The organism is Mesorhizobium sp. RCAM 06353, assembly GCF_059683585.1.
In genome coordinates, this window is record NZ_JCASIY010000001.1 from 230,686 (window position 1) to 287,629 (window position 56,944).

At 61.3% G+C, this 56,944-nt stretch carries 52 protein-coding genes and 7 pseudogenes (2 of these 59 running past the window's edge); 30 read left to right on the plus strand and 29 right to left on the minus strand.

Translation table 11 applies throughout. From position 1 onward, the window contains the following. The 6 genes and pseudogenes from AC56QX_RS35865 to AC56QX_RS35890 form a co-directional block, all read left to right on the plus strand. Positions 1–983, plus strand: partial view of an efflux RND transporter permease subunit gene (locus AC56QX_RS35865; RefSeq protein ID WP_497118208.1) — the end only. Its footprint begins 2,182 nt before the window's first position; the window shows 983 of its 3,165 coding nt (coding positions 2,183–3,165); its start codon lies beyond the left edge, outside the window; its stop codon occupies positions 981–983. Next, positions 980–1,657 carry a response regulator transcription factor gene (locus AC56QX_RS35870; protein WP_497118209.1) on the plus strand — a complete coding sequence of 226 codons (678 nt, stop codon included), beginning with the start codon at positions 980–982 and terminating at the stop codon, positions 1,655–1,657. The genes AC56QX_RS35865 and AC56QX_RS35870 overlap by 4 nt, the downstream gene beginning before the upstream one ends. Then, positions 1,644–3,032, plus strand: coding sequence for a sensor histidine kinase (locus AC56QX_RS35875; RefSeq protein WP_497118436.1), 1,389 nt, complete (start codon positions 1,644–1,646; stop codon positions 3,030–3,032). The genes AC56QX_RS35870 and AC56QX_RS35875 overlap by 14 nt, the downstream gene beginning before the upstream one ends. A 278-nt stretch (positions 3,033–3,310) precedes the next feature. Then, positions 3,311–3,511, plus strand: a pseudogene (locus tag AC56QX_RS35880) (glutathione S-transferase C-terminal domain-containing protein); the annotation flags it as partial. Positions 3,512–4,341: 830 nt separating this feature from the next. Continuing rightward, a pseudogene (locus tag AC56QX_RS35885) lies at positions 4,342–5,057 on the plus strand (IS6 family transposase). Positions 5,058–5,488: 431 nt separating this feature from the next. After that, positions 5,489–6,439 carry an omptin family outer membrane protease gene (locus AC56QX_RS35890; protein WP_497118211.1) on the plus strand — a complete coding sequence of 317 codons (951 nt, stop codon included), beginning with the start codon at positions 5,489–5,491 and terminating at the stop codon, positions 6,437–6,439. Positions 6,440–6,825: 386 nt separating this feature from the next. On the opposite strand, the pseudogene AC56QX_RS35895 reads toward AC56QX_RS35890, so the two are convergent. After that, a pseudogene (locus AC56QX_RS35895) lies at positions 6,826–7,128 on the minus strand (IS5/IS1182 family transposase); the annotation flags it as partial. 118 nt (positions 7,129–7,246) lie between these two features. Here AC56QX_RS35895 and AC56QX_RS35900 point away from each other — a divergent pair. Then, a pseudogene (locus tag AC56QX_RS35900) lies at positions 7,247–7,768 on the plus strand (IS21 family transposase); the annotation flags it as partial. A 55-nt stretch (positions 7,769–7,823) separates the two neighbouring features. On the opposite strand, the pseudogene AC56QX_RS35905 reads toward AC56QX_RS35900, so the two are convergent. Both AC56QX_RS35905 and AC56QX_RS35910 read right to left on the minus strand, forming a co-directional pair. Beyond that, positions 7,824–8,796: pseudogene (locus AC56QX_RS35905) on the minus strand (IS5 family transposase). 664 nt (positions 8,797–9,460) lie between these two features. After that, positions 9,461–9,613 carry a hypothetical protein gene (locus AC56QX_RS35910; protein ID WP_497118213.1) on the minus strand — a complete coding sequence of 51 codons (153 nt, stop codon included), beginning with the start codon at positions 9,611–9,613 and terminating at the stop codon, positions 9,461–9,463. A 528-nt stretch (positions 9,614–10,141) separates the two neighbouring features. Between AC56QX_RS35910 and AC56QX_RS35915 the strand changes: the two genes are divergently transcribed. Together AC56QX_RS35915 and AC56QX_RS35920 are read left to right on the plus strand one after the other, a co-directional pair. Next, positions 10,142–10,801 carry a response regulator transcription factor gene (locus AC56QX_RS35915; RefSeq protein ID WP_497118438.1) on the plus strand — a complete coding sequence of 220 codons (660 nt, stop codon included), beginning with the start codon at positions 10,142–10,144 and terminating at the stop codon, positions 10,799–10,801. Positions 10,802–11,045: 244 nt separating this feature from the next. Continuing rightward, entirely contained in the window at positions 11,046–12,008 is a 963-nt protein-coding gene (locus tag AC56QX_RS35920) for an IS5 family transposase (protein WP_497118440.1), read from the plus strand. A gap of 195 nt (positions 12,009–12,203) precedes the next feature. On the opposite strand, the gene AC56QX_RS35925 is transcribed toward AC56QX_RS35920, so the two are convergent. The 5 genes from AC56QX_RS35925 to traC all read right to left on the minus strand — a co-directional run bounded on the left by AC56QX_RS35925 (position 12,204) and on the right by traC (position 15,851). Beyond that, positions 12,204–12,464, minus strand: coding sequence for a WGR domain-containing protein (locus AC56QX_RS35925; protein ID WP_497118214.1), 261 nt, complete (start codon positions 12,462–12,464; stop codon positions 12,204–12,206). 84 nt (positions 12,465–12,548) lie between these two features. Further along, a complete protein-coding gene (locus AC56QX_RS35930; RefSeq protein ID WP_497118441.1) occupies positions 12,549–12,935 on the minus strand; it encodes a thermonuclease family protein in 387 nt (128 codons plus the stop codon). Positions 12,936–13,422: 487 nt separating this feature from the next. Continuing rightward, positions 13,423–15,348, minus strand: coding sequence for a Ti-type conjugative transfer system protein TraG (gene traG, locus AC56QX_RS35935; RefSeq protein ID WP_497118216.1), 1,926 nt, complete (start codon positions 15,346–15,348; stop codon positions 13,423–13,425). Next, positions 15,335–15,550, minus strand: a complete 216-nt coding sequence (traD, locus tag AC56QX_RS35940) for a type IV conjugative transfer system coupling protein TraD (RefSeq protein WP_497118217.1) — start codon at positions 15,548–15,550, stop codon at positions 15,335–15,337. Before traD ends, traG begins: the two co-directional genes overlap by 14 nt. Positions 15,551–15,554: 4 nt before the next feature. Next, positions 15,555–15,851, minus strand: coding sequence for a conjugal transfer protein TraC (gene traC / locus AC56QX_RS35945; protein WP_497118219.1), 297 nt, complete (start codon positions 15,849–15,851; stop codon positions 15,555–15,557). A gap of 246 nt (positions 15,852–16,097) precedes the next feature. Here traC and traA point away from each other — a divergent pair, with 246 nt between their 5' ends. The 5 genes from traA (at position 16,098) to AC56QX_RS35970 (ending at position 22,214) form a co-directional block, all read left to right on the plus strand. Next, positions 16,098–19,400: a Ti-type conjugative transfer relaxase TraA gene (traA, locus tag AC56QX_RS35950; RefSeq protein ID WP_497118442.1), complete on the plus strand. Its 3,303-nt coding sequence runs from the start codon at positions 16,098–16,100 to the stop codon at positions 19,398–19,400. Next, the gene (traF, locus tag AC56QX_RS35955) at positions 19,397–19,927 is read left to right on the plus strand and encodes a conjugative transfer signal peptidase TraF (RefSeq protein WP_497118220.1); all 531 of its coding nucleotides are present in this window, start codon (positions 19,397–19,399) and stop codon (positions 19,925–19,927) included. Before traA ends, traF begins: the two co-directional genes overlap by 4 nt. Positions 19,928–19,943: 16 nt before the next feature. Then, positions 19,944–21,083, plus strand: coding sequence for a conjugal transfer protein TraB (locus tag AC56QX_RS35960; RefSeq protein WP_497118221.1), 1,140 nt, complete (start codon positions 19,944–19,946; stop codon positions 21,081–21,083). Positions 21,084–21,096: 13 nt separating this feature from the next. After that, positions 21,097–21,729, plus strand: coding sequence for a TraH family protein (locus AC56QX_RS35965; protein ID WP_497118223.1), 633 nt, complete (start codon positions 21,097–21,099; stop codon positions 21,727–21,729). Between the two features lie 161 nt (positions 21,730–21,890). Beyond that, positions 21,891–22,214 (plus strand): transcriptional repressor TraM, encoded by a 324-nt coding sequence (locus tag AC56QX_RS35970; RefSeq protein WP_497118224.1) that lies wholly within the window; start codon positions 21,891–21,893, stop codon positions 22,212–22,214. Between the two features lie 14 nt (positions 22,215–22,228). Here AC56QX_RS35970 and AC56QX_RS35975 read toward each other — a convergent pair whose 3' ends face one another. Together AC56QX_RS35975 and AC56QX_RS35980 are read right to left on the minus strand one after the other, a co-directional pair. Continuing rightward, positions 22,229–22,933 (minus strand): autoinducer binding domain-containing protein, encoded by a 705-nt coding sequence (locus AC56QX_RS35975; protein ID WP_497118226.1) that lies wholly within the window; start codon positions 22,931–22,933, stop codon positions 22,229–22,231. A gap of 493 nt (positions 22,934–23,426) precedes the next feature. Continuing rightward, positions 23,427–23,732 (minus strand): annotated as a pseudogene (locus tag AC56QX_RS35980) (transposase); the annotation flags it as partial. Positions 23,733–23,846: 114 nt separating this feature from the next. On the opposite strand from AC56QX_RS35980, the gene AC56QX_RS35985 reads away from it, so the two are divergent. The 5 genes and pseudogenes from AC56QX_RS35985 to AC56QX_RS36005 all read left to right on the plus strand — a co-directional run bounded on the left by AC56QX_RS35985 (position 23,847) and on the right by AC56QX_RS36005 (position 28,335). Then, positions 23,847–25,457: an RcgA family putative transporter gene (locus AC56QX_RS35985; RefSeq protein ID WP_497118228.1), complete on the plus strand. Its 1,611-nt coding sequence runs from the start codon at positions 23,847–23,849 to the stop codon at positions 25,455–25,457. Then, positions 25,447–26,472 carry an alpha/beta fold hydrolase gene (locus tag AC56QX_RS35990; RefSeq protein ID WP_497118230.1) on the plus strand — a complete coding sequence of 342 codons (1,026 nt, stop codon included), beginning with the start codon at positions 25,447–25,449 and terminating at the stop codon, positions 26,470–26,472. The genes AC56QX_RS35985 and AC56QX_RS35990 overlap by 11 nt, the downstream gene beginning before the upstream one ends. A 79-nt stretch (positions 26,473–26,551) precedes the next feature. Further along, positions 26,552–27,047: pseudogene (locus AC56QX_RS35995) on the plus strand (biotin synthase BioB); the annotation flags it as partial. 213 nt (positions 27,048–27,260) lie between these two features. After that, entirely contained in the window at positions 27,261–27,914 is a 654-nt protein-coding gene (locus AC56QX_RS36000; RefSeq protein WP_497118232.1) for a TauD/TfdA family dioxygenase, read from the plus strand. Further along, positions 27,907–28,335, plus strand: a complete 429-nt coding sequence (locus AC56QX_RS36005; RefSeq protein ID WP_497118234.1) for a hypothetical protein — start codon at positions 27,907–27,909, stop codon at positions 28,333–28,335. Before AC56QX_RS36000 ends, AC56QX_RS36005 begins: the two co-directional genes overlap by 8 nt. Positions 28,336–28,424: 89 nt before the next feature. Here AC56QX_RS36005 and AC56QX_RS36010 read toward each other — a convergent pair whose 3' ends face one another. Beyond that, positions 28,425–29,942 (minus strand): transposase, encoded by a 1,518-nt coding sequence (locus AC56QX_RS36010; RefSeq protein WP_497118236.1) that lies wholly within the window; start codon positions 29,940–29,942, stop codon positions 28,425–28,427. 83 nt (positions 29,943–30,025) lie between these two features. Between AC56QX_RS36010 and AC56QX_RS36015 the strand changes: the two genes are divergently transcribed. Next, on the plus strand, positions 30,026–30,589 hold the full coding sequence (locus AC56QX_RS36015; protein ID WP_497118237.1) for a hypothetical protein: 564 nt from the start codon (positions 30,026–30,028) through the stop codon (positions 30,587–30,589). A gap of 100 nt (positions 30,590–30,689) precedes the next feature. On the opposite strand, the gene AC56QX_RS36020 is transcribed toward AC56QX_RS36015, so the two are convergent. The 3 genes from AC56QX_RS36020 to AC56QX_RS36030 form a co-directional block, all read right to left on the minus strand. Beyond that, positions 30,690–31,450 (minus strand): IS5 family transposase gene (locus AC56QX_RS36020; RefSeq protein WP_497109867.1). Its coding sequence is split into 2 segments (ribosomal slippage): positions 30,690–31,123 and positions 31,123–31,450, totalling 762 coding nucleotides; the frame shifts between segments, so codons are not numbered across the junction. A 152-nt stretch (positions 31,451–31,602) separates the two neighbouring features. After that, positions 31,603–32,205 carry a poly-gamma-glutamate hydrolase family protein gene (locus tag AC56QX_RS36025; RefSeq protein ID WP_497118239.1) on the minus strand — a complete coding sequence of 201 codons (603 nt, stop codon included), beginning with the start codon at positions 32,203–32,205 and terminating at the stop codon, positions 31,603–31,605. Positions 32,206–32,339: 134 nt separating this feature from the next. Further along, positions 32,340–32,843 (minus strand): Lrp/AsnC family transcriptional regulator, encoded by a 504-nt coding sequence (locus AC56QX_RS36030; RefSeq protein WP_497118241.1) that lies wholly within the window; start codon positions 32,841–32,843, stop codon positions 32,340–32,342. 103 nt (positions 32,844–32,946) lie between these two features. Here AC56QX_RS36030 and AC56QX_RS36035 point away from each other — a divergent pair, with 103 nt between their 5' ends. After that, complete coding sequence (locus AC56QX_RS36035) at positions 32,947–33,951, plus strand: DMT family transporter (RefSeq protein ID WP_497118242.1); 1,005 nt, start codon at positions 32,947–32,949, stop codon at positions 33,949–33,951. Between the two features lie 304 nt (positions 33,952–34,255). Here AC56QX_RS36035 and trbI read toward each other — a convergent pair whose 3' ends face one another. The 11 genes from trbI to trbB are packed head-to-tail and all read right to left on the minus strand — an operon-like array spanning position 34,256 to position 43,829. Further along, complete coding sequence (trbI, locus tag AC56QX_RS36040) at positions 34,256–35,563, minus strand: IncP-type conjugal transfer protein TrbI (RefSeq protein WP_497118244.1); 1,308 nt, start codon at positions 35,561–35,563, stop codon at positions 34,256–34,258. A gap of 12 nt (positions 35,564–35,575) precedes the next feature. Next, positions 35,576–36,028 (minus strand): conjugal transfer protein TrbH, encoded by a 453-nt coding sequence (trbH, locus tag AC56QX_RS36045; protein WP_497118246.1) that lies wholly within the window; start codon positions 36,026–36,028, stop codon positions 35,576–35,578. 3 nt (positions 36,029–36,031) lie between these two features. Next, on the minus strand, positions 36,032–36,871 hold the full coding sequence (gene trbG, locus AC56QX_RS36050) for a P-type conjugative transfer protein TrbG (protein ID WP_497118248.1): 840 nt from the start codon (positions 36,869–36,871) through the stop codon (positions 36,032–36,034). Between the two features lie 17 nt (positions 36,872–36,888). Further along, entirely contained in the window at positions 36,889–37,551 is a 663-nt protein-coding gene (locus AC56QX_RS36055) for a conjugal transfer protein TrbF (protein WP_108610727.1), read from the minus strand. Between the two features lie 18 nt (positions 37,552–37,569). Continuing rightward, positions 37,570–38,757 (minus strand): P-type conjugative transfer protein TrbL, encoded by a 1,188-nt coding sequence (gene trbL / locus AC56QX_RS36060; RefSeq protein ID WP_497118250.1) that lies wholly within the window; start codon positions 38,755–38,757, stop codon positions 37,570–37,572. Next, on the minus strand, positions 38,751–38,960 hold the full coding sequence (gene trbK, locus AC56QX_RS36065; RefSeq protein WP_497118252.1) for an entry exclusion protein TrbK: 210 nt from the start codon (positions 38,958–38,960) through the stop codon (positions 38,751–38,753). The genes trbL and trbK overlap by 7 nt, the downstream gene beginning before the upstream one ends. Continuing rightward, positions 38,957–39,697, minus strand: a complete 741-nt coding sequence (gene trbJ, locus AC56QX_RS36070; RefSeq protein WP_464615538.1) for a P-type conjugative transfer protein TrbJ — start codon at positions 39,695–39,697, stop codon at positions 38,957–38,959. The genes trbK and trbJ overlap by 4 nt, the downstream gene beginning before the upstream one ends. 31 nt (positions 39,698–39,728) lie before the next feature. Continuing rightward, positions 39,729–42,185 carry a conjugal transfer protein TrbE gene (locus tag AC56QX_RS36075; RefSeq protein WP_497118253.1) on the minus strand — a complete coding sequence of 819 codons (2,457 nt, stop codon included), beginning with the start codon at positions 42,183–42,185 and terminating at the stop codon, positions 39,729–39,731. 10 nt (positions 42,186–42,195) lie between these two features. Then, on the minus strand, positions 42,196–42,507 hold the full coding sequence (locus AC56QX_RS36080; protein WP_497118255.1) for a conjugal transfer protein TrbD: 312 nt from the start codon (positions 42,505–42,507) through the stop codon (positions 42,196–42,198). Then, positions 42,500–42,871: a TrbC/VirB2 family protein gene (locus AC56QX_RS36085; protein ID WP_497118256.1), complete on the minus strand. Its 372-nt coding sequence runs from the start codon at positions 42,869–42,871 to the stop codon at positions 42,500–42,502. Before AC56QX_RS36085 ends, AC56QX_RS36080 begins: the two co-directional genes overlap by 8 nt. Beyond that, positions 42,861–43,829, minus strand: coding sequence for a P-type conjugative transfer ATPase TrbB (trbB, locus tag AC56QX_RS36090; protein ID WP_497118257.1), 969 nt, complete (start codon positions 43,827–43,829; stop codon positions 42,861–42,863). The genes AC56QX_RS36085 and trbB overlap by 11 nt, the downstream gene beginning before the upstream one ends. Before the next feature lie 556 nt (positions 43,830–44,385). Here trbB and repA point away from each other — a divergent pair. The 3 genes from repA to repC all read left to right on the plus strand — a co-directional run bounded on the left by repA (position 44,386) and on the right by repC (position 48,374). Continuing rightward, on the plus strand, positions 44,386–45,603 hold the full coding sequence (gene repA, locus AC56QX_RS36095; protein WP_497118258.1) for a plasmid partitioning protein RepA: 1,218 nt from the start codon (positions 44,386–44,388) through the stop codon (positions 45,601–45,603). 205 nt (positions 45,604–45,808) lie between these two features. Continuing rightward, complete coding sequence (repB, locus tag AC56QX_RS36100) at positions 45,809–46,822, plus strand: plasmid partitioning protein RepB (RefSeq protein WP_497118259.1); 1,014 nt, start codon at positions 45,809–45,811, stop codon at positions 46,820–46,822. A 208-nt stretch (positions 46,823–47,030) separates the two neighbouring features. Then, positions 47,031–48,374, plus strand: coding sequence for a plasmid replication protein RepC (gene repC / locus AC56QX_RS36105; RefSeq protein WP_497118261.1), 1,344 nt, complete (start codon positions 47,031–47,033; stop codon positions 48,372–48,374). 139 nt (positions 48,375–48,513) lie between these two features. Here repC and AC56QX_RS36110 read toward each other — a convergent pair whose 3' ends face one another. The 4 genes from AC56QX_RS36110 to fic all read right to left on the minus strand — a co-directional run bounded on the left by AC56QX_RS36110 (position 48,514) and on the right by fic (position 51,870). Further along, positions 48,514–49,713 (minus strand): IS256 family transposase, encoded by a 1,200-nt coding sequence (locus AC56QX_RS36110; RefSeq protein ID WP_497112602.1) that lies wholly within the window; start codon positions 49,711–49,713, stop codon positions 48,514–48,516. Positions 49,714–49,913: 200 nt separating this feature from the next. Continuing rightward, the gene (locus AC56QX_RS36115) at positions 49,914–50,057 is read right to left on the minus strand and encodes a hypothetical protein (protein WP_497118263.1); all 144 of its coding nucleotides are present in this window, start codon (positions 50,055–50,057) and stop codon (positions 49,914–49,916) included. 131 nt (positions 50,058–50,188) lie between these two features. Then, the gene (locus tag AC56QX_RS36120) at positions 50,189–50,770 is read right to left on the minus strand and encodes a recombinase family protein (RefSeq protein WP_497118264.1); all 582 of its coding nucleotides are present in this window, start codon (positions 50,768–50,770) and stop codon (positions 50,189–50,191) included. Then, positions 50,767–51,870, minus strand: a complete 1,104-nt coding sequence (gene fic / locus AC56QX_RS36125) for a protein adenylyltransferase Fic (protein WP_497118444.1) — start codon at positions 51,868–51,870, stop codon at positions 50,767–50,769. The genes AC56QX_RS36120 and fic overlap by 4 nt, the downstream gene beginning before the upstream one ends. A gap of 319 nt (positions 51,871–52,189) precedes the next feature. Between fic and AC56QX_RS36130 the strand changes: the two genes are divergently transcribed. From AC56QX_RS36130 to AC56QX_RS36155, 6 genes are all read left to right on the plus strand, one after another. Then, complete coding sequence (locus AC56QX_RS36130) at positions 52,190–52,303, plus strand: helix-turn-helix domain-containing protein (protein ID WP_497118266.1); 114 nt, start codon at positions 52,190–52,192, stop codon at positions 52,301–52,303. Positions 52,304–52,578: 275 nt separating this feature from the next. Beyond that, positions 52,579–52,956 (plus strand): DUF982 domain-containing protein, encoded by a 378-nt coding sequence (locus tag AC56QX_RS36135; protein ID WP_497118267.1) that lies wholly within the window; start codon positions 52,579–52,581, stop codon positions 52,954–52,956. 82 nt (positions 52,957–53,038) lie between these two features. Further along, positions 53,039–54,070, plus strand: a complete 1,032-nt coding sequence (locus AC56QX_RS36140) for an IS110 family RNA-guided transposase (protein ID WP_497118269.1) — start codon at positions 53,039–53,041, stop codon at positions 54,068–54,070. 247 nt (positions 54,071–54,317) lie between these two features. After that, entirely contained in the window at positions 54,318–55,475 is a 1,158-nt protein-coding gene (locus AC56QX_RS36145) for an IS110 family RNA-guided transposase (RefSeq protein WP_497112881.1), read from the plus strand. A 1,047-nt stretch (positions 55,476–56,522) separates the two neighbouring features. After that, positions 56,523–56,882 carry a type II toxin-antitoxin system RelE/ParE family toxin gene (locus AC56QX_RS36150; protein WP_497118270.1) on the plus strand — a complete coding sequence of 120 codons (360 nt, stop codon included), beginning with the start codon at positions 56,523–56,525 and terminating at the stop codon, positions 56,880–56,882. Continuing rightward, positions 56,872–56,944: the start of a helix-turn-helix domain-containing protein gene (locus tag AC56QX_RS36155; protein WP_464615463.1), read on the plus strand. Its footprint extends 251 nt past the window's final position; only the first 73 of its 324 coding nucleotides appear in the window; the start codon lies at positions 56,872–56,874; the stop codon falls past the right edge of the window. Before AC56QX_RS36150 ends, AC56QX_RS36155 begins: the two co-directional genes overlap by 11 nt.

Sequence of the window (56,944 nt, forward strand, 5' to 3'; positions counted from 1 at the left end):
ACACACTCTACGACGCATTCGGTCAGCGGCAGGTCACGACGATCTTCACGCAAGCCGACCAGCATAAGATCGTCATGGAGATCGACCCGAAATACCGGGTCGATGCAGGCGCACTTGATGCGATCTATGTCGGGAGCAATTCGGGTAAGCAGGTTCCACTCAGCACTTTCGCCAAGGTCAGCAGCTCCGTGGCGCCGCTGGCGATCAACCATCAGGGCTTGTTCCCGTCCGTCACGCTGAGCTTCAATCTCGCGCCCAACGTCGCCCTCGGGGACGCGGTTACGGCGGTCAACGCCATGCAGGCACGAATTGGCCTGCCCGCGACTGTGCAGACCGGATTCCAGGGCACAGCACAGGCCTTCCAGGCTTCGCTCAGCACGCAGCCGATGCTAATCGCGGCAGCCCTGATCGCCGTCTACATCGTTCTCGGCATGCTTTACGAGAGCGTGATCCACCCGATAACCATTCTGTCGACCTTGCCTTCAGCGGGAGTGGGCGCCCTCGCGGCGCTCATGCTTGTGGGTGGTCAGCTTGATGTGATGGGGCTTGTCGGCATCATCCTGCTCATCGGCATCGTGAAGAAGAATGCGATTATGATGATCGACTTTGCATTGTCAGCCGAGCGGGACCGCGGCTTGCCGCCAAAGGAAGCCATCATCCAAGCCTGCATCTTGCGGTTCCGGCCCATCACAATGACCACGCTTTGTGCGCTGCTGGGCGCGCTGCCGCTCGCTTTAGGTACAGGCGTCGGTTCGGAACTCAGACGCCCGCTCGGTATCGCGATCGTGGGCGGACTCTGCGTGTCGCAGCTGCTGACGCTGTACACCACGCCGGTCATCTACCTCTACATGCAGCAGTTTGCAGGCTTGATGATGGGCATCAAGTATCGGATCATCGGGCGTCGGCCCGCGCACCCCGCAGTCCCCGGCAGAATAGGTTGGGGAGCGGCCAAACGTGGCATGGGAGAGGACAACACGCTGTGATTAAGGTCCTGGTCGTCGAAGACGATGCAGATACGGCGGATGAGATCGTCGACGAATTCTGTGCGGCGGGGTTCGTAGTCGAGCGCGCCGCGACCGGGCCGGACGGGTTGACCAAAGCCAAAACCCAGGCCTTTGACGTGATCACGCTCGATCGCCTACTGCCTGGCCTCGACGGTCTGAGCCTTCTCGAAAGCTTGCGCGGGGGCGGCGTGGATACGCCGGTTATGGTCCTCAGTGCACTGTCCAGTGTTGACGAGCGCATAAGAGGATTGCGGGCGGGCGGGGACGACTACCTCGTGAAACCGTTCTCGCTGGCTGAACTGCGGACGCGCATCGAGGTGCTGGCGCGCCGCACTCCCGATCAGCGAGCGACGGTCCTGCGGCTCGCCGACCTGGAACTTGACCTTTTGACCCGCACGGTACGACGCGGTACCCGCATCGTCGAACTCGTACCGCGCGAGATCACCCTGCTCGAATATCTGCTTCGGCATGCCGAGCAAGTCGTCACGCGAGGGATGCTTTTCGAGCATGTCTGGCACTATCGCTTCGATCCAGGAACGAACCTCGTCGACGTTCATCTCGGCCGATTGCGCCGTAAGATCGATCTGGCAGATGAGTTGCCGCTGATCCATACGATCCGCGGTCGGGGGTTTGTCCTTCGTGCACAGGACTAGGATCTTCCAAACGGCCAGCTTCCGCCGCACGATCGGCGCGGCGGGGATCCTTGCCCTCGCGCTTCTGCTGATGGCAGGGTTTTTCTACAGGGAGACAGTTGGCTATCTCACCAAACAGATCGACGATTCGTTGATCGGCGACGCGCGTTCTTTCGCACGGGATGATCCGGCATCCCTTCCAGCCCGCATCGAGAAAGCATTGGCTATCGACAAGCGGCAGGAAAAGGCCTTCGGCATCTTCTCAGCCGATCGCACGCGGCTCGCCGGTAACATCGCAATACTGCCATCAACATTGCCGGAGCTCGATAGCGCGACAACTCTGGTGCTGTCCCTGGACAATGGTGCGGAGAAGCGATCGGAGAGCGTACGCGGCGTCGCGACCATCCTCACCAATGGCAGCATACTTTTACTGGGGCGTGCAACGACATCGCTGGACGAAATAAAAGAAATCGTCGCTCGGGCCATGGCGCTCGCAATCATCCCTGCGATCGCGCTTTCGTTGATCGGCGGGCTGGTGATGAGCCGGGCGATGTTACGGCGCGTCGAGGCTGTGCGCCGAGCCTGTAGTTCCATCATGCAGGGCCATTTCGACCGAAGATTGCCGGTTCATAAGCGCCAGGACGAATTCGACAAGCTGTCGGTGATCGTCAACACGATGCTGGACGAGATCGAGCGGCTCATAGCGGAAGTGAAAGGGGTCGGCGATTCCATTGCCCATGACCTCCGAACGCCGCTGACGCGCTTGCGCGCACGCCTTGAGCGCAGTTTGCGTGCAATTTCGGGTGATGCACCTGTCAAGGCTGCGATGCAGAAGTCCTTGGCGGACATCGACCAGCTGCTGGCGACGATCGCTGCCCTGATGCGGATTGCCGAGGTGGAGCAGAGCCGCCGCCGTGAGAATTTTTCGCGTATCGATCTCCGCGACCTCGTGACAGCTTTGGCTGAATTCTATGGGCCGATCGCAGAAGAAGGCGGTCTCGACTTCGCAGTCGTTTGCCAGCCGGCGGTGCCGATAGACGCTGATGGCGACTTGCTGTTCGAGGCGCTAGCCAATCTCGTCGACAACGCAATAAAATTCACCCCGCCGGGCGGGCGGGTCGGGCTCGAGCTTGTTGGCACGCCGACAGCAGCGGTCGTGCGGGTTTGGGATACGGGACCCGGCATTCCCATCGAGGAGCGGGGCAACGTGCTCCGGCGCTTCTATCGCCTCGACCGCAGCCGCCATGATCCGGGATCTGGGCTCGGGTTGAGCCTTGTCGCAGCCATAGCGCGGCTGCATCAATTCTCATTGAGCCTTCGCGATCACGAGGGCGGCGGACTGAGTGCTGAACTATCCTGCCCGGCAGCCCGAGTGGTCGGGACTGGTGGGCATTAATGAAAAAGGCGGTGTGCAATTGGTCAAATCCGCGATGTTGGAGTCGTGCTTTCGGCGCACCCGGCGCGGGTTTGACCATGGACATTCGTCGAGATTGGGAATCATGCGGCCGACCACAGGCCGTTGTCGCGATGTGGGAACGGCGCCGAACTGGACGGCTTTGCCCCCGGCATCCAGGGCGTCCGCAACGCGGCGGCCGGCCTCAAGGGCCGCACTCTGTCGGGACCATATGACTATGAGCAGATTCCGGCCCTGGTCGACCGCAGCAAACCCGCGTCGCGAATTTCCACGCCGACTTCAACGGGCGTCTGGCCAAGGTGCCCTTCGTCGCCGGCGACCATTTCTCGGCGGCCGACATCACCACCTTGGTCGCCGTGGACTTCGCGGCGGCAGCCCTAGAAATGCCGATCCCCGAAGGCTTCGATGCTTTGCAACACTGGCACGACGCCGTCTCTGCCAGGCTCAGCGCGAAGGCGTAGCGCCGCCGGAGATGGATCCGCCCAATGTTCCAATCCCCCGGCGCACCGCCTTCACTCAACTTTCGTCACCTCAGATGCTTGATCTGGAACCAAGAGCACCTGGTAGGTTATGCCCTCGCACTTGAGCAGATAGACGGTCTGATTGGGGGCGGACTCAGCTCCAATGCGCTCCGCCGAGCTTGGACTTTTGCAAGTGAAGCCTTGGCTTCTCACCTGGTCGGCAACGATGGCTGCCACGGTGCTCTGGTCTTGGGCTGTGGCGGTCGCAATGGAGCCAGCGAGACAAACCAGCGTGAGAACGCCGGTGCTGATGGATGAAATCCACCAACGATCTAAGATTGCAGTTCATTGCAGTCTCCTAGTATACCGCAGATGCCGTCACCGAGACGAAGGCGGTCGATGGCGCTGATCTAACCGAGACTCCGCTGATAGCCACGCGGACTAAGTCCGGTTGCCTTTCGAAAGCCGCTGTGAACGAGCTGGTTTGGCAATAACCGACAGTCAGTCCAATTTCGGTCACTGAATGCGCACGCGTCGCAAGCAGGGCCTTCGCATGCTCCGGTCCCCATGCGCTGGGAGCATGAGGTTTTGTGGGCCGTCACGTTGCAACCTTTTGATTACCGGCGCTGTGGCAAGGAGCCTTCGATCATTTCGGAGGTTGCAATGTGCGTATTCCAATGATTCCGGACAGTGATTCCGAGACGAAACCGGACACCTATGGAGTGCACCCCCAGACTGAGACAAGGAAATCGCGGACAGTTTCCCCGCAAGGAGAGGAAACGGCACCGTAACGTTAACCGGGCATCGATCAAAATGTGGGATCTGGCGGCATGACCAGATTTTCCCGTGATCCTCTTTATCGTCGCCACCGATTTCCGGCGCAGGTGATTGCCCATGCTGTTTGGCTCTATTTCCGGTTTCCGCTCAGCCTGCGGATGGTCGAGGATATGCTGGCAGCTCGTGGCGTCATCGTCTCTCACCAGACCGTGCGACTTTGGGCTGAGAAATTTGGCAGACACTTTGCCAATGATATCCGGAAGCGATCGGCCGGCAAGCTCGGCGACAAATGGCATCTCGATGAGGTTGTCATCACCATCGGTGGAAAGAAACACTGGCTTTGGCGCGCCGTTGATCAGGACGGGTTTGTTCTCGACGTGTTGGTGCAAAGCCGTCGCAATGCCAAGGCGGCAAAGCGCTTGATGCGAAAGCTTCTGAAAGGGCAAGGCCGTTCGCCGCGTGTGATGATCACCGACAAGCTTCGATCCTACGGTGCGGCGAAGCGGGAGATCATGCCAGGCGTCGAGCATCGCTCGCACAAGGGCCTGAACAATCGGGCGGAGAACTCTCATCAACCCGTCCGACGGCGGGAGAGGATCATGAGCGCTTCAAGTCAGCGCGACATCTTCAGCGTTTCGTTTCCGTCCACGACCCGATCGCCAACCTCTTTAACGTTCCCCGCCACGATATTCCATCCACCCACCATCGAGAACTGCGAGCAACTGCCATGCAAGCATGGCGCCAAATCGCGCGCCTTCACGCCGAATGAACCAAAGCCTCACTCCCAGATCTTGTTTTCACAGCGTTAAGTTTACGGTGCCCCTTTGTCGACGTGAATGCCGTGCCTCCCGATCGACGCTCTTCGCCAGCCCAAGAGGCCTTGTGCTGATGCCACGTTGAACCGCCGTCGCACAAATATCGCGAAGCTTCAGGTTGCTGTCAGCTACGGCTGCCAGAAGGGCTGTCATTGGAACAACGAAGAAGCGACCCCTTATGGAGATCTCAGCACCTTTTCTGAAAGTGACCTCCGTCGGCGCCGCGCTGGCCAGCGGGAAATGGGACGTGCCGATCGCCGAATCGCAATCGCGCGAAGCGCTGCAGACCGAGCATGAAGCTGACGGATGGCAGATCCGTTCGATCAAAGATATCAGGAAGACGGCTGCCACGCGGCCTATGCCGTCGGCTCGAAGGAGGTAATTCGTGAATCGCTGCACATCATTCCCAATTTTTGCATTTGGCGCTTTCTGCGCCACGTCGACCGTGGCCACGTCGGCGGATCAAACCATCTATGCTGCTCCAGACAGTAGCATCGTGTTCGTTGGTGGCGTCGGCTACACTTGGCTAAAAGGCAACGAGCTCTTCTACGATGACGAGGGGAATGTTATCAGCAAATTGATCTGGGAAACCGACGCGCCGGTTCTGACCACCGGCCTCAAGGCAGAGGTCTGGAACAACTGGACAATTTCAGCCAACGCCGTCTTCGGTTTCTCCGGCAACAGCCATGTGGAAGACTATGATTGGTTTGCGCCGAGCTTTGCCGAAGGGGATTGGTCGCATCGCTCGATCAGCCCCGACACCGACCTTGTCCATTACATCAATTTTGACATCGCAGCAGGGCGAGATTTCGCGATCGACGATGCCACGACCATCAACCTTCATGGTGGCTTCAAATACACGAACGTGAAGTGGAACGCCTTTGGTGGCTCGTACACTTATAGTGTGCATGCCTTCCGGGACACAGTCGGCAGCTGGCCCGATCGCCAGCCCGGCGCAACCTACGAGCAGCGCTATCCCGGCCTTTTTCTTGGCGCGGAAGCGACCACGACGCTCGGCAACTGGACGCTCTCGGGCCAGCTCCGCAGCGGCTTCACCGTTGATGCAGGCGATGTTGACCATCACTGGATGCGCAAGCTGCGATTTGAGGCAGACTTCGACCCGGTGCCGTTCATCTCGGTCGGCGCCAAGACGGGTTATCAGATCACCGATCGCGCCAGCTTCTTTCTGGCCGGCAATTTCGATAAGTATTTCCGCGAGCAAGGCGATAGGGCGGTGTACTATATACCGACCGGCGAACGAGAACCCGAAGAGATTGTCGCCGGCATCGACTTCTATGCCATTACCCTGTCGTTCGGCTTCAAGCTGACCTTCTAAAGCCGTGGGGCCACGGAAACGGCGGCCCAGCGTCAGCCAGTGGAGAAATGACTTCGGCGCTGGGCCGTTTGCGTCAAATGTGACGTGTTGTCCAAGAGGCGCGATACGCACTGTATCTCTGGGGTCAGGACAAGGTGCGCCGGTAGAAACCGGCAAGGAGTAGATGGTGAAAGTCCATTGCAATGAAGGAGTAGCGATCCACATTGACCCCGAGTCATGCGCGGGCAGCCGTGAGGCTGTGCGTGAAGCGTTGACAGGGGAGCATGTAGGCCAGCCATTGAACCGCGAAATTGACGCTTCTCGGGTGCCGATGTTCGTCTTGTGTGCGGAAGGGCGTTGGTGCGCGGATATGAAATCGAACGCATTTCGATCTTTAATGTAGTTGGTTATGCCTGCGTGACTTGACGCCGGATAGACTCGGGGTGTGCCCATGCCAGCATGCGGTTGAGAACGATGCAACCGATGGCAACCTCGGTCTGTTGAGCCGAAAGAGAGCGTGCTCGCAGGCGCCGTCCAATCAGCCCCTTGTATCGTCCGATGGCTGTTTCGCTCAGCGCCCGCTTGCCGTAGCCGGTGGCTGCCTGCCATTTCAGCCGACCGTCGCTTGCGATTGCGGCAATGTGCTTGTCCCTTTGACCCGGCGGTCCGGTATCACCGCTTTCCACCGCCGTGAAACGCGGTGGAATGAGAGCGGCGGTGCAAAATTAGTCCACGGTAGCGGCGGGATGGTCCCGCTTCGGGCGGCGTAAAACCCGGCCACCTATTTCCCTTCCGCGACGAATGCAGGAGGGCTAGGGGATCTACACCGTGGAATTATATCTGAAGGTCCGTCTGGCTTGCTCGGAAGGAATGAGCGGGCGTCAGGCTGCAAAGCATTTCAACATATCGCGCGATAGCGTGGCCAAGATGATGTCGTATTCGACGCCGCCGGGCTATCAGCGTCAGTCACCGATCCGGCGGCCCAAGCTGGATGCGTTTGTTTCGACGATCGATCACTGGCTTGATGAGGACGTGAAGGTGCCGCGCAAGCAGCGCCATACCGCCAAGCGGGTGTTCGACCGGCTTCGTGACGAGTACCGCTTCACCGGCGGCTATACTATCATCAAGGATTACATGCGCGAGCGGGAGCAGCGTCGCCAGGAAGTGTTCGTGCCGCTGTCGCATCCGCCAGGGCATGCGCAGGCCGATTTCGGCGAGGCGATGGTCGTCATTGGCGGTGTGGAGCGGAAGGCGCACTTCTTCGTGCTCGACCTGCCGCATAGCGACGGCTGCTATGTGCGGGCCTATCCGGCGGCGGTGTCGGAGGCATGGGTGGACGGCCATATCCATGGGCGTTGGTGCGCGGATAAGAAATCGAACGCATTTCGATCTTTAATGTAGTTGGTTATGCCTGCGTGACTTGACGCCGGATAGACTCCGGGCGTGCCCATGCCAGCATGCGGTTGAGAACGATGCAACCGATGGCAACCTCGGTCTGTTGAGCCGGAAGAGAGCGTGCTCGCAGGCGCCGTCCGATCAGCCCCTTGTATCGTCCGATGGCTGTTTCGCTCAGCGCCCGCTTGCCGTAGCCGGTGGCTGCCTGCCATTTCAGCCGACCGTCGCTTGCGATTGCGGCAATGTGCTTGTCCCTTTGACCAGGCGGTCCGGTATCACCGCTTTCCACCGCCGTGGAACGCGGTGGAATGACGATGTTCGCGGTTGCGCTGTGCTGCAGGATAGACCGATAGGTTGGCTTGCCGATCGGCTGTGAACTGGTCGATCTCGCCGTCGATCTGATCGAGCAGCGGTGCCACCTGGGAAGGATCATCCGTGTCCTGATCTGTCAGCCTTTGGGCAATGATCGCGCCACTTTTGGCATCCACTGCCAGATGCAGCTTGCGCCAGTTGCGACGTGATCTGGCGCCATGTTTCTGCTCCAGCCATTGCCCGGCGCCGTAGACTTTCAATCCCGTGCTATCGACAAGCACATGCAGCGGGCCGTCCGGCAGCGGCGGGTTTCGTCGGGCTGATGGCTCCCACTTCTGTGCCCGACGGCTCAGCGTCGTATGATCTGGAACTGGGACTTTCAGCCCCATGAGATCCAGCAGCGAGTGGAGCAATCCCTCGGTCTGGCGCAGCCGCATTGCGAAGACGCAACCCAGCGTCAGCGCTGTCTCAATGGCGAGATCGGAATACCGGGCTTGGCCGCCGCGGGTCTTGCGTCGCGGAGCGCGCCATCCCGCCAGTGCCTCCGGCGTTACCCATAAGGTCAGGCTACCACGCCGGCGCAGACCTGCTTCGTAGTCACGCCAATTCGTCACCCTGAATTTCATCTTTCCGACGTGATGACGACGATCTGCGTGGTGTTTGTACGGCATGGCACTCGCATCAAGCTGATTTCGATCCTGCCTGCCTATCGCCAAACCGTTGACAAAGGATCCATGCACCAACGCTCTTCATCAACGCTCACCTCCGCTCTCTGAAGACATTGTTTTGCCGTGTCGTGCGGCGGAAACGGCATTGACTCTCATCGACCTGGACCGAGAATGGCTCCGGCAAGAGCTTTTTCTGCTGAGAAGTCGCAACCGACGCGGAAAGCATGATTGCGAACGCGGACACGCGGCGATGAAGATGATAGTGAAGCACCGGGCGAGCATTCATTGTCCCTTTCCGAGGCAGTTAGCAGCAGCAAGCCCAGCGCTAACGCGATGGGACCGAAGAGTAGGCTGACCGGAACAGCGCACCTTCCGATGCAGTTGCGGATTTTGGACGTTTGCTTTGGTCGCATTCCGGAGACGGTTTCCTATCAAGCGACGCGCGCTTGGGCGCGCATACATCTGAGTGGTCATTGGCGCGAACGAGGTTCTCGCTGTGACTGACGCTTCCGAGGGCACTGCCGATATAAAGCGCGAGCTGAGGCGGCATGAGATCAGCAAGCCGTCACGTCCCTCCTTGACCCTTTTGGATGCTCGAAAGGCCTCACTCGTGTAGACAGCCGGTGAGTGCCGTCTAGGGCAGCAAGGGATCACCTTCGATGCTCCCCTACGGGTTTTGGCCCAGATAGCGCGCTTCACGCTTGAAGATCACGCACTCAGGATATGACAGTGCATCCTTCGCATCGCGGGCGAATGAATAAGGCGACATTTCCATGATGAGGGCCGCGGCGGCATTGGCCATCCGGCTCATGCCGATCATACTTCGTCGACGAAGGATAACGCCACAAGGCTTGCCTCGAGGCTACAGTGGACAGGGGGTTCCAGACTCTGGTGGTGGCGCATCGGTTTATCCTTAGCTCCTTCGCCGGCACCACCCACACGTGCCAAGTTTTGCGGTCGAAGTGCGTTTCAACCTCGAGCCCCTTCGACTCGACGGCATCCGACCAGCCGTCTCCCGTCTTAATCGAACGGAGCTGCCTTCGGTCCGCTTCAAGCCTAATCAGTACGGCTTGGCGCGGTTGCCATTCGGCGATTCCCAGGTCGGATTTCCCGCCGGCCAGTGCAGAGCCGACGGTGGTCACATTAATAAAGAGTGCCGAGATCAGGATGTCGTTCATAACTGGCCTTCTACACTAGAATCGATTGTTGCAATGATGCCCCTTCTGACGCCTGTAGCTGACAGCAGCCTGAAAGCCTCTGGACATTTGCGTCACGGGCGTTCAGCGTAGCGTCAGGTTCTGTCAATAAGGCACAACTCTTGCCGTCGAACCGGAGCTCGGCACACATGATGCGAATACTGCTCATTGAAGACGACGAGGACCTTGGCGGTGCTGTACGCGAACATACGATGGCTGATGGCCACGCGGTCGACTGGGCCAAGGACCTGTCCGATGCGCGGGGTTACGCAAATGTGGTCTCCTACCAGCTTGCCCTGCTCGACATTCACCTGCCAGACGGCAACGGCATCGACTACGTGCGGGAGATGAGGAAGCGGCTTGATTGGACACCGGTCATCATCGTGACAGCTCGCGATCAGGTCTCGGACCGCATCGAGGGGCTCAACGCAGGTGCCGCCGACTATTTGGTCAAGCCGTTCGATCTCGGCGAACTTTCTGCGCGCATTCATGCCGTGGCGCGGAGTAATGGGCAGTTCCCGGAGCCGATATATTCTGTCGGGACGCTGTCAATACACTCGGACGAGCGGCAACTCTACCGCGACGGGCAGACGGTCTACCTGACTCCACGCGAATGGACAGTTCTCAACTGCCTTCTGTGCCGGCCCGGCACGGTAGTTACGAAGGCGAAGATCGAGGACGTACTCTTTTTTTCCTTGGGTTCGGAAATTGAGAGCAATACCGTGGAGGTTTATGTTAGCCGGCTCCGCAAGAAGATCGGCGGGGACCGAATAGCGACAGTCCGTGGCTTCGGGTACAGGTTGGTTAAATGACGAACCCGCGCAGCATGACGCGCAGGCTAATACTGGGGCTGGGCGGCGCAACGCTCCTGGTCTGGATTTTCGTCCCCACCATTGCTGCCCTCATGGCAAAGGACTCTATCTACAAACTCTGCGACGACTTTCTGGAGGAATCTGCCGAGGTCACGGCGTCTGTGTACGAGCGTTGGTGCATGGATCCTTTGTCAACGGTTTGGCGATAGGCAGGCAGGATCGAAATCAGCTTGATGCGAGTGCCATGCCGTACAAACACAACGCAGATCGTCGTCATCACGTGGGAAAGATGAAATTCAGGGTGACGAATTGGCGTGACTACGAAGCAGGTCTGCGCCGGCGTGGTAGCCTGACCTTATGGGTAACGCCGGAGGCACTGGCGGGATGGCGCGCTCCGCGACGCAAGACCCGCGGCGGCCAAGCCCGGTATTCCGATCTCGCCATTGAGACAGCGCTGACGCTGGGTTGCGTCTTGGCAATGCGGCTGCGCCAGACCGAGGGATTGCTCCATTCGCTGCTGGATCTCATGGGGCTGAAAGTCCCAGTTCCAGATCATACGACGCTGAGCCGTCGGGCACAGAAGTGGGAGCCATCAGCCCGACGAAACCCGCCGCTGCCGGACGGCCCGCTGCATGTGCTTGTCGATAGCACGGGATTGAAAGTCTACGGCGCCGGGCAATGGCTGGAGCAGAAACATGGCGCCAGATCACGTCGCAACTGGCGCAAGCTGCATCTGGCAGTGGATGCCAAAAGTGGCGCGATCATTGCCCAAAGGCTGACAGATCAGGACACGGATGATCCTTCCCAGGTGGCACCGCTGCTCGACCAGTTCACAGCCGACGGAGCCTATGACGGCAAGCCAACCTATCGGTCTATCCTGCAGCACAGCGCAACCGCGAACATCGTCATTCCACCGCGTTCCACGGCGGTGGAAAGCGGTGATACCGGACCGCCTGGTCAAAGGGACAAGCACATTGCCGCAATCGCAAGCGACGGTCGGCTGAAATGGCAGGCAGCCACCGGCTACGGCAAGCGGGCGCTGAGCGAAACAGCCATCGGACGATACAAGGGGCTGATCGGACGGCGCCTGCGAGCACGCTCTCTTCCGGCTCAACAGACCGAGGTTGCCATCGGTTGCATCGTTCTCAACAGCATGCTGGCATGGGCACGCCCGGAGTCTATCCGGCGTCAAGTCACGCAGGCATAACCCAATACATTAATGATCGAAATGCGTTCGATTTCATATCCGCGCACCAACGCCGTTTTATGTCCGACGACTACGAGATCGTGCACCTCGAAGATGCGGTGCGGCTGAAGGAGTACGGGATCGACATCGACGCGTAGAACACGGCGTTGCCGCCCGGCCCCATCGACGCGGGGGCCGGATCGTTGAAGCTGGCGGTTATGGCGCGTTCCTCACCCGTTCCGCATATCCACGCCTGCGCTTTCGGCGCTCGAGACGCGCGAACACCTCGCCGGCATCCGCGCTCTCGTCAAACGTCTGCATCATCGCCTGGCCATTCGTGCCGATCCGGCCCCAGTTGCGGATCAAGGAAGCGCCGCCGAACAAGGTCGGCTGAACGGACAGCACGTAGAAGCGCCGCATGTTGCGGGCGTCGTCGATATGGCGAAGATGAAGCGGTCCTGGATCGGGTTTCGGCATGGACGGATTCTCGCTTCCTGCGGAAGCGAGGTCCAACGACTTTGGTGAATCGATGAACGCCGACCGATTCACGCTGCTGATGCATCAGTCGCACCAGGGATGCCGCGATCCGTCCCACTGTCGAGCAAGCCCTTCCGAGACAAGTATGTCGCCGATCGAGCGGCCCTGGCGCGTGACGGTGCGGAGCTTGCGTCCATACCGGTCTTCGTCGCGCCAGCCGGCGTTGAGCGAGAAGCGGCCGGCATTGAGCAGGGCGTGCAGCCGGCGCTTTGCGGCTTCGCCGAGCTGCCTCTCGCGCGCGCAACGCGGCGGGCTGAGTTCCGGCGTATCGATATCGGCGATCCTGATCTTTTCGCCCTGATGCCAGAAGGTGTCGCCGTCAACGACGCAATTGGTTCGCGCTCCGGCATCGCAGATCGAGAATGACGCTGACAGCATGTCTGCAGCGGGACCCGTGAACGACGCACGCATGCTGTCGAGGCGGCCCGTCTCCTTCAGATGAAAAGCGCCCAACGCTCCGACGGCGATGACGGCCAAAATTGCGAAGGAACGCAGGAGCGGTGTCGATTGGCGCGCCGACGCACCTCGTCTCGAACTTCCTAACGATGACGACCTTGTGCTGAAGCGCCTCGGCGGGCGGCTTTTGTATTCAGCGACGTTGCTCAAGTCCGGCCCTGTCTCCCGTTCGGTCATGGCGAAACTACCACCTCATGCTTGAGTCCTGTTTGCCAGGATCATTCAAAAGCCACCGATCAGACTCGCTCCGGCACCGCATTAAGCAGGGGGGTTGGGCGAGCCGCCTGCGGCGGACGGCTCCATTCGCTCGCACGGAGCCCGCAAGCGGTCTCCGCCTGTCCGTGACGATCCTCTCGCGGCATGAGACCGTCCGGATCGACCGGCCGCCTCATCACAAGGGGCATCCCCTCGCTCACCCCGCCGGCTGGATGCTAGGTGACGATCATGCCTCGGTCTCCTTCCGGTGGAAGCGGTTCTCGCCGACGCAGGCCTTCATGTCAGCGCGCCGGAACCAGATGGCACGGCCGCAACGCAGCGGTGGATTGCCGGCGGTGAAGACAATCTGCTCGTCGGCCCGCATCTGCATCACCTCATGCGGCAGAATCAGCGGCCGGCGCGTGAGCTGCTTGGAGCGTGTGCGCGACGAGCCCGACATTTGCGATGAGCGGCTGGTCTGGTCGACCTCGACCGTCGTGTCGCCGCAACGCTTCGAGATGTAGTCCGCCGTCTCCGGATCGTTGATCGCGGCGAAGGAGACCCATGATGCGCTCTCGAACCATTTCGAGGTGGCGTCACGGCCGCCATAGGCCTCGCGCATCTGCCCGATCGACTGGTAGAGCAGCGTCATGGTGATGCCGTACTTGCGCCCGGCGTCGCGTGCGGTTTCGAGGACGCGCAGGAAGCCCAGCCTCGCAACTTCGTCCAGCAAGAACAGCGTGCGGCCCTTCACCTCGCCGTTGCGATTATAGATCGCGTTCATCAGCGCGCCGATGATGACGCGGGCGAGACCCGGATGGGTTTCCAGCACTTTCAGGTCGAGCGCGATGAAGATATCGGTCTCGCCGGCCGCGAGTTCGTCCGTTGTGAAGCTCGATCCTGAGACCAATGCAGCATAGTTCGAATAGGAGAGCCAGTGGGTCTCCTTGACGGCATTGGCGTAAACGCCACTGAATGTTTCGGGAGTCATCGCGATGAACGGTGCGACATTCTCCTTCACGAATGCGGATTCCGACTGGTCGTGGATTGCCGTCAGACGCTCCCGCAGCTTCGGTTCCGGCTCGGACAAGTTCGACCGGACCCGCCGAAGCGTCTGGTCCTTTTCTTCCGTATGACCTGACAGGCAGACGTCGGCGATCAGCACCGTGAGGAGCTGAAGCGCCGAGGCGCGGAAGAAGTCGTCGCGCGCCGAGGCCTGGCGCGGATTGTCGGTAATGATCCATGTGGCGACCGCGACAATGTCCTCCTCCTTCGTGCTGCCGAACCGGCCGATCCAGTCGAGCGCGTTGAAGCCGATCGCCGCGTTTCCCGGATCGAGCAGAAAGACATTGCGCCCCGCACGCCGGCGATGGTCGAAGACCATCGGCGCGACCTCGCTCGACGGATCGAGCACGACGAGGCTGCCGCCCCATTTGAGCGCCGTTGGTACGGTGACGGAAGTGGTCTTGAAGCCACCCGAGCCTGCGAAGACGACGCCGTGCGACGAGCCGAACGAGCCATCGAAGCAGAGGAGGGGAGATCGCCCACCGGCCCCCCATGTTTCTCGCGCGTCGGCGCGGAACGATTGCGCCGCCACGCTGTCGCGGCCGAGGCGATAGCGTTCACCGATGACGATCCCGCCGCTATCCGGAAACAACCGCGCCGCCGCCGGCATAGACATCCAGTCGGCCTCGCCATGCACAGCGCGTTTCCCGCGGATGCGTCGAGGCGTAGCCAGCGCGAAAGCGGCGTTTCCGCGCATCGCAACGCGCAGAGCGAAGCCGCCACAGATCATCGCGATCGTCGCCCCGACCATCGTCGCCGGATCGACATAGGAGAGGATCGCTTTGCCGGCCGGCACGTGGTCGACCAGTGCTGACAGCCGCACGGCTTCGCGCGCGACCGCTATCGCGATCACGCCTGCCGCGCCGCCGGCGACGCCCCACCCGGCGGCGCGGATTGCGCTTGCGCCTGCCGAGGCGAAGAGGAAGATCACGCCGATGACGGCTGCTGCCGCATAGGGCAGGGCGATACCGATCCGGCCGAGCATCAGACGCGCCGCATCCGATGTTCCGAACCCTGCGAGCCAGGTCTCTACGCCTGAAATCCCGATGCAGGCGCCGAGCATCAGCGTGGCGGCTGAACCGGCGAGCAGGAGCTTATTCGCTGTCATTGCCGAAGGCTTCCGTGCCGATCGCCGTTAGCCGCGCGCGCTCTGCTTCGTCGTCCCGAATGCGCGAGCCAGCGTCGATCAGAAGGCCGAGCAGCAGCGCGCGCTTCTCGTAACGCAGGCCCGCCTTCACGATCAGGCCGCCGAGCTCGATCTTCTCGCGCGTATCTCTCTTTCTGGCCTCCGAGGATGTCGACCGGCGCATGCGCTCAAACCTCGCTATCGCTGCTCGCAGCCGCGCCAGCCGCGACCATCGCGGCCCCGGCCGCCTCGCCCTTCCTGCCGGCGTTCCCTCTCTTTCCGGATGCCTTTTCGTCGCGATCGCGAAACCGCGCGGCGAGTTCCTCGAACGCCGCCAGCAGCACCGTTTCCTCGATCTCGATCTCCCCGATACCTGCCTTCAGGGCGATGCGTCCGATCCGTTCGGCCTCGCGCGTTTCGGCCTGCCTGAGTTGATCCTGGAGTTTTACGATCTCTTCCCTGATCTTCGACGATGGTTTCTTCATTCCGGTTGGGCCTTTCGCATCTGGTCGTTCTGGAGCTCGTCCAGAATCCCCCGGATGCGCGTCATGGGCGACTAGTAAAAAAGCTAGTCGGCAGAGCCGACGCCGCTTGAGATCATCCCGCCGTTCCGAAGGAATGGATCCAAGGGCGCAGTAATACGTCGCTGACGCGACGTCCTGCTCCCGCCCGCTGGGCTGGTCCTATCCCGACGAACGCGATGTTCGTTCATGTCGGGAGCCGTCGTCACCATGGCGATCACGCACTTCACGCCCCAGCTCATCGGCCGCGGCAATGGCCGCAGCGCCGTGCTGTCCGCTGCGTATCGCCATTGCGCGAAGATGATCTACGAGATGGAGGCGCGCACCGTCGACTATTCCAACAAGCGCAATCTCGCCCATGAGGAGTTTTTGTTACCGCCCGACGCTCCGGACTGGGCGCGCAAGCTGATTGCCGATCGCTCCGTCCCCGGCGCGGTCGAGGCCTTCTGGAACAGGGTCGAGGCATTCGAGAAGCGCGAGGATGCGCAGTTCGCGAAGGAGTTCATCATCGCGCTGCCGGCCGAGCTTACGAAGCAGCAGAACATCGCGCTGATGCGGCAGTTCGTGTTCGAGCAGGTCCTGGCGCGCGGGCAGGTCGCCGACTGGGTCTATCACGACGAACCCAGCAACCCGCATGTGCATCTGATGACCACGCTGCGCCCGCTCACGGAGACCGGGTTCGGCGCCAAGAAGGTCGCCGTGCTTGGCGAGGACGGTCAGCCGCTCCGCACGAAAACCGGCAAGATCCAGTACCGTCTCTGGGCTGGCGAGAAGCAGGAGTTCCTTGAGCAGCGCAACCGCTGGCTCGACCTTCAGAATCAACATCTCGCTCTCGGCGGCCTGGAAGTCCGCGTCGATGGCCGCTCCTACGCCGAGCGCGGCATCGATCTTGTTCCGACCGTCCATATCGGCGTTGGCGCCAAGGCGATACAGCGGAAGGGCGTGCAGCAGGGATGGACGCCCTCACTCGACCGGATCGAGCAGTTCGAGGCGCAGCGAGAGGAAAACGCCCGCAGGATACAGCGCCGTCCCGAGATCGTCCTCGACCTCCTGTCCTCGGAAAAGAGCGTCTTCGACAGCCAAGACATCGCCAAGGTCCTGCATCGCTATGTCGACGATGCCGGAACCTTCCAGCATCTGATGACGCGCATTCTCCAGAGCCCGGACCTGCTGCGGATCGAACGGGAAAGCGTCGATTTCGCAACCGGGGAACGGGTGCGCGCCCGGTACGCGACGCGCGAACTGATCCGCGTCGAAGCGGAAATGGCGAAGCGAGCGATCTGGCTTTCGGAACGCACGAGCCATGGCGTCCGGCAGAAGGCGCAGGAGGCGACTTTTGCCCGTCATCAGCGCTTGTCGCAGGAGCAGCGTGTTGCCATCGAACACGTGGCGGGCGCAGCCCGGATCGCAGCCATCGTCGGGCGCGCCGGCGCCGGCAAGACAACAATGATGAAGGCCGCGCGCGAGGCGTGGGAATCGGCCGGCTATCACGTGGTCGGCGGCGCGCTCGCCGGAAAGGCGGCTGAGGGCCTTGAGAAAGAAGCCGGCATCGCCAGCCGCACGCTGGCGTCGTGGGAACTGCGCTGGAAAGAGGGCCGGGACGCCCTCGATGGAAAGACAGTGTTCGTCCTCGACGAGGCCGGCATGGTCGCCTCGAAACAGATGGCGCTGTTCGTCGAGGCAGCATTGCGGACCGGCGCCAAACTGGTCCTGGTCGGTGATCCGGAGCAGCTCCAGCCGATCGAGGCAGGAGCTGCGTTCCGGGCGATCGTCGAGCGCATTGGCTATGCCGAACTGGAGACCATCTACCGCCAGCGCGAGGACTGGATGCGCAAGGCATCGCTCGATCTCGCGCGCGGCCGCATCGATCAGGCGATCTCCGCCTATCGGGGGCGCGGCAAGGTGATGGGATCGGACCTGAAGGCGCAGGCCGTCGAGAATCTGATCGCCGACTGGAACGGCGATTACGATGCCACGAAGTCGACGCTGATCCTCGCCCATCTGCGGCGCGACGTGCGCCTGCTCAATACAATGGCCCGCGAGAAGCTGGTCCAACGCGGCATCGTCGGAGAGGGCCATGCCTTCCGGACGGAGGACGGCATGCGCCGCTTCGACGCCGGCGACCAGATCGTCTTCCTGAAGAACGACGGCGCCCTCGGCGTGAAGAACGGCATGATCGGCAAGGTCATCGAGGCCGCGCCGAACCGGATTGTCGCCGAGATCGGCGAGGGCGACCAGCGCCATCGTGTTTCCGTTGATCAGCGCTTCTATCGTAACCTCGATCACGGCTACGCCACCACCATCCACAAGTCTCAAGGGTCGACCGTCGACCGAGTGAAGGTGCTGGCGTCCCTATCTCTGGATCGTCACTTGACCTATGTCGCGCTGACGCGTCACCGCGAGGATATGGCGCTCTACTACGGGCGCCGTTCGTTCGGCATGAACGGCGGCCTCGTGAATATCCTGTCGCGGCGCAACGCCAAGGAAACGACGCTCGACTATGAACGAGGCACGCTCTACCGCCAGGCCCTGCGCTTCGCCGAGAACCGCGGCATGCACATCGCCCGCGTCGCCCGCACGCTGGTCCGAGATCGAGTGGACTGGACGCTCCGGCAGAAGCAGCGCCTCGCAGACCTGGGGCTGCGCCTGAGGGGATTGGGCGAGCGGCTCGGCCTTCTCGACACACGTCAAACCCAAACGCTGAAGGAGTCCGCGCCGATGGTGAAGGGCGTCACCCAGTTCCCGTATTCGGTCCAGGATACGGTCGAGGAAAAGCTGCTTGCCGATCCGGCCGTGAAGAAGCAGTGGGAGGAGGTCTCGACCCGCTTCCGCTTCGTCTTCGCCGATCCCGAGACGGCCTTCCGGGCGATGAACTTCGATGCGGCCCTCACCGATCCGTCGACGGCGAGAATTACCCTCGAGCGCCTGGTCAATGAACCGGCGACCATCGGTCCGCTCAAGGGAAGGGTCGGGCTTCTGGCGAACAAAGTCGATCGCGAGGACAGGCGTATCGCACAGGTCAATGCGCCAGCGCTGAAGCGCGACATCGAGCGCTATCTGCGGCTGCGCCAGACGGCTGTGCAGAAGATCGAGGCCGACGAACAGACGCTCCGCCGCCGCGTCTCGATCGACATACCCGCATTGTCGCCTGCGGCTATCCAGGTGCTGGAGCGCGTGCGCGATGCGATCGATCGTAACGACCTCCCTGCTGCGCTCGGCTACGCGCTTGCCGACAGGATGGCGAAGGCCGAGATCGACGGCTTCAACAAGGCGATCACGGAGCGGCTCGGCGAGCGGACGCTGCTCACCAATGCGGCGCGCGAACCATCCGGCAAGCTGTTCAACAGGGCGGCGGATGGCCTGGCGCCAGGCGAGCGCCAGAAGCTCGCGGAAGCCTGGCCGGTCATGCGCGCAGCCCAGCAGATCGCCGCGTATGAACGCACGGTGGAGACCCTGAAGCAGACGGAGAATCTTCGCCTGTCGCCGCGCCAGACCCCGGTCCTCAAGCAGTGAGCCGTCGTTGCGCCATCACCCTGATCGCCATCGCGGCAATGACCGTCACCACGCTGATCGGCATGGGTTGGCTTGGTGGTATCCGGCTTAATCTGACGCCGAGCTACCCGCTCGGTCTTTGGCGCATCGAGGCGCTCGATCGCGCGGCCGCTGTCGGCGATCTCGTCTTCATTTGCCCTCCGGACTCACCGCCATTCAGGTCGGCCCGCGAGCGCGGCTATCTCCGGCGCGGCCTCTGCCCGGGCTGGCTAAGCCCGCTCATCAAGACAGTCGCGGCGATCGAAGGGCAGCGTGTCGACATCGGCGCCGGCGTCGCGATCGACGGCCGGCTGCTCGCGCATTCGCGGCTGCATGCCGCCGACGCAAAGGGCAGGGCTCTGGCTCCCTTCGCTGGCGGGATCGTTCCGCCGGCGCACCTCTTTCTTCACTCCGATTTTGCGGGTTCCTATGACTCACGATATTTCGGGCCGATCCCCGGAACCGGCCTCCTCGGTCGCGCCCGCCCGGTCCTCACCTTCGATCCCTGACACTGTGCGTGCTGTCATGCTGACGGCGGCTGCCTCGCTCGTTGGCGCTGTCGCCTGGAGCGGCGATCCGCTGACCCTGCCGCTCGCCTTCGCATTCCCGGCACTATGGGCGCTATCGCCGTCCCGGATCGTCGCGGCCCTGGTATCGGGAGGTTATTTCCTCGCAGCCTCGCGCGGACTGCCGCAGGGCGTCGCCAATTACTATGCCTCCGATCTCTGGCCAGGCCTGCTGCTCTGGTTCGGCGCGTCGCTGGCCTTCGTCGCCGTGCATACGGTTCTATGGACGAGCCGGCCGGGAGGGAAGAGGGCGGCGCGGTATGGGCTGGCTGTACTCCTGATGGCGGTGCCGCCATTCGGGATCGTCGGATGGGCGCATCCGCTGACGGCCGCCGGCGTGCTGTTTCCGGGATGGGGATGGTTCGGCCTGGCAGCCGCCGCAGCCGGTCTTCTCGCCATGACGACGAGATGGTGGCCGACAGCGGCAATAGCCCTGGGAGGATTTTGGCTCTGGTCCGCCACATCATGGACGGAACCATCCCTGCCGGACGGCTGGAACGGCGTCGACCTGGAACTCGGCCAAAGCCTCGGCCGCGATGTCAGGCTGGAACAACACCATGACCTGATCGCCACGGTGCGGCGAGCGGCCGGCGAGGGCGCCAGTATCGTCGTGCTGCCCGAAAGCGCTCTTGGCTTCTGGACCCCAACCGTCGAGCGGCCATGGCGCGACGAGTTGCGCGGCGTCGACATCACCGTGATCGCCGGCTCCGCGATCGTCGACGCGCAAGGCTACGACAATGTCATGCTCGCGATCTCCGCCGTGCGCGCCGGTGCTCTGTATCGGGAACGTATGCCGGTCCCGGTCTCCATGTGGCAGCCATGGCTGGCATGGACCGGGCAAGGCGGGGGCGCGCGGGCGCATTTTTTTGCAAACCCGGTCGTCGAGCTCAACGGCCGGCGTGTAGCACCTCTGATCTGCTACGAGCAGCTCATCCTCTGGCCCGTCCTTCAGTCAATGCTGCACTCCCCCGAGATACTCATAGCCACGGGCAATGGCTGGTGGACGGCCGGCACCTCGATCGTCGCCATCCAGAACGCCAGCACCGCGGCTTGGGCCAGGTTGTTCGACCTGCGTCTCGTCACCGCCTTCAACACCTGAACCGTGGGCTGCCATGATCGATGCTGCCCTCATTCAGCAATGCGCCGATCCCCGCCTCAAGCCGGCGATCGTCGAGAAGTTCATCGCCGAGGCCGGCTCGAGCGATCCGCTGGCCGTCACGGTTCGCGTCGGCGATCGTGTCGTGCTTGTGCCGACGCCACGCAGGACGGATGAGGCGATGACGCTCATTCGCCAGCATCTCGGCAAGGCCGTCGTGCGGGTCGGCGTCACGCAATATCCGGCCGGGTTAGGCGTCGCCGACGTCGCGGAACTAGAGCCCGACCTTCTCGACGCCTGCGCCAACATCCGCATGGGCACGAGACTGTTCGGCAAGGTCTATCGCATCGTCACGAAATGGTACGGCAACGCGGTGGACGAGGCGTTCGACGATGCCATCTATGCCTGGAAGACGGGATATTTTGAAGGTCGGGCCGTGTTCAGCGAACCGGATCCCGGCGAGATGAGTCTTGCCGAACCGAAGCAGGCGCCGCCCGAACCATCAGAAGAGACAAAACCATCGGAAGAGAATGCCTCTGAAGGGGCGGTAGCAGGCGGGGTCCCCACGCAGCGCGACACCCAACCCGGTGATCCCAACAAGGCGGGGATACGCATCGATCTTTCGGGGATAGGCGGCCCATATCCCTAAACTTTCTCCCCGGCTGTCGTTCGCGGGTGTGGGTGGAAACCCGAACGGCTTTTCAAAGGTCACAGGGACCGTGTAGACACGGTTTTCTAACCCCCGGCTTGGGTTCAAAGGATGTCTGTCGGCGGGGGCGTACCGCGGACGCCTTTTTGTAGAAGATTACGATGCCAGATGATGAAAAAGGCTATGTGCAGCCAGAGCATAAACTCGTCCTGAGACCGGTCGTAGGCCTGACTGAGAACCTTCCAACGTCAGATCTCGAACAGATCACCATCCAGGCGATCAAGACTCACCGGCGACTTCGTGACCTTGCAGATGCACGTCAAGACGAGTGGCATGCGATAGAGGCTGGTGATCCCTCCGCCAAAGCGGCACGATCGGCCCATATCGCCTATGTTACGGCGATGATCGACATGCACGCCCAGCAGACTGTGCTGTCGACCCTGCTCGATGTCCTCGGCTACATTCCGCCCGTGCCCGGGGACTGAGCTCCGCCGTCTGGTCAGATCAGCTTGAGTTTGGTGGCTAGTGCGGTCGCATGGGGCAGCGTTCCGACGTCGAGCGCCTTGCGTGCATTGTTTAGATGGAACGTCACTGTCGCGAAAGAGATGTTCTCGATCGCCGCGATATCCTTCATCGTCTTGCCCTCTGCCGACCATTTCAGGCAAAGTGCCTGCTTGGCTTTAAGGTCGACATGAAAGCTTGCCGTCGGCTCCACGTCCTGCTGTTCAAGTGCCGCATGAAGCTGCGAAACCGCAGTGACTGCGGCGATCTGGTCGATGTCCTTTTCAAGCGACAGGGACGGCTTGTAAGACGCGACCGTCAGCATCGACATATGTCCGAACGCCGTGCGGATGGGGATAGTGACACCCGATCGGATGCCGAAATCGCCGGCTTCCCGATAGAAGCGCCGAACCAGCTTGTCCATTGACTGACGAAGGCTCTCGGCCGTCCAGGCGAACGCCTGCATCCGTGCTTGGGCCATCGATACGACGGGGTCGACGTTGGTGTATTTCTGGGCGAGGTATCGAGCCAGCCATTCCGGTGGATAATTCGACACGGCGTATGTTCTGACGGGATGTAGGTTGACATAGGCGTAGCAGTCAAAACCAAGCTCCTGCACCAGTTCGGCCAGCCCTTCATTCAGCATCTGCTCCGTTCGTGCCACGGACGAGATGTCGGTCAGCTTCTGGAAGAACGTATTCAATGGATAGCCTCTCCTATGTAACTGTCTCCGCCCCGGTTCCGCCCGATTGTTTGGCCGTACGATCACTTCGCCAGTTCGGCGACCCTGTTCATGGCAGAAGCGAACCCTTCGAGCGACACAGTGAACACCGCCTGGTCGTCTGCATTGGGGTTCGTACTGTGATAACGAGGCTCTCACTCCTCTTCATCGCGTCCGTAGCAGCCGAAGGGTATCAGCAGAGTGCCATGGGTCTGCAGTCCCTCCCCTTCTCTGCATCTCTCGCGGGCGCGACCGGCCGATGGTGTGGATGATGCGGTCCTTCTGCTCGGCGAAGGGATGCTCAACACGGGCGCTGGTTCTGGAGCGTGTCCGGTTGCCGTGCTCGGTATTCTTCGGCATCGGCCTGCCTCTTGGCTTCGAGATGCAGGCGGCTGATGAAGCTTGGTCTATTCGACCGATACGCCGTCGGCCCACACTTCGGAGCCGGTGTTGGTGCTGGCCAGCAACCCGCGTCGACCCTGTCGCCGGCATCCAGAAGACCAAGGAACCGGCCGAAGGTGCGTCGGTCCATGATCTGAAACTCGGCCTGCTCATCCGACAGCCCGTAAAGTGCCTGTAACACCAGGATCTTGAACATCATCACCGCATCGTCAGGTGGGCGCCCGCCCTGCGCCCGATCCGGGCGGTTCGGTGCCTTGGCCAGCGGTTTGCGAAACATCTCCCACGCAACAACCTTGTTCAGCCTCTCCAGCGGGTCGCTGGCAGCGCTCAGCCGCGCATAGCGTTCATCGACATCCCACAAACCCGCCTGTCCCTTCATTCGATCCTCTCCGGTGCCGGCCAAAATCGAGTTGATAAAAACGTTGATCAAGGACGAGGGCACGATAGGATACGAAGACGAGCGAAACGAAACGAAGCCAGAGTCTGTAAGTCATTGTTTCAGAATGGAAAGTTATTTCTCCCTCCACCGGGAGACGGAAGTGATTTCAAAGAATTATTCAAACGATTAGCCGCAGCGGGTGCGGGGCGGCCATTCGGCAAGGATGGATTTCCTGCTGGCCCGTGGACGCCCGAGCTTCTTGCAGAGGCGATTTCACAGATTGATTCCAACCGGATTGGGGTTGATCTGCGAACGGTGCAGCTTTGGTTTCAAGAGAATGAGAAGGGAATTAGCACTGCCAACATTCGTTGGCTGGCGAGAATTTTTGGGTGCGATGATCCGGTAACAACCAGCGAATGGCAGATGGAGCTCAGTGCGGCGCAATCGCGGTTATCGACCAAGAGGCGAGAATGGAAGAGAGCCGGAAGCAGCGTTGCACAGGAGATTCCAGATACGGCACTGACTGCGACCTTCGATGACGGGACAGACTCCCCGGCAGAGCTAACAGGGCATGCTGCCGCCAAGGTGCCGAGTCGACGTTTTAGTTTGGCGAGGAAATCGGAGGCGTTCTTTAGTCACGGATCTCCCCTGAATTTACCGGCGTCGGTGTTTGCAGGTGTCACCGCTCTTGGGTTTTCGTCGTATATTACGGGGATTCACAGCGTGACATATGGCCGGGCGGATGGCGTCGTCAAGCAGGTTGGGTTTCTTTGGTCAGCGAATTGGACATCCGTCTTCATGTTGTTTTTGCCACTGTTTTTTGCCTTCGTGACCGAGCTGGTGACCTTTTGGAAAGTTGAGGGGCGCTTAAAGCTTACAGCGCAGGGCGATCGGGTGGAAAGCGACGAAGCCTGGGCGCGCGACGTCGAATCCTCTTCGTATTCATATTGGGCGGTTTTTTTGATTTGTGTGCTGTTCGCCGGTCTTTTTCAGTGGATCGGCGTGTCATTGATCCCGTTGATGAAAGGTGGTGGCAACTATGCGACGGATTGGGGCTCGTTAGCGATTGTGCGCCCTGAGGTCATATCGGTGCCAGAAGCGGTCGTATTCACCGGGCTCGCTTACCTATACATGTGCCTGTGCTTTTATCTGTTCTTCGTAGGTCTCATTTTGCTCTATACGGTGATCCATGATCTTTGGAGAATTGGAGAAGCAGCGAGTAATCGGCCGGAGATGGATTATCAACACGAGCTCAATGAAGCCAGCCTCAGGGTTATGAGTGGGATTTTTCGGTGTACTGTTTTGGGGATTCTGATCGCCATAGTCATGAAGGTCCAGAGTGCTTACCTGACATCGCGTGGAGAGAATGTTGTGGCTTGGTTGGTCGGCGATATGTCTTCCGCCTTCTATGGGCGCAATGATGTGAGCGCCGGGATCAGCTATCGTAGGCCGACCCACTACAGTAGCCTTCTTATCGCTATTTCGACCTGTGTTGTATTTCTGTACGGCTCCATCCGTTTAGGTGTCGAACGTCGGTTTTGTATGCCTTTGTGGAGGATGTCAGCGATCGTCGCGTTACTCGTGGCCGGCTACTTGCTGATCGATGCATTTGCTGGCTTTTCGATCCTTCTGGGCGTTGGAGTGCTGTTCGCAATCTACGGCCTGTTTGATCCAGGATTGGGGCGAGGGCAAGCGAGTAAGTTAGGAAATCAGAGTGTATCATAGTTGGCTCGATCGTTGGGATGAGCGGCGGGCGCGCCGCGGTGAGGAAGGGAAGAAATCATCGGATTTCGCCCTTGACGCGGAACGCGCCTTTCCAGGTGCGAAGAAGATAACAAGTATCGAGAAATTCTGTGCCCTTGCGGACCAAGCCGTGGCTGATCCAGCCTTTTTCGATGCCCCGAATGTGAGTGATCAGGGGTTTGAAAGGCTAAATGGGTGGCTCAAATTTCCATCGGACATTTCTACTGATATCGAACAGAACAATGTCGTCTCGGCGAAAATTACAGAAAGCGGGTCGTTCGATCAGGCGATGGTGATTTTTCACCATTGGAATGCAAGCTCTCGGAATCGTCAGATTGCCAACTTTTTCTCGCAGCGTGGCACCACGGTTGTCGAGATTGCTATGCCTTATCACTTCGAACGCAGCCGTCCCGGCTCCGTGCACGCCGATTATATGCTTAGCCCTAATCTCGGTCGAACGATCCAATCTGTAAGGCAGGCGGTATGGGATGGGCGAAAACTCATACGTTGGCTGAAGAGCGAAGGCTATCGAGAGATTTCGGTTCTCGGTATGAGCTTAGGCTCCTGGGTTGCGGGCATGGTCGCGGCGCACGACTCGGCTGTGTCAAAAGCCTCGCTGTTTCTGACGGCGGGGAGTCTAGCGGATATGGTTTGGACGGGTCGCGCGACACGATTGATACGTGATAGCCTTGAGCCTGAGATTGAGCTGACCGATCTCAGAAGGGCCTGGGGTCCACTTAACTTGGAGAATTACGCACATAGTTTGGCACGGCCTGATCTCGATCTTCACGTTGTGTTGGCTAGGAGAGACAAAGTGGTGTTGCCAGAGCTATCGGAGAGGTTCATGCAGAGGCTGAAGGACGCCGGAGCTAGGCCAAATATATTGGAATTAAACTGTGGTCACTATTCGCTCGCCATGCCGCCTTACATTTTGGTGGCCGGTTTGAGCTTGAAGCGGTTTCTGTCGTGCGCTGACAAGCCGGCCCGGCGAGCATGAGTTTGGCGTTGGCCGTCAACTTACGCGGTTCCTCCACCACTCAAAGACGGGATCGAACCACGCCCGAAAGGCGTCAAACCCCGAATTTTACGGTCGGATCATCACCACCCGCACCTATACCGATCGGCTGGACACGCTAGCGACGGTGAGATCCTTTGGTATCGACCTGTGTTGCGGCGGTATCATCGGCATGGGCGAGACGACCCGCGACCGGGCCTCGATGCTGCAACGTCCTCGCGGGAATGGACCCACATCCGGAAAGCGTGCCGATCAATGCGCTCGTGCCGGTCGAAGGCACCCCGCTGGCGAAGCGCCCACGTATCGATCCACTGGAACTTGTTCGGATGGTGGCGACGGCTCGTCTGATCATGCCGGTCTCGACCGTGCGACTTTCGGCCGGCCGCTCCAACCTCAATCGAGAGGCGCAAATCCTGTGTCTGGTCGCCGGGGCAAACTCGGTCATCTACGGCGATACGCTGCTGACCACGCCCAACGCCGGCATTGGCGAAGATGCCGAACTCTTCGCCGCGATTGGTGAGCCGGAACGCGCTGGCGTCGCCGCTTCGGCAGCGTGAGCAACAAAGGAGCGGCAATCGCGGCAGCCATTGAACTGGGGTCGTTTGCGGAACAACCGCTGTCCGATAGCACCCCCACTAAAGCAAGCGTCTCCATCCGACACCCTCCAGAAGTTTGTACCTGTAATCCGGCGTGGTAATCTCGTCGCCTGATATATTGAGGAGACGACCCTGTCCGAGACCGCCCAATTCGCGAGTGAGGCAGCAATCCCAATGTCTGCGCTGGCCGACGAGTTGGGCGCGGTGGGCTGGGCAACGACGTCGGTGTTCAGCGACGAGAATACAGTGATGCGTTCCGTCGTAGCCATTGGGGACCAATTGGGTAAACGCGTGCACGGCCGCGGATCATCGAAAATCGAGTTAATTGTCCCCACTCCGCATGAGTTGGCGCATCAACGATCACTCAGCGCACGTCATGGATTGGGGGTACTTCCTCTGCACGTGGAACTGAGCCATCGAATGCGTCCATGCCGCTACGTAGTGCTCGGATGCTTGGATCCCGGCATTCCGTCAGTGGCAACTACCTTGCTCGATCGTCACACGGTCGACTTTTCCTCTAATGAACTCGCGCTGCTAAGGAGCGCCGCCGTGCTCGTCCGTTCGGGGCGCCGTTCTTTCTATTCTTCCATCCTGCCCCCAGGCGAAGAGTTCCTCAGGTTCGACGCGGGCTGTATGGAAGCTGTTGACGACCGGGGACGCACCGCGATCAGAATGCTTGAGGAACGATTGACACAATCATCACCCGTCAAGCACCACTGGCGGACTGGGGACATCCTCGTGTTAGACAATTGGCGCGCACTGCACGGTCGCGCGCAGACGGGAGTTGCCGTCGGGCGACGGCTTTTGAGGATCATGATCGATGGCTGAGGACGTATTCATCGCGATCAGCAGCGAGGCTCTGCATGCCAAGTCCAAAGTCTACATGGGGCGGGCGATGGCGCGGAAGGCCGCGGGTGACCTAGACGAGTACCAGCTTTGGGCGTCACTCGCACTCGAGCTGCTCGGGAAGGCAGCGCTTTCGCGCCAGCATCCCAGTCTCGTCGTAGATCCTCTCCATTCTCCATCTCTCTTCGTTGCTGCGGGCATCAACATCACGACCGATGTAAAGACGGTCACGGCAAAGACGCTCTTCGAGCGCCTCACACACCTAGTGCCACGCTTCGACAAAATCGTGCAGAAGTTCTGCATGGACATCGCCGAGCGCCGGAACGCCGAGCTCCACTCCGCGGACCTCCCGTTTAAGACCATGCGGCTGGAGGCATGGGAGGCGCGTGCGGCGCGACAATGAAGCTGCGAGCGCGTATTGCCTCACCCTGGAATGCTGCCGAACGATCTTTCCGTTGCCTCACCATAATGTTCCCCTGGGCTAGGATTCGATCAATGCGCGATCGGCTCGATTGCCGGCTCCACGTGCATTGGGCCGAACACCATCGCGTGAGCCTTTTCCTTCCGCCAGATCTTCAAGCGGCGCTGCAGCGTGCGCAGAAGTGGATCAGGATATTGCCCCGGCTGCTCCGCCTGCAGACGCACCAGTAATTCGCGGCTCGTCCGCCAGGGCTCTTCGTCGAACCACGCGCGCAACTGGCCTGTGACCTTCACGAGCGGATCCGGTCGGCGACGCCCTCGCTTTTGCCTCGACCTGGCTCTTGCTGTTGGGCGGACTTCCCCCTCCTTCCAGGCCGTCCGCAGACCCGACAGGAACTGGTCCAGCGCCGGATCGCTCACCACCAGCGCCGGCGTGCAGGATTCATCGGCAATGTCGACGAGGCGCTGCTGCGCCGATCGCATCTCCTGCAGCAGCTTTACCGGGTCCAGCCTCGCCTGTGTTTGCGCAAGCCTGGTACGAACCGGTTCAGGCGTGCGTGGATCTGCCAGCAGTCGCTGGCACGGTGTTGCCGCAGGGTGATAGCGCTTGCGCACGCGGGCGCCGTCCCGTTCCTTTCCGGCCAGCTTGAAGGAGGGTTGGAAGAAGTTCACGAACAGCCGAACCGTCGAATAGAGCTGTGCAAGGGCAGCAGCGGCTTCAAGTCCCTCCAGCCGACGATACCCGACAATGCGTCGCACCACGGCGCCGTTCTTCTGTTCGACGAAGGCCTGGTCATTTTTGCGGTAAGGACGGCAACGGGTGAACTCGATGCCGGCATTCAGACAGTAGTCGCGTATCGTCTCGTTCAGGAACACGCTGTCATTGTCCGTGTCGAATCCGAGAAGCCGAAATGGCAGGAGCCGCCGTAATACCGTCAGCACCTCGCTCAACAGCTTCTGTTCACGCACCAGCAAGGGCGCGCATTCCGTCCACCCGCTCGCGATGTCGGTAAGACAAAGCGTTTGTATGAAGCTTCCCCGCGTCGTCGGTCCACTGTGCGCCACCAGGTCGGCCTCGACGAATCCAGGCGGAGGATCCTGCCAATCGGAGAAGGTCCGGATCGGAATGCTGCGCCGCAGCGCGGTGGACGCTGTACTGCGACGGCGTCTCGGCCCACCAGCGATGTCTCGAACCTCGCGAAGGGCGCGGTCGATCGTGGCCGCGCTCATCGCCAATAGCCGTGTGCGGATCTCGGCGGTTAGGTGCAGATGCCCGTGACGCTCCATCGCCTCCACCAGAATTGGAATCAGCATCTTCAGACGCTTGCCGCAGATGCGATCCGAAGCTTCCCAGAGCACGATCAGCGCTTCGCGCACGGCGTCGTCATAAAGCCGGCGCTCCGGTCGCGGGCCCGAACGCTGCGCCTGTGGTCCATTCCGCAGCAACCGCATGGCATGCTTGCGGTGAACGCCGCTTATCGCCGCGAATTCATCGAGAATGCGCGACTTCTCTGCCCGATCGCCTCGGGCGTAGCGCTCCGCTACCACCTTCACCAGCTCATCCCGCGTCGCCATGCTTATCCGCCTCATCTGATTTGCTCCCGCCCCAAAACTGCGGGGAGCAAATCAGATGACGCAACGGCCCAACATCCGGGAGCAGTTCAGGCGATGCAATGCGGCTTCTCATCAGAATTGTCGCGCCACAGGCGCGCTACTGGCATGCCTGCGACACCATTCTGCGGCACATGGTATCGTCGCTGGAGGACTGGATCGGCGCAGCCGATGCAGCGGCACCGCGCCAATTGCTCGATGAGGCGGCGGCAGCCGTAGAGGCTGCTGTGAAGCTGCGCGTTCATGCGGCCCAGGCTGCCTTCTTGGATCGGAGAAAGGCGGAAAGGGAACGGCTGCAGGCCGAATCCGAGCTGCGCGAACCAGAACAGCAGGTCGCGCTCTTTCCAAATCGCTATGACGAAATCTGGATCCAAGCCTGCCCCGCCTGTGCTTGCCGCGCCTTCATGACGGGCGAGCAGACCGGCGAGGACATCACCAAGGAACCGGACGAGTACGGCATCTGGGAGATCGTCGATCGAGAGTTCGTCGGCGAAGAGTTCAGATGCCCGACGTGCGAGCTTGCCCTCACTGGCAGCGACGAACTGGATGCCGCCGGGATCGACTACATTCACCAGCATCAGCAGGAACGTGAGATGGAATACGAGCCCGACTATGGGAACGACTGAAAAGGGACGAGGCATCCGTCTCGGTTATTGGCGACACTCAACATCGACAATTGGCGCATTGCTGCGAGCCAAAAGGGTCTAGGCTGTAGTGACAATTTAATCATTTGAGCCAGAGCATGATGGCTGCGAGCTTGACGAAGCCGAGGAAGTTGGCGGCGATTTTGTCGTAGCGCGTTGCGATGCGCCGCCACTGCTTGAGCTTTGCAAAGAAGGCCTCGATGCCCCAGCGGTTTTTGTAGGCGATCTTGTCATAGCTGTGTTGGTATCTGCGATGGCGCCGCGGCGGGATGACCGGTTCACCGCCTTGGTCGAGGATCACATCATGCAGTCGATCGGCATCATAAGCGCGGTCGGCGATCACTTGGCCTGCTGCAATCCCCTCGATCAGACCGCAGGCCGCTGCCATGTCGTTTTGCTGGCCGGGGCCGATCTCGAAGCGGACCGGTAGGCCGAGCGCATCTACGACGGCATGGAGCTTGGTGCCGAACCCACCACGCGAGCGGCCGAGAGCCTGGGCTTCAGATCCCCCCTTTTACGCCGGGCTCCAGCAGCCTGGGCCTGAGCGCGGATAACGGTCGCGTCGATCATCAGCCATTCCATATCTGGATGCCTGCTGATGGCTTCGAACAGCCGGTCGAACACGCCCGCTTCGATCCAGCGGTAGTAACGTCGCTTTGCCCTCTGATACGGGCCGAACCGCTCCGGCAGGTCGCGCCAGCGCGCGCCTGACCGAGCGATCCATAAAAGCGCATCGAAGAAGCGCCGACCATCGCTACGCGGACCCCGCTTGCCCTTGCGCCCACCCGGCACAAAAGGCTTGATCTGCTCCCACTGATCGTCGCGTAGAACCTCACCTTCCAAAGCCGACCTCCAAAAGTCAGCCTTGAATCTGATTTGCCTCGCGATGGGAATCCCAAGTCGTTAATTTGTCACTACAGCCTAGCACTTCGACGGCGCCGCGCCGCAACTCCCATTCCATGCGGTTTGCATCGCAGCCGAAGGCAGTCTTTCGTTCAGGTAGCTGGCAAAGACAGCAACGCGTTTCGAACAGCTTCGCAGAAGTCCCGCAGCAATTTCGCTTCGCTAGTCAGTCGGCGGCGCATTGATCGTGGAAGTTCGAGTTGAGTTCCCTCGCCGGAGAGCGTTCGGTTGCAGATGTTCGCTCGGTCGGAGCCGGGAAGCCTCTTGTTGAGATCGGCGTCAAAACCGGGGTCGCGCAGGGAAGCGCCGATGGCATCGCGTAGGTTGGTGGCGCGGCCGCCCAACCAGACTGCCTCTTTCCCCTCGTCCTTCCGCCCATGGATCGCGACTGCGGTGCGGGATCTTCCGACAAGGTCGATGGCCTTTGGTTCGTCGAAGCGGTGAGAGGTTATATGGAAATCGGCGTGGGGGCCGCTTTTCAGCGCTTCAAAGGCGTAGAAGGACAGGTCGGTTCCGGCGATTGCCTCGGCGACTTCCGACGTGCCCGGCTCGATCCATCCGCCGTGCGGCGCCAAGATCACGAGCGGCGTGCCGCGGTCCTCGACGCGGATGCGATAGTTGATCCCAACCCGCTCATTGGCAGCAAGATCGGCGAAGGTGCGGTATCTATCGGCCATCTGGTCCTCTTCCTTCATGCAGGTGACGGCATCAATCGGTTACGTTCTGCTAGACTAGCGTCGCCACCTAAATGGCGGCTTTTCCAGTTACGCTGCCCGGAAGCGGTCGGGCAGCAATCCACCTAATCTCAGCCGGCTAATTTTCGCTAAACTTAGGAATTGCGCGACACAACAAAATTCATTGCGGCCGGCGAAACGTTAAAGGACGGAGCGATCTTCGTCGTTTCCTTATAGGTCTCGACAGCGAACAGCGTCGTGTAGCGGACCACGTCCGGATCACTGTCGAAGAGGCGGTCGCAGAGCGCCTGATATTCTTCCATGTCGCCGAAATGCCCGATCAGCACCGCGTCCAGATCGCCAGCGACACCGAACGCCTGGGTGATCGCCGGTTCCTCTGAAACGCGTGACGCAAAGGACGACCGCACGTCCCTGGTGTGGTTGCGCGTCGTGACAGTGACGACGGCACGAATGCCGCGCCCGAGTTTGGCCGGGTCGGCGAGATAGACGCAGGCTTTCAGGACACCCATTCGCCGCAGCTCCGCGACCCGGCGCAGGCAGGTGGAAGGCGTTGAGCCGACCGCCTCCGCCAGCTCCGCCTTGGTGAGCGTACCGTCTGCCTGAAGCGCGGCCACGATCCGCAGGTCCAGCCTATCCATATGCAGCGCCTCCCGTGGTCTGAATCGCCAAGATTTCGGATATTTTGGCCACCTTATCCGCCACTTTCGCCGTATCAAAATAGAAAATCGGTGTGGTGAGACGATGAACAATGCGACGCTCGGGCTGATCTGGGCCTTTTCCTTTGTGATCCTGGAAGCGGCACAGGCCGTGTTTTTTGGTGGCGTGTTTCAGGACTATGACTCGTTCCTGATCGGCGGGGCAGTCTTTGGATTCACCGCTGCCGGAGCGCTGATCTGGGTGAAGGTGCGGACTCCGGAGCAACTGAGAATTGCGTGGGCCAACAGAGCCAACCTGTTCGGGTTAAATCTCTCGACGGCCCTTGTCTGGATCGCATATTTCTTCCCGCTTCAAATGATCGAACCGGCTGTGGTGTTCACCGTGTTTTCAGGGCTGATACCCATTGCCATCGTGATTGCCTCGGCTTGCGGGGTTCCGGAAGCGTCACCGTCGCGCAACCGGGTCGAAGGCGTCGGCCTGATCACTGTGGTGATCGGCGTCGGCTATCTGGCGGCGATCACGCTGCTTGGACAATCAGGCTTCGTGCGAGGCGGCTGGACTGCCGCGATGGTCGGACTGCTGCTGACCTGTGTGTCTGCCGTCAGTCTCGCGGCGATGATGATCTACAGCCGGAGGCTCGACCGCCTCGGCATCGCACCGGTTGCGCAATATGCGCTGCGGTTTCCGCTCTACATAGTGGTGGCGCTCCCCGCCGTATGGCTTGGCCTTGATGGGAAAGGTCCGGTCGAGCCAAGCGGGCTGCTCGCTGTTGTCCTAATCGGCTTCGCGATCATGGCGTTTCCGGTCTTTGCGATGCAGAAGGCGATATCGCTGATGTCCACCCTGACACTGGCCGCGATCACGGCGCTCGGTCCACTGTTCGTTTTCCTGTTTCAGATCGTTGAAGGCCGCGTGGCCTACGCACCAGCCACTATGACCGGTCTGATGATCTATTGCGCTGGGGCCGTTCTGGCGGCCTATGGCGGGGCCAGACAATCAGGTAGAAAGTCGATCGTCCACAAGCGCAAAGATATTGCAACCAAGCTCGCCCGCGAGATCGCGAAGCTCCACACGAATGATCTCCGCTGAGGGCGCGTTGCGCCGGCAGACTGCCGTCGCAGAACTGCTGATTTTCGCTAGAAGGTCGGAGCGACATCGAAGGGCTGCCCTATCCGCCACTCGGTCCAAAAAGTCGCCTGGCTGCTTTCCACCACCCCTTTGCGGCCGGTCCGACAGGCGAGGGCAAATTCGTTCGCCGAAAATGGTCAAATAGCTGACGCAGGCGAAATCTATGGCATTTCCGATAAGATGCGCCTTGTCCGGATAGCGACGATGGCGAAACGCTCGTTCGTCTAATTAAGTAACATTGCCAGTAAAATCTCTGATCCGTCCATCAGCTCCGATAAGCGCCGGGGAAGATGACATCCTGATCGACGAGGATGTTGAACTTGTATCCGGGACGGATTTCGAGTGTCGGCTGTACGTCGAGGTTCTTGGTGATCGTGCGTTCGGCAACGCGGCCGAACGTCTCCGCGAAATTTCTCCTCGCGGCGTCGGACGCCGTGTCCTGGGTGGCGAGCGTCGAGCTTTCGGGCACCGCCATGTCCATGCCCGTACCGATAATGGCGAGCAGAATCGCCGAGCCGAAGGTTTTCAAATAGTGGTTGTCGACCTTGTCCTTGAAGCCTCCGTAACCCTTGGCGTCGGTGCCGGCCATGCCGCCGATCTGCAAGGTCGAGCCATTCGGGAAGATGATGTCGGTCCAGACCACGAGTACCCTCGACTGGCCGAACGAGACTTTGTTGTCGTAGCGGCCAAACAGCTTCGTGCCCTGCGGGATTAGCAGCCGGTGGCCGGTGGCGCTGTCATAGACGTTCTGGCTGACCTGCGCGGTGATGCGGCCGGGAAGATCGGAGTTGATACCGGAGATGAGCGTGGCCGGAATCACGGAACCGCGCTTCAGGTCGTAGAGAGACTGCTGTGGGACCACCCGGTTCGCTAGATAGCCGAGGTCCTTCAGGTCTGCGTTGAAGAAGTCCTCCTTGGAGCGCTGACTGTTCGGATCGGGGTTCTGGCCGCCAAGACCGGCCTGGAGCGCGGCGGCGTAGAGATCGGCGGCGCCGCCGGTCTGGCCCGTTCCAGCCGCATTGCCGTTGACTGCTTCCGGACCGCTTCGGGCATCTCCCCGCTCCTGGAGCCTATCGGTGTTCACCGCGAGCGGTGAATCATAGGCCGCGTCGTTCGCCTGGACGCGCGCCATACGCTGCCGCTGACGCTCGCGCAGATACTGCACCTCCGCCTCGCGCTCCAGGCGCGCCTTCCAGATCGCCTCCGGCTCGAGCTGCGGTTCCTGTCGCTCGACGGTTTCACGCACCGCCGGCTGCGGCGTGAACGGATTGACGCTTTCCTCGCGCTGGACCGGCGCCGGCTGGAAGGACGGGGACTGCACGGGTTCACCGATGATGCCGTCGGAGACGCCACGCTTGAGCTGGTCGGCATAGGTTGAGGCGGGGTTACCGGAACTCTCTCCGATTCCGGGATCGCCCCCAAAATATAGCCCCCGAGACGTCAGCCCGTACATAATGACGGCAAGGAAGGCGATGACGAGGCCGATCGCGATGATGATCGGCAGCCGGTTCACCCTGCGGATCTTCGGCTCCGCACCCGCGGGCGCGCCGCCGAGCTTGAGGGACTGCACCATCCTCCCCCTCCCCTATCCGCGCCGCATGATGGAAAGTGGGCTGGCCGGCTTGGCGCCGGCTGCGGTCGCGTCATAGGCACGGCCGAGATCGATTGTGCCCGTCGACAGACGCGCCAGGACCTGGCCCTCAAAATTGTCGATGACATAGGCGAGTGGAATCAGCTTCTCCTTGTCGGTCTTCTGGTCGCTCACCACAGCGTAGCCCCAGACCTTGAGCGAGGCCTCGAGCGCGCTTCCGAACGGCGAACCGTCCGGCTTCAGCAGGATCGTGCCGGCACCGGGCCCGACTTGCTCTGCAAGGCGGCTCACCATGTCGCCAGCGATGGCGCTGGCCGCAGGCCCGGAGAGTTCCTGCGGCGCGGAGCTGGCGACCAGTCCGTCTGCCCCGAGGGTCTGGCAGCCCGCAACCAATGCGGCGACAGCGGCGATACCGGCAAGCCGGGAAAGGAGATGGTAGGTCCGCATCCCCTACCCTCCCCGCCGGATCGTGATCTTCTCCTGTTTCCAGCCGACGCCGGAGACGAGGACCGCGCGGTCGACATGATAGTCGACCACCATCATGTTGCCCTTCATGCGATAATTTACGATGCGGTTCTCGCCGCTGGAGACGACGAACAGAACCGGGGCGTCCTGTCCGGATACCGAGCGCGGGAATTGGATGTAGGTCTTCTGCCCGTCCGAGTAGACCCGCGTTGGCCGCCAGCCGGCGCGGCCGCTGACGCTGTACTGGAAATTGAGCTGCTCGGCCGGCACGCCCGCGCCCGGGATCGTGCTTGCTTCCAGCCGCGCATTGATGTCGGCGAGCTTTGTCGAGACGTCCTCGGGATATTCAAACCCTACGCGCGCCATGTATTGGCTCTGATGCGACTTGAGCTGGATGTGATAGGTCCGCCGCGATGTGGTGACAACCATGGACGTCACCAGCCCCGGCTCCGACGGCTTGACGATTAGATGGATAGCCTGCCCGCCGACCGCCCCCGACGTTGCCGGCTCGACCTTCCATCGCACCGTGTCGCCGACCAGCACGTCACGAACCACCTCGCCAGCCTGAAGCTCGATGTCGCACACCTGCAAGGGCGAGCAGACCACCGATGGCTGCACCTCGCCGAACAGAAAAATGACCTTGCCGTCCGGCCCCTTGGTCACGAGGCCGCGCGAGCCACGCCATTGCCCGGAAATCCCGGCGCCCTTCGCTTCGTTGGCACTCATCCCCTGAGCCAAGGCAGGCGCAGTGGCGGTGATAGTGCCGGCCGCGATCAGGGAGGCCGACATCAGCGCAGCCCAAATTCTTGTCTTCGTGATGATCATCGGCGTGCTCGGGCCTTTCACAGCTGGGCGGTCCATTCGAAGTCCCGCAAGTACAAGCCGATCGGATTGAGGCGGATCACGCCTTCATCCTGCGGCGGGGTCAAAGTAACGGTCGCGACACCGCGAAAGCGGCGGACGGCCGTCTCCTTGCCCTTCCGGTCGCGCTCATATTCGGTCCAGTCGATCTGGTAGCTCTGGTTCGAGAGCGGCACGACGTTATTCACCTCAATGGCGACGGTGGCGTTCCTTGCCTTGTCGAAGGGCGAGTTGCCGCGGAACCAGGCGTTGATCTTCTCGGTTGCCGGGTCGGAGGTGCGCAGCAGCGCATAGGTGCGGTCGATGTACTGCTTCTGCACGACGGCATCCGGTGTCACCGACCGGAAGTTCGAGACGAAGCTGCCCAGCGTGGCGCGCACCACGCGCGGGTCCGCATATTCGATCTGCTGCGGGAAGCCGGTGCTCGCGGCCGTGCCGAGCTTGTCGACCTCGACGATATAGGGGACGAGCTTAACCTGCGTGCTTTGATAGAGCGCGTAGGATGTGCTGATCACCGCGAGCAGCATCCCGACGATGCCGACGATGCGCCAGGCGGCGGCCGCCTTCACATAGGAGCCATAGCGCTCGTTCCACTCCTGGCGTGCAGCGACATAGGGGTTTTCGGGCGGGGTGCGCGCGGCCATGCTTCAGCTTTCTCCGGCTCACTTGTCCTGCAGGGGCGGCGGCGGAGGGGGAGGCGGAGCCTTCTGCCGGGTCTGGTCGAGCTTTGTGTTGGCAAGCCCGAGCAACGAACCGGCATAAGCGCCGGGCGAAGCGATGGCCTTTTCCTTGGCCGCGGAGCCGGCCGCCCAGCCGGCATTGCCGATGCCCGATGCCATGCCGCGCAGAGCAGCAACTGCCATCGAGGAGCCGCCGGCGCGCGCCGAACTCGCCGCGGACGCGCCTGATCTCGCCGCGCTCGCTCCGAGAAATGCCCCGCCTGCGGCCATCGTTGCGGCCTGTCCGCCATGTCGGAGCGCCTCCATGCCGCCGGCGATCGACGCGCCCTGCACGACGCCCTGGATGATGGGCGGCACGTACATGGCGATGATGAACACGACGACCGAAATGCCGGCAATGGCCAGCGTGGTCATGAACTGGTCGGACGTCGCCGTTGGCGCCTCAGCCAGGCCGAGCAGAATGTCGGAGCCGATGCGCGCGATCATCACCAGCCCCATCAGCTTCATGCCGACGCTGAACGCGTAGATCAGATAGCGGATGGCAAAATCCTTGGTGTAGGACGATCCGCCGAGGCCGAGCATGATCATGCCGGCGAGGAGCCCGACATACATCTCGACCATAACGGCAACAAAGATCGCCGCGACGAGGCTGAAACAGACAACGACGACGATCATCGCGAACACCGCGGCGATTGCCAGCGCATTGTCTTCGAACAGCCCGAACTGAGCCTGCTCGGACATCTTCGATGCGACGCGGATGCCGGCGTCGAAGATGTTCGCCGGCGATGCCGATCCGCCGTTGGCTCCGATCTGGAACAGGCTGTCGACCACGGCCTTGGCGAAAGCCGGACCTTGATCAAGGATGAAGGCGAAGAGGCCAATGAACATGATGCGCCGCACCAGTTCCGCGAACCACGAGTCCAGCGAGGCGGCGTTGATGGCGAGCCAGACGGCGGCGATGCCGATCTCGATCCCGGCAAGAATCCAGAACAGCGAGCGCGCCGCGTTCATGACGGTCGTTTCCCAGCCCCTGGCGGCCGTCACCACCTGGTTCTCCAGAGTGGTCAGCACACTGCCCTCCTGGGCGAGTACGGGGACGCTCGCCAGCAGAACGAGAGCGATGGCAACGAAGGTCAACTCAAGCGCGCGGGATGGATGGGTCCTCACCATCGCGGCTTCATCTCCTGCCCGCCGCGTATGTCGCGATCCGGATCGCCACCGAGGAAGTCATGCGCCTTCTGACGACGGTTCTCCGTTGCGGCCGGCGTCGACGCCGTTGGCTCCGAATCTGGCGCGACGACGAACCATGTGATCGCCAGGACGACGACGACCAGCGCGGCGGCGCTCAGCGCGATGACGACGGGGCGGCTCACCAGCGTGGCTCCATGGTCTGGCCGCCCCGCACGCTCGGCGGCGTCGTGTTGAAGAACTTCTCTCGGCGCGCCTGGGCGAGGTCCTTGTCTGCTTGTTCGGATTGGAACCAGGTCCCCATCATTGTCGTCTGCTGCGAGACGAGCCCGCGCAGCTTCTGGAACTGCGCGACCTGCTGGGCAGCGATCTCATGGCCGACCTGCAAGGCCTTCATCTGGCCGTCCGCACTCTCCGACATGGAGCGGAGAGAGCTCATCGTCGACTCCTCGGACGTGAACTGATCGGCCGTCAGCCCCGCCGCCTTCAGTGTTCCGGCGATGGTATCGCGGTTCGTTGTCGACCAGTTCTGATAGCTCGATGAGAAGCTCTCGCCGTTGGCGAGGCCTGTCTTGAAATCGGCAAAGCTCTGGAAACGCTGCTTCAGCACGTCGTCGGCATTCGCCATCGAGAAGGCGATGCCCTGCCCTTGCGCGGCGATGTCGCGGAGGCGGTTGAGGTCGCTCTCGACCTGCCCCCAAATGTGGTTGGGTAGCTGCATCGTGTTCTGCAGCATGTTCTCGTAGATACGGATCTGGTTCTGGATCTGCTCAGCCAGCTGCGAGATCTGCGTGACCTGGTTGTTGATCTGCTCTGTCGACTTGCCGACCATTGTGATCAACTCGCCATTGTTCAGAAGCTGCGTCCATTCCGTCGCCTGCCCGGTTACGCCGCCCGACAGCGCGGGTGAAACGTTGAACATGCTGGCGGCGATCAACGCCGCGGCCGCGGTTCTAGCTGCGTTCAAGGATGGTTTCGGCATCGCCTATTCCTCTCTGCTGGAGCCAATGGACCGGCCAGTCGCCGCCGTGTTCGACACTGAGCGCCTGAATACGCTTCAGGTCCTCCTTGCCGGAGGCGCCGGCGAAGGCGAGCGCGACGGGACCGAGCGCCATGTCGAACAGGCGGCGTCCGTCCGGCGAGACGACGTAGTATTCGCGCTTCGGCAGGGCCGTCGCGACGATCTCGATCTGGCGCTCGTTGAAGCCGATGCGCTCGTAGAACTCCCGCGTGCCCCGTTCGCGCGCCGCGCCGTTCGGCAGGCAGATCTTGGTCGGGCAGCTTTCCGTCAGCACGTCGATGATGCCGGAGCGCTCGGCGTCCGAGATCGACTGGGTCGCCAGAACCACAGCGCAATTGGCCTTGCGCAGCACCTTCAGCCATTCCCGGATCTTGTCGCGGAAAGTAGCATGGCCGAGCATCAGCCATGCCTCGTCGAGGATGATCAGGCTGGGCGCTCCCGTCAGGCGCTTCTCGATGCGCCGGAACAGATAGAGCAGGACCGGAACGAGGCTCCGCTCGCCCATGTTCATCAGCTGCTCGATCTCGAAGGTCTGGAAGGAGCCCAGCGACAGGCCGTCCCTCTCGGCGTCGATAAGCTGCCCCAACGGTCCGTCGACCGTGTAGTGATGCAACGCCTCCTTGATCTCGCGCAGTTGGACGCCGGAGACGAAGTCCGACAGCGAACTGCCGCTGGAATCCGCCATCAGCGCGACCTGCCGCGAGATCGCATTGCGGTGGTCCGGCGTGATGGGCACGCCCTGCAGCACGACCAGCGTCTCGATCCATTCCGACGCCCAGGCCCGATCCCCGTCCGTCGCAAGATCGGAAAGCGGACAGAACGCCAGGCGAGGACCGCCCTCCCCTTCGGTCTCGCCGATTTCGTAATGGTCGCCGCCGGCGGCCAGCGTCAGCGGCAGCATCGAGCGGCCCTTGTCGAAGGCGAAGATCTGCGCGAAGGCGTAGCGGCGGAACTGCGCCGCGATCAGCGAAAGCAATGTCGATTTGCCCGAACCGGTCGGACCGAAGATCAGCGTGTGGCCGACATCGTCGACATGCAGGTTCAGCCGGAAGGGAGTGGAACCGCTGGCGACCAGCATCAACGGTGGGGACGACGGCGGATAAAACGGGCATGGTGCCGCCGCCGCGCCGGACCAGACGGAGTTGAGCGGGATCAGGTCTGCGAGGTTGCGCGTGTTGATCAGCGGCTCGCGGATATTGGCGTACCAGTTGCCCGGGAGGCTGCCGAGGAAGGCCTCGGTCGCGTTGACCGTCTCGATCCGCGCCCCGAAGCCCTCGGCCTGGATCAGGCGGCGCACGGCCTCGGCCTTTTCGCGCAGGCGCGCTTCGTCGTCGTCGAACAGGACGATGACCGGCGTGTAGTAGCCATAAGCGACGAGTTGCGAGGAAGCCTGAGCAATCGCGTCTTCCGTCTCGGCCACCATCATCATCGCATCCTGGTCGACCGAGCGCGATTGCGTCTGGAAGAGCTGGTCGAAGAAGGGCCTGACCTTCTGTTGCCATTTCTTCCGAGTGCGCTCGAGCTTCTGGCGCGCTTCCTGATCGTCGAGGAAGATGAAGCGGCTCGACCAGCGATAGGTTAGCGGCATCAGGTCGAGCGAATTGAGGATGCCGGGCCAGCTCTCGGCCGGGAAGCCGTCGATCGCTACCACGGCGAGGTAGTGGTTCTCGACCATCGGCGAAAGGCCGTGATGGAACTCCGCTGTTGCCAGCCAGTCGAGATACATCGGGATCTCTGGCAACCGAATCGGATGGTTCTCGCCGGTGATGCAGAAGCGGATGAATTGGAACAGCTCGTCGTAGCGCGCGGTCTGGAAGCCGCCGCGCTCCTCGACCGATTGGGTCACCATTCGTCGGATCGACAGCACGTTTCCGAGATACTGCTCGACCTCGCGGATCGATGTTTGGAAACTGTCGAGCACGGTGTCGGCATAGCGCGCTGCGCGGCTCTCGCTGTCGGAATAGACATAGCGCGCGAGTCCCGAGCGCGTCTTCTCAGGGGGGCGCCAGGTCAGGATCATTGCGTGCCGGCTCTCATAATGCCCCCTCTCCTTCTGGAAATGCGCCCGCCGCTCGCCGTCGATAGCCAGCGTTACCGGATCGGGAAAATGGCATTGCTCATGCGCCGGGTAGTCGGATGTCCCGACGCGCACTGCCTCGACCTGGATCATCCAGCCGGAGCCGAGCCGCGACAGAACCGTGTTGATCTGACGCGAGACCTCGTTGCGCTCGGCATCCGTCGAGCTCTCTGAATCCGGGCCGGCGAAGTACCAGCCCGCCATCAGCGATCCATCCTTGAGCAGGATCACGCCGTTGGCGACGAGCGCGGCGTAGGGGACCAGGTCCGAGAAGGACGGCCCTGAATGGCGGAAGGAGCGTAGCGCAGCCATTTCGTCGCCCTCAGAACTTGCGCCAGGGCGTCGACGTTGGCCGGTAGTGCGGCCGGTACGTGACATGGCGTGCGTAGACACGGCGCATCATCGGATCGGCCTTGGCCATCATCCGCAGCGCAGCGATGACGACGATCCAGACCGCGATGCCGAACAGCGCCGAATAGAGCGTCAGCACCACGAAGATCAGGATGATGGCCGCGAGCCCTGTCAGCAGGACCAGCTCGCGATCCGCGCCGATCAGGAGGTTCGGCCGCGACAATGCCCGATGGATGCGCGATCGGTCGAGGCCGGAGCCGGGAACAGAGCCGGGCTCAGACACGAGCGCCCTCCCCTGCCCTTTCGACTTTCGGTGTGAGCTCTACATCGCCGATGGATGCTCCGCTCGCACCGAACAGAGCGACGATCTGTGTGGCGCCGAGCAGGATGCCTGCGACGAGCACGACGTATATCAGGCGCCGCGCGAAATCATTCAACTCGCCGCCGAAGATCAGCATGCCGCCGGCGATCGCAACGGCCGCGAGCGCGATGAACCCCGCGACCGGCCCGGTGATCGATTGCTGGATCTGCTGCAGTGGACCCTCCCATGGCAAGCCACCGCCGCCAGCGGCAAGAGCCGGTTCGGCAAGGAGAAGGCCAAGAGCAAGGGTCGAGATCGCGAGCGCGCAAATCCGTTCAGGCGACATGGCGTTCCGCCTTTCGCGAGTAGGATTCGGTCTGGTAGCGCCCGTTGGCGAAGTTCTCCACATAGAGGATGTCGCGAACGATGCGGCCCTTCGGCGCGCGCTCGATCGAGACGATCAGATCGACCGCCTCGCCGATCACCTCGCGCATCGGCTGCTGGCTTGCCTCGGCAGTGAGCTGCTCAAGGCGGCGCAGTCCCGACTCGGCCGTATTGGAGTGGATTGTCGTTACGCCGCCCGGATGGCCGGTATTCCACGCCTTCAGGAGCGTCAGGGCCGCCCCGTCGCGAACTTCGCCGACGATGATGCGATCCGGGCGAAGCCGCATCGTGCTCTTCAGAAGCCGCGCCATGTCGATCGTGTCGCTGGTATGCAGCGCCACAGCATTCTCGGCCGCACACTGGATTTCTGCAGTATCCTCGAGGATCAGCAGCCGATCGTCCGGCGCCGTCTCGACGATCTCCGCGATCACGGCATTGGCGAGCGTTGTCTTTCCCGATCCGGTTCCCCCGGAAATGACGATGTTGAGGCGTGACGCGATGGCGTTGCGGATGACGCAGACCTGTTCCTCTGTCATCACCTTGCTGGCGACATAGTCATCCAGCGGAATCAACCGCGATGAGCGCCGTCGGATCGTGAAGGTCGGGGACGCGACAACGGGCGGAAGTAATCCCTCGAAACGGTGCCCGCCAATCGGCATCTCGCCCGAGATGATAGGCCGGTGGTCGTCGGCTTCCGAATGGAGCGCGTGGGCGACGCTGCCGATAACGATCTCGGCAGTCGCCGCATTCATCTCACCGGCGGGCGCCACGCCGTGGCCGAGCCGCTCGATGAACAGCCTGCCATCCGGGTTGAGCATGATCTCAACGACTGTCGGATCGTCGAGGGCGACGCAGATCTGGTCGCCAAGCGTTTCCTGCAGTTTGCGGATCAGGCGCGGATGGGAGCGTAGGTGAGCCATGGGTTCGGTCCTCGTCGCTCACTCAGACTGCGCGCCGCAAGCGCCGAAGGCCGAGCCATATCCGGCCGGACGAACGAAACTGGACTCGTCGGCGGGCAGAGAGCCAGCGACGGTGGTGGTGTCACCCATCTCAGCGTGGTTTCGTGCAGCAAGGGCCAGGGTCTGCATCAGTATTGCTCCGATTCGATTGCTTTCGGAGACAACTGGCCACGATGCGGGACACGCCGCGACTAGCGAAAGTATGAGTGCGATTCTCTAGCTAAGGATGTCCGAGTCGGGGTGTTCGGCGCCAAAAGTGGAGCCGGCAGCGCAAAGAGCGCCCGCCAAAACACTAGTAAAAGTGTTAGTGACCATACTTGCGCAGGACGCGAGCCGGAGTGTCCTATCCAATTGATTTACAATATGAAATCGATGGATATCCGGCAATTTCGGATGCCAGGGCGGGCTTCTGTTAAGAGTTCGTTAACCAATAACTCCTTGCAAGCGAACACGGTTTCAGTATCGTCACGGAAAAAGTGGCATTCGCGCCGATTAACCGTGATGAGAGTTTCAGACCGTGAGCAAGGCCATCGCCATATCCCGCAATGACCGGCCTTCTGTCGATGTCACGATCGGCGAGCATGCGGAACAGCTCAGTTCCCAGTTACAAGCGATGAGCGAGGCGTTGTTTCCGCCGACTGCGCACAAGAGCTTGCGGAAATTCACATCGGGCGAAGCTGCCCGCCTGATGAAGATATCCGATTCGACGCTCCGAAAGATGACGCTGGCAGGAGAAGGGCCGCTGCCCGAGCTCTCCAGCAACGGTCGTCGCTTCTATACACTCGGTCAGATCAACGAAATTCGCCATATGCTCTCCGGTAGCGCCAGGGGCCGGGAGAGTGTCGATTTCGTGCCGCATCGTCGAGGCACAGAACACCTGCAGGTCATTGCAGTCACCAACTTCAAGGGTGGCTCCGGGAAAACAACAACATCTGCCCACTTGGCGCAATACCTCGCGCTGCAGGGTTATCGCGTGCTTGCGGTTGATCTGGATCCGCAGGCAAGCCTTTCGGCTCTGCTGGGGATTCTCCCTGAAACGGACGTCGGCTCCAATGAGACGCTGTACGCTGCTATACGATACGATGAGACGAAGCGGCCGCTGAAAGATGTGGTACGTCCCACCTACTTCGACGGCCTTCACTTGGTTCCGGGAAATCTCGAACTGATGGAGTTCGAGCACACTACGCCGAAAGCGCTGGCCGATCGTGGATCGCGTGAGGGCTTGTTCTTCACTCGCGTTGCGCAGGCGTTCGACGAAGTCGCTGATGACTATGACGTCGTGGTCATCGACTGCCCTCCTCAACTTGGCTTCCTGACATTGAGCGGCTTGTGTGCTGCGACGGCGATGATCATTACGGTCCATCCGCAGATGCTCGATATTGCGTCGATGAGCCAGTTTCTGCTCATGACCCGCGATCTGCTGGGCGTGGTCAAGGAAGCCGGTGGCAATCTTCAGTATGATTTTATCCGCTACCTTCTAACCCGATTTGAACCTCAGGATGCGCCGCAGACGAAGGTCGCGGCCCTTCTCCGGAACATGTTCGACGATTTCGTCCTGACCAATCCAATGGTCAAGTCGGCGGCGGTGTCGGATGCCGGGCTTACGAAGCAGACCCTTTACGAGATTGGCAGAGAGAACCTGACGCGGTCGACATACGACCGGGCGATGGAATCGTTGAATGCGGTCAATGCAGAGGTCGAGGCGCTGATCAAGGCAGCGTGGGGGCGGTCATGATCCCCTCGCCTCACTTTAACGACCGGGTGTTGGGAGCTCCCAACAAGGTGAAGTGTGCTTCATCGTTCGAGGAAGATCGCCGCCTGCTAGTGGCATCGCGTGCGCACGCGTTCGGTCGCACGGGAACCCTGTTGGGAGCTCCCAACAAACGGTGCTCAAGGCGGTTACGGGCGAATCCCGGCTCTGGCGTGGGAGGACAGACCTTATGAGCCGCAAGGACTCAATCGATACCTTGTTCCTGAAGAAGCCGCCCGCAACACAGAAGGCCGGTGCGGACCCATCGACTCCCCGCGTGCGAACGGGAGCCATTTCGGCAATGGGTTCTTCCCTCCAGGAGATGGCGGAAGGGGCCAAGGCTGCCGCGAGGCTTCAGCAACAACTCGCATCGGGCGAGGCTGTTGTCTCGCTTGATCCGTCGACGATCGAATGGTCGACGATCGCGGACCGTCTTCCCACGGAAATCGATCCGAGCTTCGACCAGCTCGTTGCCAGCATCGCGGAGAATGGGCAGCAGGTTCCTATTCTCGTGCGGCCGCATCCAGAGGATACCGGGCGATATCAAATCGCGTACGGCAGACGGCGCTTGCGGGCCGTGATGAAGCTGGGCCGCGAGGTTCGGGCAATCGTCCAGGCCCTCACAGACGCCGAATTAGTAGTCGCGCAAGGCCGGGAGAATCTGGATCGAGCCGATCTGTCGTTCATCGAAAGAGCGCTTTTTGCCCGACGCCTTGAGGATGGAGGCTTCGATCGCGCCACAATCATTTCCGCGCTATCAACGGATAAGGCTGACCTCAGCCGTTATATTTCGGTTGCGCGCAGCATTCCTGAAGACCTCGTCGCCAAGATCGGCCCCGCTGCCAAGGCTGGGCGTTCTCGCTGGGTTACACTCGCAGAGGGGCTCGTCGCGCCAAGCGTCATGGAGGCCGTCAATCTCACCCTTGTATCGGACGCCTTTAACGCTGCGGACAGCGACGCTCGGTTCGCGCAAATCTTCCAGATCGTCTTGAAGCCGGCACCTAAGCCTGCGCGCAAGCAGAAGGCTTGGACGACCCCGAAGGGGAACAAGGCGGCGCGCATCGAGCAAGATGGCAAAATGACGACATTGACGTTTGACGAGAAACTGGTTCCCGCGTTCGGAGAGTATATCGCGGAACAGCTCGATCGTCTCTACCACCAGTTCCTTGAAGCAAGCGATGGAGGGAAAAGAGATCGAGAGTAGCGGCGTAGTCCGATCTGATCTCTGATCGGCTGGACCACGGACCCACAAACCGCAAAAGAAAAAGGCCCCCGAAGCGAAGTCCGGAAGCCCTTCTCGTGATGTTGCAATCAGAGATTCGCATTTCCCGGATTTGACGTCAAGCCTCATTGAGGCTTTCGCCGCCAGCTTGGTGGACAGATTTCTTTTGCCTAGCGCAAGGTGAAGAAAAATGAGGACGCATATCTCAACGACGCCCTTTGGGCGGCGGTCGATGTCGCTTGGCATGATTTCAAGTCAGGTCACGGCCAAAGCCATGCCTGCGGACGCAACGGCCCATAAGTGGCATGTCTTCCAGAACATCAAGGAAGCCCGGATGGCTCTGGGCGCAACCGACCGCGCTCTGGCTATCCTGGATGCGCTGCTGTCATTCCATCCCGATACAGCGCTCTATGGTGATAGCGCGCTGATTGTCTGGCCATCCAATGAGCAGCTGATCCGGCGGGCTAACGGTATGTCGCCGGCGACGCTGCGCCGGCATCTGGCCAATCTGGTTGATTGCGGCCTGGTCATCCGTCGTGACAGTCCCAACGGCAAGCGCTTCGCCCGCAAGGGGCAGGGTGGTGAGGTCGAGCAGGCCTATGGCTTCGATCTTTCGCCGATCGTGGCGCGGGCTGAAGAGTTCAAGGATCTGGCCGAGGCGGTCCGCGCCGAGGCTAAGGCCTATCGCCTGGTTAGGGAACGGTTAACCATATGCCGGCGCGACATCGTCAAGATGATCGAGACGGGCATCGAGGAAGGTGTCCCAGCCAACTGGGGCCGCGTGCAGCAGACCTATCAGTCCATCGTTAGCCAGATTCCTCGCACGGCGCCCAGGCAGGTCTTGGAGGCGATAGCGGCCGACCTCGACGATTTGTGGGCGGAGGTGCGAGACGCGTTGGAATCCTTCGTAAAAACAAAGAATCTGAACGCCAATGAGTCTCAAATTGAGCGCCACTTACAGAATTCAAAATCAGACTCTAAATCTGAATCTGAAAACCGCTTTCGAGACAAGACTGAAGCGAGCGGCAACGCTGCGGAAACCGACAACGTACGGAGCCTGCCGAAGCGGGAGCTACCTTTGAGCATGGTGATGGATGCCTGCCCGAACTTGGCCTGGCTGCTGAAGGGCGGCGGCGAAATCCGGCACTGGCGCGATTTCCTGGCGGCGGCCGAAGTTGCCCGGCCGACATTGGGGATCAGCCCCAGCGCCTGGGAGGAAGCGCGCATCGCCATGGGCGAAACCCAGGCGGCGATTACCATTGCCGCGATTTACCAGCGGGTCGATCAGATCAACAGCGCCGGTGGCTATCTGCGAAATCTGACGGACAAGGCCAAAGCCGGGAAATTCTCGGTCTGGCCGATGGTCATGGCCCTGCTGCGCGTGAAACTCGATGCCTCGAAGGCTGCCGGAGGCGGGGCAGGGGCGGGCGTCGTCGAACTCGAAACGGCTGCGAAAGTGGCCCGGACGGAGCAGCGCCTGGAAATCAGCGATGCGCTGCGTCGCAGCCTCAACAAGCCGGACCGTGGACGGTGATGCGTTTGAAACGCTTGGTGATCAAGCTCGATTTTTGTGGGCAGCGGCTTCAGGTGGAGGCTGTCGGATCGATCGTGTCCCAGGGAGTGGTGTAGCTGACGGCTTGGTCGCCGCGCTCTCCGGCATAGGGCCGGGATGATCAGCGTGCCACGGCTGGCAGGCTGGTGAGAGGATCATCGCTCATTTGGCTGATGGTTTCCAGCGTCATGTAGCGCGCCCGCTGCACGGCCCATTCGTCATTCTGTTCGAGCAGGAGCGCGCCGACGAGGCGGACGATGGCGTCATCGTTGGGGAAGATGCCGACGACCTCGGTGCGCCGCTTGATCTCGCCGTTGAGGCGCTCGATCGGGTTGGTGCTATGCAGCTTGGCGCGGTGCTCTCTGGGGAAGGTCATGTAGGCCAGCACGTCGGGCTCGGCGTCGTCCATGATTGTCGCCAGCTTTGGCACCTTCGGCCGGATCTGGTCGGCGACGGCACGCCATTGCGTGCTTGCGGCTTCTGGCGTCTCCTGGGCAAACGCGGTGGCGATGAAGGCGGAGACGACACGGCGCCCGCTCTTGCCGGCATGGGCCAGCACGTTCCTCATGAAGTGGACGCGGCAGCGTTGCCATGTCGCGCACAGCACCTTGGTGACGGCCGCCCTGATGCCTTCATGGGCATCGGAGACGACGAGCTTGACGCCGCGCAGGCCGCGGCGGGTCAGCTTGCGCAGGAACTCCGTCCAGATCGGCTCGGCCTCAGACGTGCCGACCTCCATGCCCAGCACCTCGCGCCGGCCGTCCGCGTTGACGCCGACGGCGATGATGACGGCGACCGAGACGATGCGGCCGCCGCGGCGCACCTTCAGGTAGGTGGCGTCGATCCACAGGTATGGCCAGTCGCCCTCGATGGGTCTTTCAAGGAACGCTTTGACCTTGCCGTCGATCTCTTCGCACAGCCGGCTGACCTGGCTCTTGGAGATGCCGCTCATGCCCATGGCCTTGACCAGGTCGTCGACCGAGCGGGTCGAGATACCCTGGACGTAGGCCTCCTGGATGACGGCGGTCAGCGCCTTCTCGGCCATGCGCCGCGGTTCGAGGAAACCGGGGAAGTAGGAGCCCTTCCTCAGCTTCGGGATGCGCAGCTCGACGGTGCCGGCGCGCGTCTCCCAGTCGCGATCGCGATAGCCGTTGCGCTGAGCCGTCCGCAGCGGGTTCTTCTCGCCATAGCCGGCGCCGGTGGCGGCGCCCACCTCCAGCTCCATCAGCCGCTCGGCGGCAAAGCCGATCATCTCGCGCAAGATATCGGCGTCGGGGGTCTTCTCCACGAGCGTGCGCAGGTTCATCATGTCGTCGGTCATCGGTGGTTCCTTCGAATCAGGTTGGTGTCAGCAACCCGACCTTACCGGGGAACATCGATGACCGCCGCAAAGCCGCTCGCTCGCTACGGCGCTGTTGAGGGCGCGCTCGCGAGCGGCTTCGCTACCGCCGAGCTACACCACGTCCGGGGACGCGACCGACGCGTCGTGCAGTCCCAATCTGCGGGTGACAGCGGGCGCGGTCAATCAGGTTCTTGGCGGACGAAGGGGACCATTTCGACCCGCCGCCCGCGCGGTGTCCGTTCATGCAAGCGTTCGAGCTGGCTGGCAATCGAGCGCATCGAGAGCTCTGGATGCGCGGCATGGATGCCGGCCACGAGCGTCATGAGGCGATCTTCCGGCAGGCGGGCCGGGACTTCCGGAGTAGGCAGGGTGTTCCGCGACGAGCCACTTTACAGCGCGCCGTAGCCGCTCCGGCGTCCAGCTCTGGCCGCGTTGATTGAGTAGGCGCGCTATATCATCCCATGTGTGATCGGGACGCATGCGTTTGACCGTCGGTAGCCACTGATTCGCCGTCGCCTGCACTCTGTCGCCGAACGCGGCTCGCTGCACGGCGGCCATCTTCGCAAGCGCTTCTGGCCTTCGTTCGCGAAGCCCGGGATTGCCGGGAAACTTGCCCTTCGCCTTGGCTGCTCTGATGCCGGCCTTGGTCCGCTCCGAGATCAGCGCGCTCAAGCTGCGCGACGGCGCCGAGGACCTGCAGTGAGAACATGCCCTGCGGCGTTGTCGTGTCGATCGGATCCCGTAGAGACCGGAAATGCGCGCCTTTCTGCGTCAAATCCTCTATCACCTCAAGCAGAGGGCTGACCGAGCGCGCCAGGCGATCGAGCCGCACCACGACGAGTGTCTCGCCGGCTCCGATCTCGCGTATCAGCTTCGCGAGGGCAGGGCGTACACGCGAAGCGCCGGAACCGTGCTCCTGGACGATCACGTCGCATCCGGCCGAGCGCAGCTCGATCTCCTGCGCTTCCGTCGCCTGTTCGTCGGTCGATACGCGCGCGTAGCCGATCAGGCGCCGCCTGGCGCTCAGACGTTTCATAGGTCGGGCCGAGCCGGAGGCCGGTCGCCGAGAAGCGCGAGCAGCGCCGGATTGATGTATAGATTTTCCCGGCCTGCCTTCATTTCCTGCAGCAGGCCCTGCTCGGTAAGGGTCTTGAGATAGACCGACGCCGCCTGTCGCTTTGCGATGCCGGCGGTCACCAGATCGCCGATGCGGCAATAGGGATTCACGAAGATCACCTCGGCCAACTCGCGCGAATAAATCTTCGGCAGATCACGTCGGATATGCTCCGCGGTTTGGTCGAGCAGATCCCGGATGGCGCGAATGCGCGCTGTCGACCAATTTGCCGTCTCCCGCACCGCCTCGAGCATGTAGAGGATCCAGTCCTCCCATGCTTCCTCGGTCGTGACGGCCAGGAGCCGGTCGTAATAGGCGCGTTTGTTGCCGATGATGTAGCGGCTGAGATAGAGCACCGGGATGTCCAGCAGGCCCTTGTCTACGAGGTAGAGCAGGTTCAGCACCCGTCCTGTCCGCCCGTTGCCGTCGGTGAAGGGGTGGATCGCCTCGAACTGGTAGTGCATCACGGCCAGCCGGATCAGCGGGTCGATCTCCTCGGCTTCGTGAATGTAGCGCTCCCAGTTCGCGAGCTTGTCGCGCAGAAGTGCCCGGCCTTCGGGCGGTGTGTAAATCACCGCGCCCGTTGCCTCGTTCATCAAAGCCGTTCCCGGCGTCGCCCGGATATCCAGTTCGAAGCCCTTAATGGTCCGGCAGACAGCGATCGCCGTGGACGTCGACACAGGCCGCTGCTTGAGCGTCTGAAAGCCCTCGCTGAGGGCTGTGCGATAGCGTAATGCTTCCTTTGTCGCAGGATCAGCGTGATTGCCGGCTTCGTTGGCGAAGCGGAATAGCCTGTCGGTCGTGGTGACGATGTTTTCGATTTCCGAGCTCGCCTGCGCCTCGAGCAGCGGAATCGAATTGATCAGAACAGCCTGGTTCGGAATAAGCTGGCCGGAGACGCGGAGTTCCGCCAGCGCCGCACGAGCCTCGATGCAGGCCTTCAGCACTGCCTTCGTCTCGACATCGGCGCGCGGGGGCAGGGCAGGGAGGTCGTTATAGGGTCGGTCCGGGCGGAAAGGCATGTCGATCAATCCTTTTTCGATCGACATGTCGGGCGGATATGTCGTCGGTATCGACATGCGGCTGAATCGTGTCGATAGAATCGTAATCTATCGACATATGGTAAGCGCTGCAAGCCGGTTGTTCAGAACCATAGGTTATCAATAACCGATCGGTTGTAAACGTCTTGCGGAAATGCCTGGTCCGCACCACAAGGCTGCTGGTCGTCCTCGACGCTTTCCGAGGCCGCCGCGGCCGGGCTGAAGGAACACGACCGGCTGGCGCTGGCCAAAGGCCATACGCCGGCTCAGGAACCGGCGCAAAAACTCGAGCCTGCCGGCGTTGATCGCGGCCGAGCTCAAGGTCACGCAACTCGCCGCGCTAGCGCTCGTCGCCGAGCTCGGCATCCGCGAGGTGACCGGCCGGGAACGCTACCGGGCGTGGGGACTCTTGTGACGAAGTCGAAAGCCGCCCAGCGCCGTGATGGATTGCCACCGGGATCATAGTGCAGAGCGCGCCGCGGGAAACCACCAGAACACGCGCGACGAGCTTTTTATCGAGGCGGCGAAAGACGCTGGTATTCTGGTGGAGCATGATTGGTGAGGTCATGCCGCCTCCCCAATTCTTGAACCGTCATCAGGCTGACAACACATTCTGCGATGGTCGCCGCAATGGCGGCTTCATCACACACTCGAGACACACTCGAGCCGATCGTCAAATTGGAGGAACGAATGAACGCCACGGCTTTCAGCAGCCCCGTATTCGTGAAGAACGGAGCCTACCTGGTGCAGGAGATTGCGGATCTCCCAGACGCGATCAATTTTCTGGAGGAATGGCCGGACGATCGGCGCAACCTGATCCATGAAACGGCCCTTCGCGCATGCTACCAAGCGCATGGTGGGCTTAAGCCAATGAGCGTGGCGCGCGATGCCTTTGTCGGCTTCGCGAAGCGAGCCGGAATCCTGGAAGACCCCAAGGCGGTTATACCGTGGATCGCTGCTTCCAAATCGGGCAGCGGGAAGGTGCAGGTGGCGGCTCGCCTCTTTTGCCGCCAAAGAGTTCCGCGTATCGGCCGATGCGTGTTGCTGGCCCAATCGGCCCGAAGCTGATGAGGTGGAACGGCCCTTCTCAAACGGCATCAAGTGCCTAACGTGGTCGTGTTGAAACGCCACAAAGAAGAAGGACCGCTCCATGAAGAAGATTACCACAGTCGGGCTCGATCTGGCCAAATCCGTTTTTCAGGTTCATGGCATAGCCGAAGAAGGAGTCGTGATCGTACGTCGCGCACTGCGTCGATCGCAGGTGCTGGACTTCTTTCGCACATTGCAGCCTTGCCTCGTAGGGATGGAAGCCTGTGGTAGCGCGCATTATTGGGCTCGGGAAATTCAGGCCCTGGGGCATACGGTTCGGATGATGCCACCCGCATACGTGAAGGCCTACGTGAAGCGCAACAAAACTGACGCCGCAGACGCCGAAGCTATTTGCGAGGCAGTCACCCGGCCGACCATGCGCTACGTGCCGGCAAAAACACAGGACGAGCAGGCTGCCGGAATGGTGCTCAAAACACGAGATTTGCTCATCCGTCAGCGCACCCAAGCAATCAATGCCCTGAGAGCTCACCTTGCCGAACTGGGCATTGTCAGGGCGACCGGTCTGGTCGGAATCATCAGCCTTGCCGCCATAGTGCGCGACGACAGTGACCTGAGATTGCCGGGTGCAGCACGAATGGCTTTGGAAGAGCTCGTCGAGCAAATCGAGACCGTGACGGCACGCATTGAAAGGCTTGATCGAAAAATCCTTGATGCGGTGAGAAAAGACGACAGCGCTCGACGCCTGACAGCGATTCCCGGCGTGGGGCCGATCATTGCCGCGACCATTCGAGCAGTTGTACCGGATCCCGCTGGCTTCCGAACCGGTCGAGATTTCGCTGCCTGGATTGGGTTGACTCCACGCGCGCATTCCAGCGGAGGAAAAGAACGGATCGGTTCGATCTCAAAGCGTGGAAACCAGCAACTGCGAACGCTACTTGTCGCTGGAGCGACGTCGATCCTCAAGCTCGCTCGTCGTGGCCTCCAGGCATCACAATGGATAGCGGCCATGATGTTGCGCCGCCCGTTCAAGGTTGTCGCTGTCGCACTCGCAAACAAGATCGCGCGCATCATCTGGGCTCTTCTCGTTCGTGGCGATACCTATCGGGAAGCGAAGATGATCGTCCAGGCTTAGGCATACGAACTTTCCGGCCAACCAGTCGGAGAGAGAGGCAAGGTGCCAATTGTGATGACCCAACGGGACGACATCCCGAAGCAAATCAGACCGCAAAATCGCAAGCGCGTTACAGCGCGAGAAGCTGATTAGGCGATTTGCTCCGCGGACCTCATCGTGGCCATGGCTGAAAGGCCAGAAAACAGATCCCATGATTTGCGGCGCAGGCAGATTAGACTGCGCCATCTCAAACTCTGGAGGCCTGATCATGTCGCAATCATTCAACGGCGCAGAAGTTGTCCAATACGATCGTACGCTCGTGCTGGCTATCGAACTAAGCAACAAAAACTGGGTTTTGGCCGCCCAGGTGCCCGGCCTGCCGCAGACCAAGGCGAAGCGTGCCATTGAGCCAGATAAGCTTGCTCTTCAGTCCGCAATCGATGGCTATCGTGCTCGTGCTGCTGCTGCCGGCCACCCGGTAGATCGGGTGGTTGCGACCTACGAAGCTGGATGGTCCGGGTTCTGGCTTGCCAGATGGCTGATTGCCAAAGGCGTGGAGGTCCATGTCATCCAGCCTTCCAGCGTGCCCGTCGATCGTCGCATGCGTCGCGCAAAGTCGGACGGGATCGACGCCGAGTTACTCCTGCGTACGCTGCTGGCGTGGCTTCGCGGCGAACCGCGCGTCTGCTCCATGGTACCGATCCCTGACGAAGCCGATGAGGATGCACGGCGCTCTGTCCGCGAACGAACAGAGCTCGTGTCCGAACGTGTCAGCCTTGCCAACCGGATCGGTGCTGTCCTCGCGACGCTCGGCGTCGAGGATTACAACCCGCTCCTGAAAAACCGCCGGCGGCGTCTGGCCGACCTTCGTACCGGTCTGGGTGACCCAATGCCACCTCACGCCCTCGCCAAGATCGAACGGTTGCTGAGCCGGCTGGAGCTCGTTCTCGATCAGATCGCCACGCTGGAACACGACCGCGATGCGGTAGCGGAGTTGCCCGCTTCGGATGATGCCAGTCGGATGATCCAGCAGCTCTGCAGTCTGCGCGGTATAGGGGTGCAGAGTGCCACAATATTGGTCCGCGAGGCCTTCGTCCGTCGCTTCGCTAATGCCAAAGCGCTCGGATCTTATGCAGGTCTTACTGCGACGCCTTACAACAGTGGTGGGGTGGAACGCGAGCAAGGGATCGGAAAGGCCGGGAACCGGCGGCTTCGAACGGTGATGGTGGAGCTGGCCTGGCTCTGGCAACGCTACCAGCCTGGTGCTGCCCAGGTTGCCTGGTTCCGGGAACGCACCGGCTCTACTGGCCGCCGCGTCCGCAAGGTCATAGTGGTCGCCCTCGCTCGCAAGTTGCTGATCGCTCTGTGGCGCTTCGCCGTCGATGGTGTCGTACCCGAGGGAGCCACCATGAAGCCCGCCGTATAATAATTATCGAGATCGGGCAGCTCTGCGACGGCAAAGCAGCCCGGTGACCGAGGGAACGTCGCCGTTGTCCGGCGTGGTGCTCCAGTGCCGTCTTCACAGAGTGGTGCCGTTCCTTTGGAGCTCTCCCGTCCCGAATGCGGGACAGTGGTTGGGATATCATCCCGCCGGATGTGAGGTTAGCAGGCAGGCCCTGCAGGAAGAGAGCTCACCTCGGATTACACCCATGGAAAAACATTGACTGGAGAACCATCATGTGAGGCCGGACATATGACCGCACCGTCCTTATTGGGGAAATACATGAGGAAATATCGTGCCAAGCGGGCCGTTCCACATATGCGATTTTGGCCAAGTTGTGTGGAACGTTGCCGGAACGGATTGACTATGGCGTCGTCGTGACCGGTCTCTCGGCGCGAGCAAGCGAACGCGTCATTGAAGCGCAGATCGAATTGGGAGCTCATTTGATGAGCGACGAGTGGAGGCATTCTTCGAGCAGTTCTTGTTCTGACCCCTTGTATGCCGTAGCGACCGAATAGGGCTCTGGAAATCGCTACCCGCGAGTGGACGGGGAGGACAGGAGCGCCGGGAGAGGCGGCGGAGTGGCGCGGGCTGTCCAGCCTTGCGCACTTTCGCGGAAACTGGGATTTCCGGCGCCTCGCTGCGTCGCCTGCTCAAGCGGGTTCCTGTTCGGCAGCGTGCGCATCAGTCAGTGAATCGGTTTTCGTGAGACTACGTGACAAAGCCAGGGTAGACCGGCGGTCAGTATCAATAAGTAATTAAACTCAATCGCTTAAGGGCCGGCTCGTTCGTCGCCATGCACGTAGTCTCACGAAAACCGATTCAAAAAGGCGGCGAGTCTCACGATTTCCGGTCAGCTGACAGCAGCCGTCCCTGCCATGGCGCGAGTTCTTCGTCTGTGTGGTCCACCATCACCGTTACCGCTCGCGCAATTCAAGATTCGCAAGAATATTCGGGTCCGCAGGCTCTTGTCCACGAATTCGGGGATTTGAGGCCGGTTGAATAACATAGCACCGAGTGCTATCTTTCGCCATGCCTGACCGAATATTCAAAACAGCCTGGTTCGCCAAGGCGGCGCGCAAGGCACGGCTTCCCGATACAGCGCTTGTGCGTGCGGCCAGGGAGGCTGCGCGGGGCAAGGCGGACGATCTGGGTGGAGGCGTGTTCAAGAAGCGGCTCGGCGACAATCGGTTTCGGTCGATCTTGCTCGCCAAGAGCGGTGGCTTTTGGGTTTACGTCTATCTGTTCGCCAAGCAGGACAGGGCGAACATCGATGATGACGAATTGCGTGCGTTTCGCGAGCTGGCGGCGCTCTATCGGCGCAAATCCACCGCCGACTTGGACGCTGAACTGAATGCTGGAGCTTTGATGGAGATTGGTCATGGCCACTAAACGGAAATTCAAGAGCGACGCCTTCGAGGCGATCCACAGCGCGGTGGAAGGCATGGTGCGGG

Excerpts from the sequence above, each read along its gene's own strand:
- AC56QX_RS36035 (WP_497118242.1), top strand. The coding sequence starts at position 32,947 with ATGAACAATGCGACGCTCGGGCTGATCTGGGCCTTTTCCTTTGTGATC.
- AC56QX_RS36005 (WP_497118234.1), top strand. The coding sequence starts at position 27,907 with ATGGCTGAGGACGTATTCATCGCGATCAGCAGCGAGGCTCTGCATGCC.
- AC56QX_RS35970 (WP_497118224.1), top strand. The coding sequence starts at position 21,891 with ATGCCAGATGATGAAAAAGGCTATGTGCAGCCAGAGCATAAACTCGTC.
- AC56QX_RS36010 (WP_497118236.1), bottom strand. The coding sequence starts at position 29,942 with ATGAGGCGGATAAGCATGGCGACGCGGGATGAGCTGGTGAAGGTGGTA.
- repB (WP_497118259.1), top strand. The coding sequence starts at position 45,809 with ATGAGCCGCAAGGACTCAATCGATACCTTGTTCCTGAAGAAGCCGCCC.
- AC56QX_RS36055 (WP_108610727.1), bottom strand. The coding sequence starts at position 37,551 with ATGGCCGCGCGCACCCCGCCCGAAAACCCCTATGTCGCTGCACGCCAG.
- AC56QX_RS36140 (WP_497118269.1), top strand. The coding sequence starts at position 53,039 with ATGAAGAAGATTACCACAGTCGGGCTCGATCTGGCCAAATCCGTTTTT.
- traA (WP_497118442.1), top strand. The coding sequence starts at position 16,098 with ATGGCGATCACGCACTTCACGCCCCAGCTCATCGGCCGCGGCAATGGC.
- AC56QX_RS36120 (WP_497118264.1), bottom strand. The coding sequence starts at position 50,770 with ATGAAACGTCTGAGCGCCAGGCGGCGCCTGATCGGCTACGCGCGCGTA.
- AC56QX_RS36075 (WP_497118253.1), bottom strand. The coding sequence starts at position 42,185 with ATGGCTGCGCTACGCTCCTTCCGCCATTCAGGGCCGTCCTTCTCGGAC.
- AC56QX_RS35925 (WP_497118214.1), bottom strand. The coding sequence starts at position 12,464 with ATGCCGAAACCCGATCCAGGACCGCTTCATCTTCGCCATATCGACGAC.
- AC56QX_RS36015 (WP_497118237.1), top strand. The coding sequence starts at position 30,026 with ATGCGGCTTCTCATCAGAATTGTCGCGCCACAGGCGCGCTACTGGCAT.
- AC56QX_RS36110 (WP_497112602.1), bottom strand. The coding sequence starts at position 49,713 with ATGACCGACGACATGATGAACCTGCGCACGCTCGTGGAGAAGACCCCC.
- trbB (WP_497118257.1), bottom strand. The coding sequence starts at position 43,829 with ATGGCTCACCTACGCTCCCATCCGCGCCTGATCCGCAAACTGCAGGAA.
- AC56QX_RS36000 (WP_497118232.1), top strand. The coding sequence starts at position 27,261 with ATGTCTGCGCTGGCCGACGAGTTGGGCGCGGTGGGCTGGGCAACGACG.
- traC (WP_497118219.1), bottom strand. The coding sequence starts at position 15,851 with ATGAAGAAACCATCGTCGAAGATCAGGGAAGAGATCGTAAAACTCCAG.
- AC56QX_RS35930 (WP_497118441.1), bottom strand. The coding sequence starts at position 12,935 with ATGCGTGCGTCGTTCACGGGTCCCGCTGCAGACATGCTGTCAGCGTCA.
- trbH (WP_497118246.1), bottom strand. The coding sequence starts at position 36,028 with ATGCGGACCTACCATCTCCTTTCCCGGCTTGCCGGTATCGCCGCTGTC.
- fic (WP_497118444.1), bottom strand. The coding sequence starts at position 51,870 with ATGCCTTTCCGCCCGGACCGACCCTATAACGACCTCCCTGCCCTGCCC.
- trbL (WP_497118250.1), bottom strand. The coding sequence starts at position 38,757 with ATGGTGAGGACCCATCCATCCCGCGCGCTTGAGTTGACCTTCGTTGCC.
- AC56QX_RS35920 (WP_497118440.1), top strand. The coding sequence starts at position 11,046 with ATGCCGTACAAACACAACGCAGATCGTCGTCATCACGTGGGAAAGATG.
- AC56QX_RS36135 (WP_497118267.1), top strand. The coding sequence starts at position 52,579 with ATGAACGCCACGGCTTTCAGCAGCCCCGTATTCGTGAAGAACGGAGCC.
- AC56QX_RS35965 (WP_497118223.1), top strand. The coding sequence starts at position 21,097 with ATGATCGATGCTGCCCTCATTCAGCAATGCGCCGATCCCCGCCTCAAG.
- AC56QX_RS35960 (WP_497118221.1), top strand. The coding sequence starts at position 19,944 with ATGCTGACGGCGGCTGCCTCGCTCGTTGGCGCTGTCGCCTGGAGCGGC.
- repC (WP_497118261.1), top strand. The coding sequence starts at position 47,031 with ATGAGGACGCATATCTCAACGACGCCCTTTGGGCGGCGGTCGATGTCG.
- AC56QX_RS35910 (WP_497118213.1), bottom strand. The coding sequence starts at position 9,613 with ATGATCGGCATGAGCCGGATGGCCAATGCCGCCGCGGCCCTCATCATG.
- AC56QX_RS36085 (WP_497118256.1), bottom strand. The coding sequence starts at position 42,871 with ATGTCGCCTGAACGGATTTGCGCGCTCGCGATCTCGACCCTTGCTCTT.
- traG (WP_497118216.1), bottom strand. The coding sequence starts at position 15,348 with ATGACAGCGAATAAGCTCCTGCTCGCCGGTTCAGCCGCCACGCTGATG.
- AC56QX_RS35915 (WP_497118438.1), top strand. The coding sequence starts at position 10,142 with ATGCGAATACTGCTCATTGAAGACGACGAGGACCTTGGCGGTGCTGTA.
- traD (WP_497118217.1), bottom strand. The coding sequence starts at position 15,550 with ATGCGCCGGTCGACATCCTCGGAGGCCAGAAAGAGAGATACGCGCGAG.
- AC56QX_RS36150 (WP_497118270.1), top strand. The coding sequence starts at position 56,523 with ATGCCTGACCGAATATTCAAAACAGCCTGGTTCGCCAAGGCGGCGCGC.
- trbG (WP_497118248.1), bottom strand. The coding sequence starts at position 36,871 with ATGATCATCACGAAGACAAGAATTTGGGCTGCGCTGATGTCGGCCTCC.
- trbJ (WP_464615538.1), bottom strand. The coding sequence starts at position 39,697 with ATGTTCAACGTTTCACCCGCGCTGTCGGGCGGCGTAACCGGGCAGGCG.
- AC56QX_RS36145 (WP_497112881.1), top strand. The coding sequence starts at position 54,318 with ATGTCGCAATCATTCAACGGCGCAGAAGTTGTCCAATACGATCGTACG.
- trbI (WP_497118244.1), bottom strand. The coding sequence starts at position 35,563 with ATGGTGCAGTCCCTCAAGCTCGGCGGCGCGCCCGCGGGTGCGGAGCCG.
- AC56QX_RS36115 (WP_497118263.1), bottom strand. The coding sequence starts at position 50,057 with ATGACGCTCGTGGCCGGCATCCATGCCGCGCATCCAGAGCTCTCGATG.
- AC56QX_RS36025 (WP_497118239.1), bottom strand. The coding sequence starts at position 32,205 with ATGAAGGAAGAGGACCAGATGGCCGATAGATACCGCACCTTCGCCGAT.
- AC56QX_RS36030 (WP_497118241.1), bottom strand. The coding sequence starts at position 32,843 with ATGGATAGGCTGGACCTGCGGATCGTGGCCGCGCTTCAGGCAGACGGT.